At 61.9% G+C, this 57,671-nt stretch carries 18 protein-coding genes; 16 read left to right on the top strand and 2 right to left on the bottom strand.

Annotation, left to right across the window (positions count from 1 at the left end; genetic code table 11):
* Positions 1-271: 271 nt before the first annotated feature.
* Positions 272-901, bottom strand: a complete 630-nt coding sequence (locus ACRC0P_RS14275; protein WP_438631972.1) for a hypothetical protein — start codon at positions 899-901, stop codon at positions 272-274.
* A gap of 446 nt (positions 902-1,347) precedes the next feature.
* Here ACRC0P_RS14275 and ACRC0P_RS14270 point away from each other — a divergent pair, with 446 nt between their 5' ends.
* The gene (locus ACRC0P_RS14270; protein WP_438631971.1) at positions 1,348-2,844 is read left to right on the top strand and encodes a bifunctional 2-methylcitrate dehydratase/aconitate hydratase; all 1,497 of its coding nucleotides are present in this window, start codon (positions 1,348-1,350) and stop codon (positions 2,842-2,844) included.
* 194 nt (positions 2,845-3,038) lie between these two features.
* Here the strand turns inward: ACRC0P_RS14270 and ACRC0P_RS14265 are convergent, their stop codons facing one another.
* Positions 3,039-3,974 (bottom strand): porin, encoded by a 936-nt coding sequence (locus ACRC0P_RS14265; RefSeq protein ID WP_438631970.1) that lies wholly within the window; start codon positions 3,972-3,974, stop codon positions 3,039-3,041.
* A 277-nt stretch (positions 3,975-4,251) separates the two neighbouring features.
* On the opposite strand from ACRC0P_RS14265, the gene ACRC0P_RS14260 reads away from it, so the two are divergent.
* The 15 genes from ACRC0P_RS14260 to ACRC0P_RS14190 all read left to right on the top strand — a co-directional run bounded on the left by ACRC0P_RS14260 (position 4,252) and on the right by ACRC0P_RS14190 (position 57,464).
* Entirely contained in the window at positions 4,252-6,747 is a 2,496-nt protein-coding gene (locus ACRC0P_RS14260; protein ID WP_438631969.1) for a DNA internalization-related competence protein ComEC/Rec2, read from the top strand.
* A gap of 166 nt (positions 6,748-6,913) precedes the next feature.
* Complete coding sequence (locus tag ACRC0P_RS14255; protein ID WP_438631968.1) at positions 6,914-7,534, top strand: MotA/TolQ/ExbB proton channel family protein; 621 nt, start codon at positions 6,914-6,916, stop codon at positions 7,532-7,534.
* 13 nt (positions 7,535-7,547) lie between these two features.
* On the top strand, positions 7,548-7,982 hold the full coding sequence (locus ACRC0P_RS14250; protein WP_183459710.1) for an ExbD/TolR family protein: 435 nt from the start codon (positions 7,548-7,550) through the stop codon (positions 7,980-7,982).
* A 232-nt stretch (positions 7,983-8,214) separates the two neighbouring features.
* On the top strand, positions 8,215-10,038 hold the full coding sequence (msbA, locus tag ACRC0P_RS14245; RefSeq protein WP_438631967.1) for a lipid A export permease/ATP-binding protein MsbA: 1,824 nt from the start codon (positions 8,215-8,217) through the stop codon (positions 10,036-10,038).
* 1 nt (position 10,039) lies between these two features.
* Positions 10,040-11,068, top strand: coding sequence for a tetraacyldisaccharide 4'-kinase (lpxK, locus tag ACRC0P_RS14240; protein ID WP_438631966.1), 1,029 nt, complete (start codon positions 10,040-10,042; stop codon positions 11,066-11,068).
* A complete protein-coding gene (kdsB, locus tag ACRC0P_RS14235) occupies positions 11,061-11,819 on the top strand; it encodes a 3-deoxy-manno-octulosonate cytidylyltransferase (protein ID WP_438631965.1) in 759 nt (252 codons plus the stop codon). The genes lpxK and kdsB overlap by 8 nt, the downstream gene beginning before the upstream one ends.
* Positions 11,816-12,832: a UDP-N-acetylmuramate dehydrogenase gene (gene murB, locus ACRC0P_RS14230; protein ID WP_438631964.1), complete on the top strand. Its 1,017-nt coding sequence runs from the start codon at positions 11,816-11,818 to the stop codon at positions 12,830-12,832. Before kdsB ends, murB begins: the two co-directional genes overlap by 4 nt.
* 77 nt (positions 12,833-12,909) lie before the next feature.
* Positions 12,910-13,509: an alpha-ketoglutarate-dependent dioxygenase AlkB family protein gene (locus ACRC0P_RS14225; RefSeq protein ID WP_438631963.1), complete on the top strand. Its 600-nt coding sequence runs from the start codon at positions 12,910-12,912 to the stop codon at positions 13,507-13,509.
* A 214-nt stretch (positions 13,510-13,723) separates the two neighbouring features.
* Positions 13,724-14,377, top strand: coding sequence for a UvrY/SirA/GacA family response regulator transcription factor (gene uvrY / locus ACRC0P_RS14220; protein WP_438631962.1), 654 nt, complete (start codon positions 13,724-13,726; stop codon positions 14,375-14,377).
* Between the two features lie 362 nt (positions 14,378-14,739).
* Positions 14,740-16,554 carry an excinuclease ABC subunit UvrC gene (uvrC, locus tag ACRC0P_RS14215; protein ID WP_438631961.1) on the top strand — a complete coding sequence of 605 codons (1,815 nt, stop codon included), beginning with the start codon at positions 14,740-14,742 and terminating at the stop codon, positions 16,552-16,554.
* A 100-nt stretch (positions 16,555-16,654) separates the two neighbouring features.
* Positions 16,655-17,251 carry a CDP-diacylglycerol--glycerol-3-phosphate 3-phosphatidyltransferase gene (gene pgsA / locus ACRC0P_RS14210; protein ID WP_438631960.1) on the top strand — a complete coding sequence of 199 codons (597 nt, stop codon included), beginning with the start codon at positions 16,655-16,657 and terminating at the stop codon, positions 17,249-17,251.
* A 655-nt stretch (positions 17,252-17,906) separates the two neighbouring features.
* Positions 17,907-54,536, top strand: a complete 36,630-nt coding sequence (locus ACRC0P_RS14205; RefSeq protein ID WP_438631959.1) for an RCC1 domain-containing protein — start codon at positions 17,907-17,909, stop codon at positions 54,534-54,536.
* A gap of 12 nt (positions 54,537-54,548) precedes the next feature.
* Positions 54,549-55,754 carry a glycosyltransferase gene (locus tag ACRC0P_RS14200; protein ID WP_438631958.1) on the top strand — a complete coding sequence of 402 codons (1,206 nt, stop codon included), beginning with the start codon at positions 54,549-54,551 and terminating at the stop codon, positions 55,752-55,754.
* A 22-nt stretch (positions 55,755-55,776) separates the two neighbouring features.
* Positions 55,777-56,592: a peptidylprolyl isomerase gene (locus ACRC0P_RS14195; protein ID WP_438631957.1), complete on the top strand. Its 816-nt coding sequence runs from the start codon at positions 55,777-55,779 to the stop codon at positions 56,590-56,592.
* Positions 56,589-57,464, top strand: coding sequence for a peptidyl-prolyl cis-trans isomerase (locus tag ACRC0P_RS14190; protein WP_438631956.1), 876 nt, complete (start codon positions 56,589-56,591; stop codon positions 57,462-57,464). The genes ACRC0P_RS14195 and ACRC0P_RS14190 overlap by 4 nt, the downstream gene beginning before the upstream one ends.
* Positions 57,465-57,671: the final 207 nt, after the last annotated feature.

Here is a 57,671-nt window from a genome sequence, read left to right as displayed (position 1 = left end):
GGTGGCCGTCTCCCGCCTTAAGACGTAATCTTGACCGGATAGCATGCGTTGCAAGGAGGGAATAGATTCGGATTCCGCGGGGGGACGGTCTGCTGGCGGTTTGTTTCCAGGCGGCGCTGAGAGCCGGGATCGCGGCCATGGGCCGCTCCTACTGGGCGGGCCTTTGGCCCGCATGCCGAGCTGGAGCTCGGCGCGCCCAGGAGAAGCGGCTCTGCCGCTTTTGCGGAGCTGGCGGCGGGCGTTCCCGAGCTCCGCGGTCCCGGGATTCAAACTAGCTAAAAAGCGCTTCGTCAATCATCCCCTGGGAGGCTCCCAGGCCAAGCGAACTCTGCTGTGTATCGTAGGGTAGCCAATTTGCAATAGGTGCATAGGGACAAGCGACGACTCCATGATAGGGATCGAGAAAAATGATCTCGGGGCGGAAAGGGCGTCTGCCGAGACAAAGGGCCACATGTCCGCCCCCATTGTGATTCCAGTTGAGTGAAACGATTGCAGGTCTCTGCGGCGTGCAATTCGCGAGCTGAATGGGAATGGCAGCTGACCCGGGGCCAGGCATCATCCAAAGCCACCGATGTTGCGGCAAGTACCGTTGCAATGAAAAAAAGATATCTCCCAGGGAGGCACCACCCCGACCGCCACCCCAGCGCCATGCATTGGCCGGTGCCGCGGTTCTCTGCAGTGGTTGTCCGTTCGCGAACCTTGTAATATCAGCGTTTCCAATTTGCTGAGCCTGCCTGATCCAGAGTTGTGCGATTCCCCGTGTAAGGTTTCTGTTGAGGACGTGCTTGACCAGCATGATCATGCTGGCGACGGCGCAGTCATTTGGAAGATTTTGCTGATAGACATCATAAGTATAATTTTGCCCATTGTAGGCAAGATTGGAGTTTTGAATCCAAGGCATAAATTACCGATCCTTCAAATGGCGCTGGTTTCGCTCCCATGCTTGCGTCGCCTGGAGCATTCGGAAAACGGATATTAAATTAGGAGGGGAGGCGTGGACAACCCGACAAATGTCGGGTAGACACAGGAAAAATCACAATGCCGACACAGTAACGTCGCACTGGACTTGGCCAGATGTCCGTGGCCCTCGTTTTTATCTATCCTCTCTAGAAACGTCTTTATCTATGCCGTAGGAGCGGTCCCTGGGAACGCCGAGCTCCAGCTCGGCTGGCGGGCCGCAGGCCCGATCGCGGCCATGGGCCGCTTCTACGGCGGGCCTTTGGCCCGTATGCCGAGCTGGAGCTCGGCGCGCCCAGGGGAGGGCCGCTTTTGCGGAGCTGGAGCCTTCAGCTTCTTATAAAAAGCTCCGCGGTCCCAGGTTTCCGTAACTGCTGGAGAGAATCGAATATGAGTGCCAACGTCGATCAGAATATCCGCCCGGACTATGACCGGGAGATCCAGGATATCGCCGACTATGTCCTTGATTACCGGATAGACTCAAGCGAAGCCTGGGACACGGCGCGCAACTGCCTGATGGACACCCTCGGCTGCGGCCTCTTGGCGCTGCGCTTTCCCGAATGCACCAAACACCTGGGGCCGATCGTCGAGGGCACCGTGGTGCCCAATGGTTCGCGGGTGCCCGGCACCCGGTTCCGCCTGGACCCGGTGAAGGCGGCCTGGGATATCGGCTGTATTGTGCGCTGGCTGGATTACAACGACACCTGGCTGGCGGCGGAGTGGGGCCATCCGTCGGACAATCTGGGCGCGATTCTCGCGGTGGCGGATTATTTGTCGCAGAAACGCATCTCGACGGGCACAGAGCCCCTGCTGATGCGCGATGTTCTGGAGGCCATGATCAAGGCGCACGAGATCCAGGGGGTGCTGGCGCTGGAGAACAGTTTCAACCGCGTGGGCCTGGATCACGTGTTGCTGGTGCGGGTTGCTTCCACAGCGGTGGCCGCGAAGCTGAAAGGCGGGAACCGCAAGCAGCTTATGGCTGCACTGTCCCACGCCTGGGCGGATGGTGGCGCGCTGCGCACCTACCGCCACGCTCCCAACGCGGGCTCCCGTAAGTCCTGGGCCGCGGGTGATGCCACTTCCCGCGCTGTGCGCCTGGCGGATATCGCCATGCGCGGTGAAATGGGCATTCCCGGCGTGCTGACGGCGAAGCAGTGGGGTTTCTACGATGTGTGCTTCAGCGTTACCAACGCGGATCACAAACTGAAAGCCGCGGAAGACCGCCGGTTCAAGTTCCCGCGGGGCGCTTCACCAGACTACGCGAGCTACGTGATGGAAAACGTGTTGTTCAAGATTTCCTTCCCGGCGGAATTCCACAGCCAGACCGCCTGTGAGGCGGCGGTGATTCTCCATCCGCAGGTGAAGGACCGCATCGACGAGATCGACCGGATCACAATTACCACCCACGAGTCCGCGATCCGCATTATTTCCAAGGAGGGACAGCTCGCCAACGCCGCGGACCGCGATCATTGCCTGCAGTATATGACCGCGGTGCCGCTATTGTTTGGCAACCTGGTGGCGGAGCACTATGAAGACAGCTTCCACGATGCGCATCCGGAGATCGACCGGCTGCGGGAGAAAATGGAAATCGTCGAGGACAAGCGCTATTCGGAGGAATATCTCCACCCGGACAAACGCTCCATCGCCAATGCGGTGCAGGTGTTTTTCAAGGACGGCTCGTCGACGGAAAAAGTGGAAGTGGAATATCCCATTGGTCATCGCCGGCGCCGGAAGGAGGGGATTCCGCTGCTGGAGAAAAAATTCCGGGACAGTCTGGAGACCCGTTTTCCGGCCGGGCGCTGTGAGCAGCTGTTTTCCCTGTGCAAAGACCAGGAGCTGCTGGAGCGGACTCCGGTGCATGAATTTATGGATTTGTTTGTTATCTGACCGAGATCGCGGCAACCGCCATGGATGGCGGGAATGCCGATTGTGCATGGAGCACACAATCGGCCATGGGCCGCTCCTACACCTTCTTTATCACTTCCTGTAGGAGCGGCCCATGGCCGCGATTGATCTCTCCGTAATGAAAAAGCCCCGGCTGTTACACCGGGGCTTTTCTTTACAAGCGAAATCAAGTTCGATCAGAATTTGAACTCGGTGCCGATACCTGCGTAACTGCGCTCGTAACCGTTCGCGGCGCTTTCGTCGGTAAAGAAACCGAAAACCTTGGCCGCAGCGGACAGCTTGTAGTCCACACCCAGGCTGTAGGTCTCCGCCTCGGCCACCACGATATCGGACTGGCCGTACTGGGCCTTCATGGTCCACTGGTTGATCTTGTAGGCGGCGGAGGCCATCCAGCCATCCTGTTCGCTGCCGTCGGGCCTTTCCTGCTCTTCGTAAAGCGCACCTACCTGCACCGTGCCAATGTTGTACTGGGCCACAAGGCGCTGTACATCCCAGTCGTTGGCTTCCACGTCCTGGTCGTAGGCGTAGGCCAGGTAGACGCCGTAGTTATCGTAGGCGAGGGACACGGAAGTGCCGTTGTCGCGGGTGATATCCTCGCCGAACTCATCCCGGCCGATTATCTCGTCCTTGTGGCTGATGTAGTCGGTGGACAGCTTGAAGCCGGCGAAAGAGGGCGTGGTGTACTGCAGGCTGTTGGATTCGCGGTTGTCACTCTTGGTGATTACGCTCTTGATATCGCCTTCCAGGTCGTTGAACAGATCGACCTTGTTCTGTGCCACCTTCATCGGAGTATCGAACTTGCCGCCGATCACCTGACCGAAACCGCCTTCCAGGCCCGCGTAGATATTGCGCTGCTCGAAGGTTTCTTCCGCCTCCCCGTCGATATCCACCTGGTACTCCATCTTGTAGATACCCTTGATTCCGTTGTCGAAGGGCAGCTCGCCCTTCACGCCGAGGCGCGAGGCGTTGCTCTTGATATCGGTATTGGAGCCTTCGCCTTCGTCGGCGGATTGAAAGTCCACATTGGCCTTGCCGTAGAACTCGAATACCTCGGCGCTGGCCAGGGCCGGAGTCAGGGCGACGATGGCCAGGGAGATTGCGGTCTTTTTCATCGGTCGTCTCGCACAGTTTATGGTTTTGGAACAGGGGCGGGTGGTGTCCGGGCACCCGGCCTCAAGTTGGTGCGAATTCTGCGAGCCGAAGATTACAAGAGTGTTAAAGATGGCACTTTTCTTTAGAAATTGTGACTGCATGGTGCCAGCTTATACAGGAAAGACACTTTATTTGATCCAATGGCACTGAGTAGAGGCCCAAGGGCAGCCCCTGTTTTGCGCCGGGCCGGAAAATCTGGCACAACAAACGCTTCGGCACAGGATGTGGACTGACACTATGCAATGGTTGGTGGGGCAATGGGCGGTGGGCGCAAGAACGGCGGAAGGGCGGAACCCGCTTTCGCTGACACTGTTGCTTTGGAGCTACGCCCTGGCGATTGCCGCCGTGGGCTGCCTGCCCCGGATTCCCCCGCCGATATTTCTCGCCGCACCGGCCGCCGCGCTCCTCTGCTGCGCCCTGTTGCTGCCGTCCCACCGGCGCCTTGTGCCGCTGCTTTTGGCGGTATTTGCAGGGGCGGGGTGGGGCAATTGGCACAATCGGCAGGCACTGGAGGAGCGCCTGCCGCTCAGTGACCACGGTGCCGACTTTCTGTTACAGCTCGAAGTGGTTTCCCTGCCGGAAAGCCGGATCTCCGCCCCCCACGGCGGCGACTTCGAAGTCCCGGTCAATCTGCGTTTCAGCGCGCGGGTGCTGGGACAGTTGGAAGGCGGCGAACTTTCGTCGCCGCCCCAAGGGCAACTGCTGGATCTCACCTGGTACCGGGCGGATGCCGACATCCGCCGCCAGCTGCGCGCCGGCAGCCGCTGGAATTTGCCGGTGCGCCTCAAGCGCCCCCGCGGCAGCGTCAATCCGCACGGATTTGATTACGAGGGCTGGCTGCTGCGCCGCGGTGTTTACGCCACCGGCTATGTGCGCCCGGGGGATCACGCGCCGCAATTTCTCGACAACTTCAAGGGGCTGCCGGCGATGCGCCACTGGCTGCGGGACCGGCTGGTGGAGCAGCCGGCGCGGCGCCCGGAGCTGTTGCGCGCGCTTCTGCTCGGTGACCGGGGCGGGCTGGAAAGCGACGACCGCCGCCTGCTGCGGGAGACGGGCACCGCGCACCTGCTGGCGATTTCCGGCCTGCATGTGGGCATGGTGGCTGGTTTTTTCCTGCTGATCGGCAATCTGCTGGGGCGACTTATCGGCGCGGTGACCGGGACCTCGAGCTTTGCGCCGGCGGTGTTTCTCGCCCTGGCCGGCTCTCTGGGCTACACGCTGCTGGCGGGGGCGCCGCTGTCCGCACAGCGGGCCCTGGCGATGACCTGGGTGCTGCTGCTGGCCTGGCAGTGGCGGCGCAGAATCGGTCCCGGCCTGGCCTACAGCCTGGCGTTGGCGCTGGTATTGACGCTGCAACCGCTGGCATTTTTCGGCGCCGGTTTCTGGCTCTCCTTTATTGCCGTGGGAGCGCTGCTGCTCGCTTTCAGCCATCGCGTGCGGCTGCGGCGGGGCGCAGAGGATACCGAACCGGGGTACGCTCGGCGGATAGTCCGCGGTTTTGCCGGCCTGCTGTTCAGCCAGTGGGTGGTGACGCTGGCATTGCTGTTGCCTTCACTGGTGTTTTTCTCCGGTTTCAGTCTCGCCGGGATGTCGATGAACCTGGTGGCAATCCCCTGGCTGGGCCTGCTGATACTGCCGATGCTGCTGTTGGGTACCCTGTTGATCTGGACTCCGATGGGCGGTTGGTTCATCGGCTTTGCCGGCTGGCAACTGGATCTGTTGATGGAGTTTCTCGAACAGGGCCGGGCCCTGTTGCCCGCCTGGCAGACGGCGGGGCTACCGATTGGGGAGGGAGGTCTGTTGCTGGCGGCGCTGGGCGTTCTGCTGTTGCTGTTGCCCGCCGGACTCCCCGGGCGCCGGTTGGGCTGGCTGTTCCTGTTGCCGCCGCTGCTGCCGTTTCTGCCCCTGGCCTCGTCGAAAGAGGAGTTCCTGCAGGTGACCGCGCTGGACGTGGGCCAGGGGCTGGCGGTGGTGTTGCGCACACCGCAGCAGCGGTTGCTGTACGACGCGGGCCCGCTCTCCGGTTCCGGCTGGAGTGCGGGCAGCCAGATCATTGCGCCCTATCTGCTGGGGGAGGGGATGCCCGCGTTGGATGGCGTCGTGATCAGCCACGGCGACCGGGATCACGCCGGCGGGCTCCCCGGCCTGGCGGAATCCCTGCCACTGGGCCGGCTCGTTGCGCCGGGCCGGTTGGCGGACAGACTGGGAGAGCAGTTGGGGCGGGATACGGGAACCTGCATCGCCGGCCTTCGGGAGCAACTGGGCGATCTGGAATTCCAGTGGCTTTGGCCGGACACAAGAAATCTCTCGGGTGAGGACAACGATCACAGCTGCGTGGCACTGGTCCGGTGGCGCGGGATACGGATTCTGCTGGCGGGGGATATTTCCAGTGGCGTGGAACGGCAATTGTACCGCCGGCATCCCGGCTTTGCACCAGTGGACCTGTTGATCGCGCCCCACCACGGCTCGCGCAGCTCCTCGTCCCGGGCTCTGATCGACTGGGCGCGGCCGCGCCGGGTGGTGTTCAGCGCCGGGTTTCGCCACCACTTCGGCCACCCGCATCCCGAAGTGGTGGACCGCTACCGCGACAGCGGTGCCGAGCTGTTCAACACCGCGGAGTCCGGAGCGGTGGCATTCACTTGGCAGGCGGCGCTGGGGGAACCCCGAATCGACCTGGCCCGCGCGGCGCAGAGGTTCTGGTATGCGGCTGAATCGGTTGGAAAGAAGGATTGAGGGGAATGGTACTAAGTTAAGGTTCTGTGGCCGCCCTGTTACCGGGCAGGTTTTGCAATCGGGTTCACACGGACGAAAGAGACGACTGGTAGAGGCTTAGCCAGCGGGGCCGGCTGTGGTAGAGTCTCCCCCGAGATTTTCCCTCCGCAGTCTGGGACCAAGAAAAGTGTTAGAAATAATAAAATCCGGCGGCTGGTTGATGCTGCCCATCCTGCTCTGTTCCGTTGCCGTCATCGCCATCTGCATCGAGCGCCTGTGGACCCTGAATCCGCGCAGGATAGCCCCCCGCACCCTGCTGGGCGAAGTCTGGGGCTGGTTGAAGAACAACCAGATCAATGGCGACAAACTCAAGGAGTTGCGGGATTCCAGCCATCTGGGCCGCATTTTCGCCGCCGGCCTGTCCAACTCTCGCCACGGCCGCGACGTGATGAAGGACAGTATCGAAGAGGCCGCCAGCCAGGTGGTGCACGAACTGGAACGCTTCCTCGGCGCCCTCGGCACCATCGCCGCGGTGGCGCCGCTGATCGGCCTGCTGGGAACGGTGGTGGGGATGATCCAGGTGTTTACCGCGATCATGCTGGAGGGCACCGGCAATGCGGGTGTACTCGCGGGGGGTATCTCCCAGGCGCTGATCACCACCGCCGCCGGCCTCACCGTGGCGATTCCCGCGCTGATGGCGCACCGCTACTTCCAGCGCCGGGTGGACACCATCGTGGTCACTATGGAGCAGGAGGCCGTCAAGCTGGTGGATGCGCTGCACAGCGACCGCCGTATCGAAGCGGCCTGAGCAGGAGGGCGCTATGCAGTTTCGCCGCCAGGCCCGGGAACAGGATGGAGTCAACCTCACGCCGCTGATCGACGTGGTGTTCCTGCTGCTGATTTTCTTTATGGTCTCCACCACCTTTACCAAGGAGAGCCACCTGAAGCTGGACCTGCCGGAAGCGGCGGGGCCCCAGGCGGACAATCCGCCCAGGACCATCGAGGTAGTGATCAATGCGGATGGCTCCTACGCAGTGGACGGCCGCGCGCTGATCAACAAAAAGCTGGCCACCCTGAAATCGGCGCTGTCGGAAGTTTCCGCGGGCGAGTACAATCGCCCACTCGTTATCACGGCCGATGCCATCGCCCAGCACCAGGCCGTGGTCCGTGCCATGGATGCCGCCGGCCAGTTGGGTTTCGTCCACCTGAGTATCACTACGCGGCAGCCCTCCGGAGAGCAGGAGACGGGGGACTGAGCCGAATGGCACTAAGTTAAGCGATGAACTTGATGCGAAGGGCCTGATGCCGGGAGCTGTTTGCGGGACTGTCTGCGAGAGGGACCTCGCGGACAAGCCTACAGGGATGTATTCACGGCGTGTCCCGCAAACAGCTCCCGGTAGCAGGCCCGCCCGAAAGCCTTAACTTGGCGCCATTCGGGACTAAGTCTTTTTTCCGCTCTCTGTTTTTGTGGTCTGAAACAAATATCCTATGGATAAAATCGCTAACCCGGTGGCGCCCGATCACCGGGGCTCGAAAACCTACCGCCGCCTGCTCACCTACGCTCTGCCTCTCTGGCCGGTCTTCGCCCTCGCGGTGTTCGGTTTCATGCTGTTTTCCCTCATGAATGTGAGCCTGATCGCAGTGACCGAACTGTTGCTCGACGCGGTGGGGGCGGGCATCCAGGCGGGCCGCGGTTTTCTCTCCAGATATGTCGCCGGCTATTTCCCCGGCGGGATCATGCCCCAGGAGACCGCCCGCTGGCTGATACCGCTGGCGATGCTGGGAATTATCCTGTTTCGGGCCATTGGCAATTTTATCGGCAGCTACGGCCTGGCCTATGTGGCGCGCTCGGTGATCCACAAGTTGCGTACGGAACTTTTCTCCCATATTGGTGAATTGCCCAGTGCCTATTTCGATCGCTATACCGGCGCCTACCTGATTTCCAAGGTGTCCTACAATGTGGAGCAGGTGACCAACTCCATTACCAAGGCACTGAAAATCCTGATCCGGGAATCCTTCACCACCATTGGCCTGCTCACCTACCTGCTCATGGTGAACTGGAAACTGACCCTGACTTTTTTCCTTTTCGCGCCACTGATCGCCGTAATCGTGCGCACCGTGGGCAAGCGTTTTCGCAAATTGAGCCACCGCATCCAGAACACCATGGGGGATGTGACCCACGTGACCCAGGAAGCGATCGGCGGCTACCAGGTGGTGCGCATGTACGGTGGGCGCGAATATGAAAATGCCCGATTTGTCGCCGCCAGCGACAACAACCGCCAGCAGTATATGAAGCTGGTGGTGGCGGACAACGGCAGCGTATCGGTAATCCAGATACTGGTGGGTGTGGCCACCGCCTCCATCGTCTGGCTCGCGCTGGCGCCGGGAATGGTGGAAGTCATGACCGCCGGGGTTTTCGCCTCCTATATCGGCGCCGCGGCTTCGCTGGCGAAGCCGGTGCGCAACCTGTCGGAGGTCTACTCAGATATCCAGAAGGGCGTAGCCGCGGCGGAAAGTATCTTTGAAGTGATCGACGCGCCCAAGGAACCCCGCGGCGGTACCGCGCACCTGCCGTCGCCGGTGCGCGGCGCGGTGACCTTCGAACAGTTGGGCTTCCGCTACGACGAAGCCGCCCCTCCGGTGTTGACGGACATCGATTTTGTCGTGGAGCCGGGACAGACCGTGGCGCTGGTGGGCGCCTCCGGTTCCGGCAAGAGCACCCTGGTCAGCCTGCTGGCGCGTTTCTACGAACCGACCAGCGGGCGCATCCTGCTGGACGGCGTGGATATCACCGAAGTGTCCCTGGAGGAGCTGCGCCGGCAGATCGGCATGGTGTCGCAGAATATCGTATTGTTTAACGATACCGTGTACCGCAATATCGCCTACGGGGAATTGCAGTCGCGCACTCTGGATGAGGTGCGGCGGGCCGTGGAGCTGGCTCACGCCAGCGATTTTATCGACGAGTTGCCGGAGGGCTTGCACACGGTACTCGGGGACAATGCCCAGATGCTCTCCGGCGGCCAGCGCCAGCGCCTGGCCATCGCCCGCGCGCTGCTCAAGGACGCACCGATTCTGATCCTCGACGAGGCCACCTCGGCGCTGGACAACGAGTCAGAGCGCGCCATTCAAATGGCCCTGGCGGAGGCGATGAAAAATCGCACCACCTTTGTGATTGCCCACCGCCTCAGCACTATTGAAAATGCCGATCGCATCCTGGTGATGGAGCAGGGGGTGATTATCGAGAGCGGTACTCATGTTGAACTGCTCGCCCGGGGCGGGCGCTACGCCACTTTACTACAGCAGCAGATCTGAGATGTCATTGGAAGACTGGTTCAACAAACGCTGGTATCTGGAAAAAGAGCGCGCATCTCTGCTTTCGCTGCTCGCGCCCCTGGAGTCCCTCTACCGCTCGATCAGCCGCCGCCGGCGCCACCGCGCGCTGGAGGACCCGCCGCCGTCACTGCCGGTGCCGGTGATCGTGGTGGGCAATATTACTGCCGGCGGGGCGGGCAAAACCCCGCTGGTTGGGGAGCTGGCCCGTTGGCTGCGGGATCGGGGCATGAACCCGGGAATCGTCAGCCGCGGCTACGGCGGCCGCGCCAAGCACTACCCCTATCAGGTCACCGCCCAGTCCCACCCGCTGGAATCCGGCGACGAACCGCTGATGCTTCACCTGGTCACCGGCCTGCCGGTAATGGTTTCCCCCGACCGCGCAGAGGCGGCCCGCGCGCTGATCGACTATCACCAGTGCGATGTGATCCTCTCCGACGACGGCCTGCAACACTACAAGCTCTGGCGCAGCCTGGAGATCTGTGTGGTGGATGGCCAGCGGGGCCTGGGCAACGGCCGCCTGCTGCCCAGGGGCCCGTTGAGGGAACCCGCCGAGCGGCTGCGCACGGTGGATCTGGTGGTGTCCAACGGTGAGCCACAGGAGCGGGTGAAGTCCCAGTGTGGCGAATTGCTGGAATTCCAAATGAAGCTGGCGCCGTCCAGTTGGCACCAGTTCAACCTGGACCAGACCTCCACCCTGAAATTGACCTCGGGACCGGAGCCGGGCCCCTGCCACGGCGTCGCCGCCATCGGTAATCCGCAACGTTTCTTTCGCGAGCTGCGCCAGCTGGGCTACAAGGTGACAGAGCAGCCCTATGCCGACCACCACCAGTTCAGTGCCCAGGAGCTGCAGTTCGACGGTGTGACGCCGGTGATCATGACTATGAAGGACGCAGTAAAATGCCGGGACTTCTGGCAAAGCCACTGGTGGGCACTGGAGGTACGGGGCCAACTGCCGGACCTTTTCTTCCAGAGGGTACACCATCACCTGCAGAGTTTTAGATGTGACTGATTTCGACGTGATTATTCCTGCCCGCTATGGCTCCAGCCGCCTGCCGGGCAAGCCCCTGGCGGATATCGGCGGCCTGCCGATGGTGCAGCATGTCTACCGCCGCGCCCGTGAGAGCGGCGCCGGGCGGGTGATCGTGGCCACCGACGATATGCGCGTGGCGGAAGCGGTGCGCGCCTTCGGCGGAGAGGTGTGCATGACCGCCGACGATTGCGCCTCCGGTACCGACCGCCTGCAGGAGGTGGCCGCCAACCTGGGGCTGGCGGAGGACCGCATCCTGGTCAACGTGCAGGGAGACGAGCCGCTGATTCCCCCCGCGGTTATCGACCAGGTGGCCGCCAACCTGGCCGCCAACCCGCAGGCGGGAGTGGCCACCTTGGCGGAGCCGATCTGCACCCTGGAGGACTTCCGCAACCCCAATATCGTCAAGGTGGTGGCCGCCGAGAGCGGTCTCGCCCGCTACTTTTCCCGCGCTCCCATCCCCTGGCCGCGGGACGCCTTCGCCGGCGAGTGCCGCGAACTGCCCCGGGGGCTGGAACCCCGCCGGCATATCGGCATCTATGCTTACCGGGTGGCACTGTTGAACCGCTTCGTGTCCTGGCCGATGGCACCGCTGGAGCAGTTCGAGGCGCTGGAGCAGTTGCGTTTCCTTTACCACGGCGAGGATATCCACGTGGCAGATGCGCAACAGGAGGTTCCCGGCGGCGTGGATACCGAGCAGGACCTGGAGCGCATGCGCGAGCTGTTGGCGTGATTCAAACCGATATCGATTTACAACCTCTCAATACCCTGGCAATCGCTGCCAGAGCCGCGCACTTCGCGCGGGTGGAAAGCCTCGAGCAGTTGCGGGAGGCATTGGCGTTCGCCCGCGGGAGGAAGCTGCCGATACTCCCCCTCGGGGGCGGCAGCAATATCGTGTTGACCGGCGACTACCCGGGCTTGGTGATCCATATGGAGCTTCGCGGCCTGTCCCTGGAGGAAACTCCCGAGGGCACCCGCCTGAGCGCCGCCGCTGGGGAGAATTGGCACCGGTTGGTGATGCACACGGTGGAGCGGGGGCTCGGCGGACTGGAAAACCTGGCCTTGATCCCCGGAAAAATCGGTGCGGCGCCGATCCAGAATATCGGCGCCTACGGCGTCGAACTGCGGGACTCCTTCGTCGACCTGCAGGCGGTGCATATCGCCACCGGCAAGCTGTGTGAATTCTCCGCTGCCGACTGCGAGTTCGGCTATCGCGACAGCGTGTTCAAAGGGCGCGCGCGGGATCGGTACATCATTACCCGGGTGCGCCTGGAATTGCCCTCGGACTGGCGCCCGCGCATCGACTACCCCGCACTGGGAGAGTATTTCGCCCGGCGCGAACAGGGCGCCGGGACACTGACACCGGAGAAGGTGGCGCGGGCGGTGATCGCCGTCCGCAACAGCAAGCTGCCGTCACCGGACGAGATACCCAACGCCGGCAGTTTTTTCAAGAATCCCCTGGTGGACGCGGACCTCTACCACAGCCTCAAGAAGGCCCATCCCGACCTGGTGGCCTTCGCCGCCGGCGAGCGCTGGAAACTGGCCGCCGCCTGGTTGATCGACCGCGCCGGCTGGCGCGGCCGGCAACGCGATGCGGTGGGGGTGCACGACCGCCAGGCCCTGGTACTGGTAAACCCGGGGCGGGGCCCCGGCGCCGAAGTAACCGCCCTCGCGGCCGAGATAGCGGCGGATGTCCGCGCCAAGTTCGGCGTGGAACTGGAGCCGGAACCCCGCTACTATCCCTGATCCGGCTGCACGGCGCTGCGGTTCCGCCCCTATTCGGTCAGCTTATGGATGAGAAAACTTTTACACAACAGGCGGGTTTGTTGCAGAGCGCATACGCCGGTACGCAATGGCTCGACCTGCCTCCGGGGGGCGCGCTGCTGATCCCCACCTGGCTGGCACCGAGTGAGGCGGCATCGCTGATGGACCACTGCCTCGAGCAGCTGTGCTGGGATCAGCCGATGGTGCGGGTCTTCGGCAAGCAGCATCCGATTCCCCGGCGCCACGCCTTTGTCGGCGACAATGGTGTGGCCTACCGCTGGGCCGGCCTGGAACAGCGGCCGCAGCCGTGGACCGAATCCCTGGCTGTCCTGCGCGCTCAACTGGCCCGCGCCGGCTTTCTGTTCAACAGTCTCCTCGTCAATCACTACCGCGATGGAGCCGACGGCATGGGCTGGCACGCCGACAACGAAAAGGAGCTGGGCGAGAATCCGGTGGTGGCCACGGTCAGCTTGGGCCAGGAGCGCAGGCTGAGTTTCAAGCAGCGCGATGGAGCGGGGCGCCTGTCGGTGATTCTGCCCAGTGGTTCGCTGCTGCTGACATCCGGAGCGGTGCAAAAACACTGGTTGCACCATGTGGCAAAAAGCAACCGACCGCTGAAAGAACGCATCAGCCTAACTTTTCGTTATATCAATTCGTAACCGCTTCACACTTATTACTTTTTGACTGACGGTGAACCACTGGTCTCGCTTTGCACTAGGGTATTTGTCTGGTATGTTGCTGGCGGGCTCTGTGGATGGATCTCGGGTGGGGCGGCCGCTCCATTGAGCAATAACAACACTTTCTGCCGCGTACACACGGGTGACGTGTAAAGCCGTGTGGGGCGGCACTGAAATATCCGTAGTTGGGGCGAATTTGATTAAAGTCTTGGTGGTGGACGATCACGACCTTGTGCGCATGGGGATTTCGCGCATGCTGGGTGACGTCAGTGGTGTACAAGTTGTGGGTGAGGCCAACAGCGGCGAAGAGGCGCTTGCGTTCGTGCGCGAGGCCGACGTGGACGTTATTCTGATGGACGTCAAGATGCCCGGTATGGGCGGATTGGAAGCCACCCGTAAACTCCTGACCCGTTGCCCCCAGGCCAAGGTGATCGCGGTCAGTGCCCTGGACGACGATCTTTTCCCCGGCCGCCTGATGCAGGCCGGTGCCCGCGGCTATGTGACCAAGGGGGCGGACCTGGAGGAGATGGTCAAGGCCATCCATACGGTAGTGGCCGGCGAGGTCTACATCAGCAGCTCCACGGCCACCAAGATGGCCCTGCGCAATGTCAGCGGCAATGCGGAGAAGGCCTCGCCCTTCGATATTCTCTCCGAGCGCGAACTGCAGACGGCGGTCATGATCGTCAACGGCAATAAAGTGGCGGAAATCGCCGAGACCCTTTCGGTCAGCCCGAAAACCGTCAACAGTTACCGCTACCGCATTTTTGAAAAGCTGGGTTTACACAGCGATGTGGAGCTGACGCTGCTGGCGGTGAAATATCAGCTTCTGGACCCGGAAGCGGCCTTGTAGAGCTCGATTATTTTGTAGGATGGGCAGAGCGCAGCGTGCCCATCACTCGCTTGCCGATGGGCACGCTGCGTTTTGCCCATCCTACCAGTTCCTAGTGTCCTGTATGGTGCTAAATAGTGATACCAGAGCCCCCCAGATTGTCCACAGTTAGGCGCAGCTCGCAGGGAATGGTCATTCCATTTTCAAGAGCTGTAACGCAGCTGTGGGCAATCTGGGGGGCTCCCTTCGGGCGGGCCGCTAAGCAGCCATCTGCGGCGTTGCACTTGCTTGACGTAGAATGACTACGCCGGCGCAAGTGCGCCTTGCATCTGGCCGCTTAGCGGCCCGCTGGTTTCACTATTTAGCACCATACAGGAAACTAGATGTTCGACAGCAAACGCTTCCTGCAAACCGTTACCCGCAAGCCGGGCGTCTACCAGATGTTCGACGCCGAGGGGCGCATTCTCTATGTGGGCAAGGCGAAAAATCTTCGCAACCGCCTGACCAGTTACTTCCGCGCCTCCGGGCTCACTGCCAAGACCATGGCGCTGGTTCAGCGCATTCACAGCATCGAAGTCACGGTGACCCGCAGCGAAACCGAGGCGCTGGTGCTGGAGCAGAGCCTGATCAAATCCCAGCGGCCCACCTACAACGTGATGCTCAAGGACGACAAGGGCTATCCGTATATTTTTGTTTCAGACAAAGATACATTCCCGCGCATCGCCCTGCACCGCGGTGCCAAGCGTAAAAAGGGGCAATATTTCGGTCCCTTCCCCAATGCCTCCTCGGTGCGCGACAGCCTGAACTTTTTACAGAAGACTTTTCGCATCCGCTCCTGTGAAGACAGCGTATTCCGCAACCGTTCGCGCCCCTGCCTGCAGTACCAGATCCAGCGCTGCACCGCGCCCTGCGTGGATTTTATCACCGAGGAGGACTACCGGGCGGATGTGCGCCACGCGGAGATGTTTCTCACCGGCAGGAGCGACAGGATAATCCGCGAGCTGGCGGATGAAATGGACCGGGCCTCCCGCGAGTTGGAATTCGAAAAGGCCGCGCGCCTGCGCGACCAGATCTCCGCACTGCGCCGCCTGCAGGCGGACCAGGTGGCGGAGCGGTCCAGCGGCGACGTGGACGTGCTGGGTATCGCCAGCCAGGGCGGTTCCAGTTGCGTGCACATACTGTTTATCCGCCAGGGGCGCATTCTCGGCAGTCGCAGTTATTTTCCCGACGAGCGCCTGGGGCTCTCCACCGCGGAACTGCTCTCCGCCTTTATCCCCCAGTTCTACCTGGGTACCAGTCGGGAAGTGCCGCGGCAGATCCTCACCTCCGAGCCCATCGAGGACCTGGAGCTGCTGCAGCAGGCCCTCAGTGAACAGAGCGGCCGCGACGTGGCCATCCTCCATCGCCTGCGCGGCAACCGCGCTACCTGGGTGGACATGGCCCGGCAGGCGGCGGAGCAGAACCTGGGCAGCCGCACCGCGGCGCAGCAGAAGCTGCAAAGCCGTTTCGAATCCCTGCAGGAGGCCCTGCGCCTGGAACAGCTGCCGGAGCGCCTGGAATGCTTCGATATCAGCCATTCCGGCGGCGAGGCCACGGTGGCCTCCTGTGTGGTTTTCGATACCGGCGGCCCGGTAAAGTCCGACTACCGCCGTTTCAACATCGAGAATATCCAGCCGGGGGACGACTACGCAGCCATGGCCCAGGCACTGAAGCGCCGCTATACCCGCCTCTCCAGTGGCGAGGGCCGGTTTCCCAACATCCTGCTGATCGACGGCGGCAAGGGGCAGGTGCGCCAGGCAGTGGACAGCCTCAATGAGCTGGGCGTGGTGGGTGTGCAGATAGTGGGTGTGGCCAAGGGCACCACCCGCAAGGCGGGTTTCGAAACGCTCTATGTGGTCGCCGGCAACCGGGAATTGGTATTGTCCGCGGACTCGCCAGCGCTGCACCTGATCCAGCAGATCCGGGACGAGGCGCACCGCTTCGCGATCACCGGCCACCGCCAGCGGCGCGACAAGAAACGCCGCGAATCCCCCCTCGAAGGTATCCCCGGCGTGGGCCCCGCGCGGCGTCGCGCACTGCTGCGCCACTTCGGTGGCCTGCAGGAAATCCGCCACGCCTCGGTGGATGAGATCGCCGGTGTCGAAGGCGTCAGCCGCAAGCTCGCACAGGATATATACTCCACACTACACAGTGAGTAACTGCGGGCACTGACAAAATTTAACGCTCCAAATCCCGTCTGGCGTTTCTTTTTGCGAAATGCCTTGGTAAGTTACGCCCACCGAAAGTACAGGGACAAGCATGACACTCGCCAACCAACTGACACTGCTCCGCGTCGCACTGATACCGGTTTTCGTGCTGGTGTTCTACCTGCCGTACAAATGGAGCTACATGGCCTCGGCGATTATTTTCGCGGCGGCGGCGGTAACGGACTGGCTCGACGGCTACCTGGCACGCAAACTGAACCAGAGCACGCCTTTTGGCGCCTTTCTCGACCCGGTAGCGGACAAGCTGATGGTGGCCACCGCTCTGGTGTTGCTGGTGGGCCTGCATCAAAACGCCTGGTTTACCATCGCCGCGGCGGTGATTATCGGGCGGGAGATCGCGGTTTCCGGGCTGCGCGAGTGGATGGCGGAACTGGGCCAGCGCGCCAGCGTCGCGGTAACCGTCGTCGCCAAGTTCAAGACCACCGCGCAGATGGCGGCGATCATTGTCCTGCTCGCCTTCGATGTACGCGAGTATCCGGTAATGGAAAGCATCGGCTATGTGCTGCTGTATGTCGCCGCGGCCATGACCCTGTGGACCATGGCGGTGTATCTGCGGGCGGCCTGGCCGGTGCTTAATGCCAGTAGCGGGCAGAAAGAGAGTATTGAAAAAGACAAGAAGGACAAAACTTGAATTTGTGACTTTGTATTATTTTTGGGTGTTGGCTTGGGAAGAATTTTTAGAGTTCAGCCCTTTATTGGGACAAAGTTCTCGGCTTGAAGGGTTGCGGAGTCAAGTTTTTTGGGAATAATAGAGCCCCACCGTGCACATGGGCGTAATTTAAGTGTGATGCGGGATAAAACAATTGATTTGACCTTTGCTTTTATTTTCTGGCTTGGGAAGGTGCATATTGCTTGGGGGAAACTTCCTGGCTGGCGGTCGTCTGGGCCGATTGTGGAAAGTTGCTGTCCGCACAGCAGTTTTATTGGTTGTATGGCTGTCCTGGAGCGCTCGTGCAGATGATATTCGCGTTGACACGGTTATCGATGAAGTGTCTTCCGGTGCCATTTCTTACGTTGCCACCCTGGATGACTGTGACAGTGTGGCTCGCGTGGAAGTGCCGGAAGTCGGCCCTCTCACGCTGGTCAGGGATGTTGCCCGCGGCGTATGCGAGGCCCGCTTCAGCACGGTCGGTACTGCGCGCCTTACTCCAGCAGTAAAGGCATACTATATTGACGGCAGCTCGAAATCACTCCAGGAAGCCTACCCCGTAGAGGATGACGAGCTACCTTTCGCCTCTCTGAAATCTCTTTCGATAATAGGTGATGGTGATCAACAGCGGTTGGTCGTGGCCCTGAATGCTACTGACAATACGGATCTTCGATATCTTTCCCTGAATTTGCTCGGCGTGCGCGCTTCGACCCTGCGCGCTGCGGGCGGTATGATCAACTCCGTCGAAGACCGGGCATTCGCCCATGCCTCCGGTGTGCGCATTTACCCTGTATCTGATGATCAGTCAGTTTTCGAGGCCTCGATTCCACTGCGTGAAGCGCTGTCTGCGGAAGCTATTGCCAGTGATGCAATGGTTGTATTGGAGGTTGCGGCCAGTGATGCACACGGCAATCAAGCTGTCTTTAGCCGTATCGGTTTTGTTGGTGGAGAAATCAGCGAGCGTGTCGAGTCCCTCGCGGTAACGCCCGATCGCCTGGTTATTACACATCCCCTGCAAACTCCGGCACTGGTTCCTGTAGTGAACTTCCAGTTCCGCGGTGAAGTGGCTTTGCCGGGGCCAGGTAGCGGCGTGTCCTACTCCAGTAGCGATTCCTCAGTGGTGGGCGTGTCGGAGAGCGGGGTGGTTTTCCCCGTGGCGGAAACCAATGGGGCACCGGTTACGATAACGGTTTCCTATCCAGGGGCCGAGCCGGTGCAGATCCCCGTATCCGTCGACTTTTCAGTATCAATCGATGCCCTGGTCCTGGAGGGTGTCGATGAGAACAATCCCTTTATTCTCCCCCGACTGAACCGGTTTGCAGATTTGCCCCCGCTGTACGCGTCTCTCAGTAATGGTGATCAGGTGGCGATGCCGGACAACTGGCGCAGGCTTCTGGAGGTGCGGGAATCACAGGGCGTCTTGGAGGCGAACGGCGCCGGGCAATTGCGTGCGCGAGGAGAAATTGACGGTTCGGCACCAGCCAGGGCCGAGCTCAGCCTGTCCGAAGTGCCCGGATTGTCATTGTCTTTCCCCGTTCATGCCCACGACGCGCCACCGCAGATCAGCGTTCAGGCTCCCTCGATGATCCAGGTGGAAGAGGATTTGTCGGTACAGGCCGCCGCTGAGGATGATATAGGGATTTCCCACGTTGATTTCCTGATTGATGGGGCGCCGGTCTCCTCTGACAGCAAACCTCCGTATCGAATGTCGATGCCTGTTCCGAAAAGCCTGCTGGGCAAGACCCTGACAGTGTCCGCGGTGGCTGTAGATACTGCGGGCAACCAGTCGGTATCCGAGCCACTGTCCGTGGAGGTGGGCGGAGGAGTTCCCCCCTATGTTGTTGAAAATATTGGGGTTGAACTTCCCGCCGATGGCCAGCGTGCGGTAGAGGCGACCCCTCTGCAGATTCAGGTTGCCAGAGGGCTCGGATCCCAAATGGCCGAGCCGGACGGGAAGGTCAGACAGGTTATTCTGTACCTGGATGGCCAGCAAGCCGGGCGGATCGTTGCTCCCGCCTATGAAACACGCAGTACACCCGATGGTGATGAAGAACTTTTCGAGGTCTGGCGAGGGCAGGTAACCCTGCCTGCCACCAGTGCGGGGGAGACCTCTGTGGGGCTCAGGGCCAGGCTGATTGGGCCCGCCGGCGGAGAGATGGAGTTGCCGGCCCAGTTGATACGGGTTGTTCGCAACCGGGAACCCAGCGGTAGAATCGTATCACCGGTGGCGGGTGCCTCAGTCACTGCCGGTAACAGCTTGCCGATCCAGGTCCAAGTCACCGATGATGCGGGGCCCCTGGGGATTCGTGTCGAACTGCTTGAGCGGGATACCGTTGTTGCAACGGAGAACTTATCCTCGGGAGATGGTATCGAGCGGGATGCATTGAATCCTGTGGTAAAAACTGTCGATTTCGACTATGCCACAGGCGAGGATGATGTCGGCAAACAGCTGCAACTCAGTGCCCGGATTACGGATTATCACGGCGCGGTTTTTCGCTCCGAGCCCAGAGAAATTGCCATCGTCGGCGACCAGCCCCCGACAGTGTCCATCAGCGCCCCCCTGCAGGGGACATCGCATATCGCCGGTCTGCCTTTCGATATGCGTGTCCAGGCGGTCGACGATACCGGTGTTTCCCGAGTGGACTTTTTTGTCGATGGCAAATTGGCCGGATCGGATTATCAGCCTCCCTATACCATCAATGTTCCCACAGAGCCGGTTGGCGATCTGGAACAGCGATTGACCTTGACGGCACACGCCTACGACAGTGCGGGAAACATGGGTGAGGCGGCGCCGGTAGAAATTCTCCTGGGTTACGATGAGCAGCCGCCGGTGGTCAATTGGGCCTCCCCGGCAATCAGTGAAACCTCCGGAGGCCTGGACCTCGCCCCGGTGATTGAGAATGAACAATTTGTATTCAAACTCACCGGTTACGACAATGTCGGTGTCACCCGCCTGGAGGTGAGCGGGCTGGCCCTGCAGCCCGACGGTCGTGTTTTCCTGACGGGCAACCAGGAGGATGTGCTGGATCAGCAGGTGCTCAGCCTGCAATCACTGCCCGGCACGGCCAACGGTTATTCCGTGGCTGCGATTGTCGCCGCTCCGGCATTTTCCGATACGGGGTCCGAGCAGGATATCTATCAGGTTTCGGCCAGGGTCTGGGATGGCCGGGACAACCGCTCCACCTTGACCAGTGGTATCGCGGTAAGATCGGATCAGGCGCCCCAGGTTCTGCGGGTCCAGGTGGATAGACCGGCTTATCTGTTGAGCGATACTCTCCGCATCGCCGTTCAGGCATTAGATGACAACGCGGTTCATCAACTGCGTTTCCGTTTGCTCGATGGCGAAGAGGTGATCCACCAGGAGATGCTCTCCGCGAATGAAGGCGACTTTGTCGCCATGCGCAACCTGCAACATTTACTGTCCACCCCGGTTGCAGAGCTGGAACTGGAAAACCTGGACCGCGAGCTGTCCGCAGAATTTACCGCGCTCGACAGTCTGGGCCAGGCATCGGAGCCTGTAACTGCGGCGGTGCACATCCGCGCTGACAATGAAGGCCCGGTTGCCAATATCACCAGTCCTCTCCCCCAACAGCAGTTGATTGCGGGTTCGGCAACCAGCTTTAGCTGGAGTGCAGAGGACGGCAATGGTCTCGCATCACTGCAGGTAAGTCGCCCCGGGCACGGTGTCTTGCACAGTATTTCAATGGATGGCCTGAGCGCAGCGGGACAGTTTCCGGTCCAGGTACCAGAGGATACCGATACCTTGGTACTCAATCTTGTGGCGAAGGATATATTTGGCAATCAATCTGAAAAGGACTGGGAATACCGGGTGTCTGCGGACAAGCCGCCGATTATCGATATCCGCAACCCGGTGCCCGGTGTACGTGTGGTAGAGGGGGAATTGCTGGATGTGAATTTCAGCATCTCCGACGATCGCGGCGTTGCGCGCGCCAGTGTGCGCGTGATGCGCGATGGCATTGTGGAGTACGAAAAGGTTTTCAGCGCGCAACAGGTTGCATCGACCACTGCCAGTGGCAGTTTCCTCCATGCGCGACTCCCGGTGCCAACGGACCCGGAGGAAGGAACTGCGTTCCAGTTTGTCGTGACGGCGATGGATACCGGAGGGCAAACCACTACAGAGAATATCGATATCGAAATAGTGGACGATACCAATCCCCCGGATGTACAGATGACCGAGCCGGCATCGTCCCTATCGGTAATACCCGGTGACGCCATCGATGTCGCCGGCATTGCGGTCGATGACATTCATGTCGATATTGTCGAAGTTGTGTTGCGGGACGATGAGGGTGAACTGCTCGTTTTGCCCTGGTCCGGCAAGCTGATACGCTCGGACGAAATCGAGGAAATCCGCCAGCCGAACCCAGGCAGCTTTGGTAGCGTTGTAGTGGGGCGCCGCTATGTGAGCAAATTCAGCGGGCGCGTGAAGTTACCGGTGGAATTTGTCGATCGGGCCAATAAAGAATACGACCTGTTGGTCAGGGCACACGACAAGGGTGTCAATATCAGTGAATCGCCGTCCCGGCGCCTGCGGGTGCTCGCCGATGAGGAGAAACCGGCTATCCGCATCGACAAACCCGGCGATACCGTCGTGGAGCGCACCGAGGCAGAGCTGAACATTCAGATTACCGACAACATTGCCTTGACGCGGGCCAGGGTCGAGCTGATAACCAGTGAGAATGTCACACTCTATGAAAATACCGGGATTACGGGTGATTCACTGAAAATCACCGATGTGCCCGTGCCGCTGGATGGGCTCTTGCCCGTCCCGGTCGAAGGTCGCGCTTTTGCTATTCGCGTGGAAGCGGAAGACAGTAGTGGCAATATCGCCACGCAGATTGTCGAGTCCCGCCTTGTGCCGGATCTTCCCCCGCGCGTTGTCGCCCTCTACCCGTCGCCGGAGAAGCGCGTAGTCGCTGGCAGTGCCGCGTTCCACACGTTGGAAATGACGGATGACGAGCCCTCCGGCGGAATAGCCATGCTGCCCCTGGCTACCTCCCTGGGCCGTGAAGCAGGGGCGCCCCGACAGTTTGCCGGGCGGCACAGGGTCCTTGAGAGCGGGAAGGTTGAACCGCTGATAAGTTGGGATTATCCCGAGGTCGATGGTGATGAATTAACGGTATCCCTGGGCGGAGACGAAGTATTGGTTCTGGCCGGCGAAGCCTATGTTGCGCCGCTCGGCGCAGTGGGGGGCGTATTGCGGGTGGAAAATTCCAGTGCCCAGGTGAGCTACCGCGTGATCCAGTACTGGAATGACCCCTGCCACCCGTCTTTTATCAGTACCGATGTCGGAAGTGAAGGCGTATCCCTGGATGATTGGTGGCAGGACGGGGTTGTGCGGCTGGAAATTACGCCTCTGTATAACGGTGCGCCCTCGAACGGGGATATGGCATTGAAACGCCTGATCTTCGATGCCGGGCAAACAGGGCAGCTAAAGTCTTATACGGCAAACGGTGGTAACCAGTCCGTCGGCAACCGGCCCCGGCTCACCGCTGAAGTGCGCGATCGGACATCGGCAAGCGGTTGGGGCGCTCTTCAGCTGTTCGGCGAAGTTCGCAGCCGGAAAGCCAGGTCGCGGCACGGTGTGGCAATACCAGTGCCTGCTCCGAGTCTCGACTCGCTGGCCCTGTTCGCCCATGCCGTCGACCGTTTTTCCGATGAGCGCGGGGAGGTCCCTCTCGAAAGTTTACACTCCCTGGATATCCTGCCCGATGAGGAGGCCCCGGCACTGGCATCCATACAGCCTCCGAGTGGTTCCGAAGTGGTGCAGGGCGCTATCATACCTTTCCGCGTCACCGCCAAAGACAATACGGAAGTCATCAAGCGGCTGGCTTTGCTCGGCGCGGATGGCAGTACTCTGTTTGAACAGACCGGCGTGTATGCCGGACCGGCACATGAGTTCCAGTGGCAGCTGCCGGTAGATATTTCTCCCGGACTCCTGTCGGTGTTTATGCAGGTCGAAGACCCTTCGGGCCACCGCACCGCGGAAGAGGTGCTGCTGCCGGTTCGGGCCAATGCGCCCCCCGCTGTCAGTTTGACCTCTTTCAGCAGCTATAAGGTGGGTAGTGGCTATCGCCGCCATTTTACCGACGAAGGCCGCCTGGCTTTGAACGAATTTTGGGTAAGGGTGGGCGAGCCCTTTCGGTTGGGGATCAAGTCCGATGATGATACCGGCCTTTCTTCAGTGGAAATTACCCGGTTGTTGCCGGGTGGTGGCGAGCAGCCGATAAAGCGCTGGGATTTTCCCTATAGCTGCCCCGACTTGCCCCGGCAAGTTTTCGAAGGGCAGCAGGAGATAACTTTCGACCAACCGGAACCTACTGAATATCTACTGCGCGCCACCGACCTGAAGGGGCAGGTAAAGGAGCGGCGTTTTATCGTCAACCCGGAAACCAATGTCGCGCCCGAAATCCGCATTGTTACCCCGGCCAACAACCAGATTATCGCCGCGGGCACTTTTTCCATTCAGGCCGGTATTGTCGCCAGCGACGACCGCCAGCTATCCCCTTCCAGCAATGTTGCCCTGTATGCCGATGGAGTACGCCTGCAAAGTCTGGATAGCGGTGCGGAGCCGCCAGCCAGGCAAGCTGTTGTCGAACAGGCCTTCGGCAATATTTACGACAGTTTCGAACACAATTACAACATCGATACCGCCAATGAATATGGCAGGTCGGACAGTCCCTACGCAATTACCCAAAGCTATCTGCTGGAATTACCCCCGGGACTTTCCGCCCAGGGCACCAGTCTCGAACTCACAGCGGTAATCACGGATTCCGACGGCGCCTCCGGTTCACACAGAGTCACTATTGAACTGGCCCCCGACGATATATTGCCCGAAGCGATTCTGAGCAAACCGGTTCTCGGCGACCGCCTGGTGGAAGCCTCTTTCCTCAACCTGCAGTTTTCCGCTTACGATAATGTCAAAGCGCAGAGCATTGAGCTCTACACCGCTTACGGCGCCATGCTGGCAGACGGCTACGCTATGGGCAGCTACGGTGCGCCTGTGCGCTCTGTCAACGATATCCCGGCCAAGGATCACAACCCGATCACCACGGAGAATATCGATGCGCCGAACTATATCCACCGGCTGCAATTGGACCGAATGGCAGAAATCGCCGATGTACTGGATATCGAACTGGCGGAAGTCCAGCGCACAGACTTGTGGGTAAAAATCGCTGTTCGGGATGCGTCCGGCAATACGCGGGTGCGCGAGTTGAGCTTCCCGGTGCGGATTGACGAGCGGCCGGTCATCGATATCGTCGAACCGCTGGCGGGCAGCAAGCAGGTTGAGAATGCGCCGCTGTACGTCAATGTCAACGCTTTTGACGATGTTGCAGTTGATTCCGTGCGGCTCACGGCGCTTCGCAATGGAACTGAAATATACAACGTCCCTCTGCGGCAGCCCCCCTATGCTTTCAGTGTTCCTCTGCCGGCCTATGATTCGTCGGTTCCGGAAAACAATATCGTCGACCTGCAGGTTGAGTCGATCGACAGTTACGGAGCCGCCTACGGCGACCTGGATCAGCACCGCGCTGTGGAAAATATCCAGGTGGAAATTGTCGGGGATCAGCCGCCGGTGGTGGCGATAGCCAGCCCGGAAGACGAGAGCAGCCTGCTGGAGGGGCGGGCGCTGGTTGTGGAAGTCAATGCGAGTGACGATCTGGCCGTGGATCGCGTGGCGCTTTCTGTCGATGGTCTGGTTACCGGCGACCGCACTATAGTCGATTATGAGTATCCCTACGAATTCCTGATCAGTATGCCCTACGGGCAGGCGGGGAACGCGATCACCCTTTCCGCCGCCGCGACCGAGAAGCGCGCCGGCGACCCGCGAACAGTGATGGCGCCAGATACGATTACCGTGCGCGTCGAGGCAGATGAGCGGCCCCCTGAACTCGATATCATTCAGCCCACCGGTAATCCGGCGACTGCGGTGGAGGGGAGACCTCTGCCCTTCCGCTTCGAGGCCACTGACAACGTGCGAGTGACCTCAGCGTTGGCCGAACTGTTGATCGACCCCAATCCCAATCCCAATCCCAATGATTCTGTCTATGAGCTCGAGGTCACCGATAGTGTGGCCTTCGTCGCGGCGCCCTATCAGTCCTCCTTTACCCTGCAAAGTTTTGAGGACTACTTTGGCGACCTGTCTGAAGCTGTGGATAGTGTTGCCGCCAGCATCCGTATTACGGCCCGGGACGGCGCGGGCAACGCGGCTGTGCAATCTGTACCCGTTACCATCGAGCGCAATCAGCCGCCGGAAGTACAGGCGATCAATATCCTGGACTCGCGGGGCTTTTCGCTGGGCTCCGCAGTAGCCGAGATTACCGAAGGGCGGCGCATTATCGTCTCCGTAGAGGCGGACGATATCGAGAGCGGCGTGGCCCGGGTCACCCTGTTCCGGTCCCTGGGTGAGGAAGGGCAGCCCGTTGAAGCCGGTTCGGATATCTCGGCGCCCTTCCAGTTCAATACCGAAATCCCCCTGGGGCGCGCGGGAGACACCTTGTCCTTCTACGCGATTGCCGAAGACGTGGACGGCAACAGGTCCGACCTGTCGGCGCCGCGCACCCTGACGATTGCCGAAGACCAGCCGCCAGCGGCCGAAATAATCCAGCCGGCAAACGACAATACCGCGGTGATCGAAGGCGAGGCCATTACCGTATCCGCGCGCGTATCGGATGACCTGGGGCCGGAGGGTATAGAAAAAGTCGTCTTCCTGGTTAACGATCTTCCCGCTTATACCGCCTACCAGTCCGTTACCGAGATCGAAGGTGGTACCGCCCAGGAGAATATTTACCGGGCAACGGTTGTGCCGCCGGAGGGCAGCAAAGGCGTGGCGCTACAGGCCGTTGTTTACGATGTTCACGGCCAGACGGGGGCCAGCCAGGTCGTCAGGGTCGGCGTTGTGGAAGACACGGTGCGGCCGGTGGTGGAGCCTCTCGCTCCGGCGGACGGGGATATCCTCACCGCGGGAGAACCGCTGCGCATTCAAGTGGCGGTGAGCGATATCGGCGACGAGTCGCAGCGGCAGGTGCAGCAGACCTGGGTGCGGGAGTATCGAAACGCAGAGGGCAGTTGGCTGCCGCTGGCGGAAACCAGCGTGACATTGAACCGGAATGACGAGCGGCAGCCCGGTGACACCACGCCGGTCAGCGACCCGGACAATTACTATTACCTCTACTGGGCCGACTTTGCCGACGGCGCCCTGCTGCGCCGGGATATGAAACCGGACGAGCGCATTCGCATAGTGACCCGTGTCACTACCGAAAATCACCCCGAGGAGGAGGAAACATATCACGAAGTGGGACTCGCGCTGGACCGCCGCCGCCATGTGGCACCGGACAGGCAGGGGGAGCCGCTTTCGCAGCAGCATCAGGATCAGGCCCGCTCCGTCTATTACTCGGCGCTGAGCCAGTACAAGGGGCCGGAGCAGACTGGTGCCCTGATAGCCGCCTGGAATACGCTCGACCCGCTGATGTTGGAGCCGGGTTCAGGTGTGCCCGGTATCAATCAACTGTATGACCGCGACAATCCGGCCAGCATGCACACCGGCCTCTTTATGCTGGATGCCATGCCCGCGGTGCATGAGGACGGCTACGGTCGCGAGTATCTGTTCTCATCACTGCTCAACGGGGCCAGTGAAATATTTACCGGCGCCATCACCCGCCTGCATACCGACGCGTCCCTGGTGCTTGCGGCCAAGGCCGGCCTGCCGGAAACCGGTGCGGTGGATCCCGCAAGCAAGGGCGGTTTTGTCAATTCGCTGGAAGGCACGGTCAATCGCGACGGGGATACGGGGGCCTTCCACTATGAAAACACCTCCGGCGAGCTGCTGCTGTTTACCACGCAAAACGGCGAAGGGCAGTTCGGGTTGCCCTATACGCTGGCCGGTCGCGTGGATATGCCTTTCCCGCAGGTGCTGGGAGTATCCCGCGTCGATAACATGGCGTTTGTGGCCAATGGCTACGGCGGTGTGCAGGTAGTCGATATCACTTCGTTCAACGCTCCCTACCGCATCGGCTTTATCAAACCCAACGGTTTCGCCCGGGATGTGGTGGTTCGGGATGGCTACGCCTATATCGCCGCCTCCGAAGAGGGAGTAGTGATTGCGGATATTACCGATCCGGCGTTGCCGATCGTCGCCAGCCTGGATACCCTGGGTGTTGCCAACCGACTCGAGTTGTCGGGCGACCGCCTGTATGTCACCAATCTCGGTGCCAACGGCCGGGTTGCCGAACTCAATATCGTCGATGTGCGCCATCCCTTGCAGCCGTCGATGTTGCGTACCATCGGTCTCGATACCCCGCGCGAAGATCACTTGCCGGATGGCGTATACGATGTTCTGGTGGCGGGCAACCTGGCTTATGCCAGTGTGTTCCTGTCCGATCAGGAAGACAGGCCCGCGCGCACTTTGATCGAAGTGATCAAACTGGAGCGGGAAGAGGGCGACACAGCGGATGCCACCCTGCCGGCTATTACCCACAGCCATCCCGACTGGTATGATTTTTCCGTCCGGGATATGGCACTTGCCAATGGAGCGGTGGAAATCGCGGCGGCCCGCGGCGGTGTGGCGCGGTTGCAGTTGCCCGAGTTGACGGTGGTACAGCATACGCCGGCCAGTGGTGAGCGGCAGGTTCCGTCGGACCTCGAGCGTATCGGAATCGAAATGTCGTCCGTCCTCGACCCGGCCAGTGACCTCGCGGCAAATGTGCGTGTTTATCGCGGCGAGCTGCCATTCGGTGAGGATATTTCGGCTACGGTGGCGGTTCACTTCTCCTCCCGGGAAGGTGAGGAAGCGCGTCGCTTTGTTGAAGTCGAAGCGCCGCAAGGTGGGTGGCAAGCCGGTGAAACCTACACGGTTCAGGTCAAACCGGGATTGATACCGCTCGCCAGCGAAACACTGGCCATGACCAGCGCCTACAGCTTCCGCTTCCATATTTCACAGGCCGGCACCGCCACAGCTCCGGATATTGTCGGCGTAACACCGGATACCGGTGACGTTCGCGGAGGAACGCGTGTTGCTGTTATTGGTTCCAATTTCAGTGACGCGCCCGTGGTTACCATCGGCCAATTGCAGGCGGTGGTGGAAAGCGTCGAACACAATGACGATACGGGGCTGGATACCGCGGTTGTAGTTACTCCACCCAACTACGCGGGCCCCGCCTCCGTGAAGGTGGAAAACTCCCAGCAGCTTTACGATATCGTGCACGGCGGTTTCCGCTATGTGGACGAACTGAGTATCAGTTTTGTCGAGCCGGGTGTGGTTGGAACGAGCCAGGGCGGAGAGGGCGATAAAGTCAATGTGGTTGGCTTCGGTTTCCATCCCGGAGTATCCCTGCGTGCCTGGCCGAGCAACCTTCCCGAAGAGGTACAAACTGATCGGGTTGGCTCCGACAGGCTGGCGTTGGTGAGTCCGGAGCATATGGAGTGGGCGGTACCCGACTTCGGCCAGGCCTATCGCGGATTCCTGGATATCGAGGTCCGCGATAACAGCGGTCGTCGCTATTGGCTGCCGAAAGCCCTGTTTTACGGCAAGCTGGACAGCGCGCGGATTCTCGAACCCGCCGATCCGCTGGATCTCGGGGAGGACGGAGAGACGCTGCCACCGGATTCAGTGCGCCTGCCGCCCGGCCGTATTATGGATCTCGCCTCGGATCCCGAACTCGGGTTGATCTATGTACTCGGGCGGGGCGTTTACGCCAACGGCAAACCGGGCAGGAATGTGCTGACCCGCGAAGCCTTCGACAGAAACCAGCCCCCCGGCTGGATCAGCCTGGTGAAGTACCAGCGCGACCGCCTCGAAGAAGCGGCGCCCATGCACGGCTTCGGCTATATGAACCTGCCCCAGGCCCTGGCGCCGGTGGCCATGCAATTGGCGGAAAACCATCTGTACGTCAGTGCCCAGGGGCTCGATTTCCCCTATATCGACGTGCCCTACGAGGGGTTGCCCCATCTGCTGGTATACGACCGCGAATCGCGTATTCCCGGCGACGGGGAAAACCCCGAGGAGCGGGATCGCGATGTGCTTTATGCACTGCCGCTGCCACTGAGCGAAGCGCCTCAACAGCTGTGGCAAACCGGCAACCTGCTGATAGCACCATCGTCGGATGCCGTTGCGCTGCTGAATATCGCCAACCCGTTGCGCCCGGCGGTGGTGCAGGTTTTGAGAAGCGCCCTGATAAACGGTGCCGATGTGCCCTTGCGCCCGCTGTCGGTGCATATCGAAGACAGCCTGTTGGTTGTCGATATGCGCAAAGGCAAAGGCATCCATCGGGTGGTGTTCGATCTGTCCCGGCCCGGAGCGCCTCAATTGTCCAGTGCACCCGTTGAGGCCGGTATCAAGGCTCCGGTGCGGATGCGCCCCTGGATGGTCGCGGCTCAGCGCAGCGGCCTCGCGGTTCACGATGCACTGCAACCCAAACGCCCGCCGTTGATCGGCGCCTACGACCCCTCCGGCTTCGATATTCCCGGGGCGGTTTCCGGTGTGGCGATGGGCAACAGCCTGGCGGCAGTACAGTTGCGCAATCGGTGCCGGGAAAAGCCGGCAGAATATGAGTATTTTGTCCAGCTGCTGGATATCAGCCGTCCCTCCGATATTCTGCTGATGGATGCACTGCGTACCTTCGAATGCGGCAGTATTCTGGATCGCTATTCAGCGGCGGACGAAGGCCCGTCGCTGAAATCCTATCCGCGCCGTATCGAGCCGGTACTGATGACCGATGACGGCCTGTTGCTCACCGCGGAAGAGTCTCTGCGTATCACCGATACCCTGACCCTCGATCTGGCCGGTGCGACACCGCAGCCGCAAGCGGAAGGGGTCAGCCTGGATGCGCCGATCCGCCTGCGCTTTACCCACGAGGTGCCGGTGCCGGTGCCGAATGGAGAATCGGACAATGCCTATCTCTCCCGGTACTTGTCGCTGATAAAAGACAACGGCAGTGGTGATGGGGAGCTGGTAGCTGCGGAAATCAGCCGCGATCCGGCTGATCCGCGGATGCTTGAAGTGGTGCCGGAGGCGCCGCTGGCGGCGGCCAGTCGCTATCGTGTGCGTATGCAGGCGGATTTGGCCGCGCGCCGCACTGAGGGTTTATTTGATTTTGAATACTACTTCGATACCGGGGCGCGCCAGGGTGATCCTGTATCCATAGTCCGCATCGATACCCCGTTCCTGCCGACAAGCGGGGGAGAGCTCGAGGTAGTTCTGAGCAACCCCGGAGAGGCACCGGCATTTCTGATCGGCAATGAGCCGGCGGCGATTGAATCCACTGAAATTGTTGAGAACAACCTGGTTCGTTTCGTGCTGCAGGCGCCCTCGGCACATCCGGGGGCCGCATCGCTTACCGTAGTCACCGCCGACGGTTCCACCGATACCCGTGCGGGCGCGGTGATCTATGTAGAGCCTCTGTCGCTGAACAGTGTTTCGCCGCAGATCGGCAATGTGGATGGCGGCACCAAGGTGACGCTGCATGGCCGCGGCTTCCGCGCGGATACCGGCAGGCTGTGGGTCTATTTTGGCGAAACGCCGGCGGACGAAAGCGAAATCCGCCTGGTGGACAGGGATACTCTTTCCATCGTGGCACCGGCGGGCGCACTGGGTACCGTGGATATTACTGTGGTCCAGGACGATGGCCAGAGCGCGACCCTGCAAAATGCCTTCGAGTACCGCCAGCCGCCCCAGGCGAATATTTCTCACGAAGCCCTGGTGCGCGACCTGATTATCGACCCCACGGGCACCTGGGCCGTCGCCGCCACCAGTAAGGGGGTAATGATTGTCAATATTGCCGCTTCCACCTGGACAAACCGGGCGGAGGACCCGCTCAACCTGGCGGAATTGCTGGAGACCATCGACGAAGACGGGGACGAGCGGGATGACCGTATCGAAGCACTGGTTCCGCTGCCCTCTGGCTGGCAGGCACAGCGCCTGGCCCTCTCTTTCGAACAAGGCAGAAACCGCGTATTCGTCACCGCGCATCGCCGGCGGGACGGCGAGGATCAGGGAGCGCTGTTTATCCTCGCCTTCGATGCCGTGGATATCAGCCAGAGCACAATTGTGCGCGAGCTTCCGCTGCCCGGTAGTCTGGCGCGCGGCCTGCTCGCCGATGGAAATCGCGCGGTGGTGGCCATGGGCACGGCGGGCGTCGGCCTGGTGGATACCTACCTGCATACCCGCGCCTTCCTGCAGGCCAGCCTGGCACTGCCGGATCAGCTGCCGGCGCTGGACCTGGCGGCACTTCCGAAAGTTGCCGGCGAAGCGGATCGCTACGCGGTAGTCGGCGGCCTGATGGATATGGACACCCAGCGACTGCTGCAGGTGCAGCAGCCCGGATCCCGCGGCTTCCATATCGTCGGCAACGATCCGGAGCGCGGCCTGCATATCGTTTCCTCCCTGGATATTCTCGGCACCTCCGTGGAAATTGCCGGAAACCTGGCGCTGGTAGCCGCCGGCGATGGCGGCATGGTGCTGGTGGATATCTCCGATCCCGCCAACCCGGCTATCCGCGGACGGGTTTCCGATATCGGCACTGTGCGCGACGTCAGCGTGTTGGGGCATGTGGCCTATGTGGTTTCCGACCAGGGCGCCATCGCCTTCGATATCACCGACCCCGCGCAGCCGCTCCGCCTGCACGGGCAGATGGCCAGCGGCTGGCAGCCTCAGGTGGTGATTGCCACCCCTTACGGTCCGGTCGTCGGTGGCGACGGCATCATCAGTGTACTTGCAGACGTAGTGCTCAAATTGATCGGTGCGCAGCCTGAAAGCGGTATTCTGGATCGCCAGCCCAATGGCGATGCGACAATCCGTCTGCGCTTCAACAAGGCGATCGATCAGCATGAGCCGAACCTGGCCGCCTTCTCGGTTGCCCGGGTTGATGGCGGAACCCTGGCGCACACGGTCGAGATCGACAATAACGACGCCATTATTGCGCTCTCCGAACCGGAACAAATGCAAATTGGCGATGAGTTCGTCGTCACCGTCGATGCCACCTTAGCCTCGGTGAAACCAGTCCAGGGGCAATCCCCAGTTGTCCTGTATCGCCTGCCGGCGAACCAGCAACTGGAATTCCGTTGGCGCGGTAGTGATCGGGATACGCTAGCGGTGGACAGCGTACTGCCGCGACGTTTTGTCGCAGGCGAGCAGGGGCGTATCTATGTCGGCGTTCGCGGCGGCCTGGCCGATTCCTCCGCCGTCAGCATGTGGCTGGGCTCGCTGCCCCTGTCGGTGGTTTCCGCAGATACCAGCGACGAGGATCCGCGGGTAGCGATCTATACCGTGGACACCCCGATTCTGGCGCAGCCGGGCCAATACGATCTGACGGTACAGGTAGCGCGAAATGGCATAGCCGACCGCGCCCTGGCCAGCGGCGCTATCACCGTGGACGCACCACTGGCGATCGATCAGGTGGTCCCGGCATGGGGAAGCGTCGACGGCGGTTCCCGCGTTGTTATTCACGGCAGTGGCTTTGAGCCGGGCAATTCGGTGCTCGACGGCCTGCGGGTCAGCTTCGGCAATGTGCCGGCGCAAAGCCTGGAAGTGCTGGCTCACGATACCCTGATCGCCACCACGCCCACCGGTGCGCCCGGTCGGGTGGATGTGCAGTTGCAACACCGCAACGGCCGGAGTGCGGTAGCGGACAAGGCCTTCGGCTACGGCATGCGGCAACTGGTGCACAGCAGGCCGTCCCGTATCCATCCCACCGATATCCATATCGACGAAGGGGCGGGTGTGGCAGTTGCCACCAGCGGTTATTTCCCCTATCGGGATCCCAACCTGGTGCCGATACTCGGCGCCGAGATGCCGGACAGCTACCGGCTGGCCACATTCGATCTGCAGCGTCGCGAACAATTGCCGCTGGTGGGGGGCATTTCATCGATACCCGCCACGGGCGAAGCCCATCAGCGCATGAGTCGCTGGCTGACCGCGGGGCTGTTGTCGCCGTCGCTCGATTGCTTCCTCGGACTGGAATGCGATGAGCATCGCAGCCCGGAAGAAATTGCCCTGTACGAGCGCAGTCTGGGAACCCGCTACGTCGCCAGCCAGGATTCCCTGCAGTTGCAGGTGGTTCCCGAGCTGGAAGAGGGCGTCGTTCGCGAGCGGGTTTATCTGGCCAGCGGTGCCGGCGGCGTGGGCCGGTTCAATGCGGACGATTTGAACGGCTTGCAACTGGCCGGCGAGATCTACCCCGCGGAGAGCGAGGGTATAGCCTCTCTGGCCAAAGCGGGGCAATCGCTCTACGCCAGTGCCTTTGCGATCGATTCGGGAGAGAGCAAGTCTCCGGAGTGTGTCGGCCACTCCACGGGCGACGGCACCGAGGCGCTGCCGCTGCGGCTATATGGCTACCAGGCGCCGGAAGATCCGGTACTGATGGGAGAAGTGCCCGTTTCCAGCGGCTATCGCCTGCGCCAACAGGGTCGTTGGCTATTGGTGGCCGGGGATATCAGTAGCGGCCGCGGTCCTATGCCGGGCTGCCCCTGGACCATGACCGGTGCGACCATGGGCCCAGGCTCCACGGGTATGACCGTGCAACTGGTGGATATGCTGGATCCGCTGCTGACCCGCAGTTACGTCTTCGATGGCGCGGTGCGCGACGCCCTGGTCTATGGCGACTACCTGATTGTCGCCAGCGGCGAGTCGGTGCAGGCAGTGCACAGGTTGCGCCCCGAGCAGCGCTATCGCGTGGACTTCACGTCGCTGCAGGCCGACGCCGGACCGGCGCTGGGTCTGCGCCGCTACGGCAACCTGCTGCTGGTCTCCGCGGCGAAAGGGGTGTTCGCGCTGGATATCAGTGATCCGATGTCCATGCGGGTTGTCTCCGCGGGCAATACCGAGCGCGCGGAACAAGTAGGGATATTCAAGGACCGACTGATCGCCGCATCCGGCAGCGAAGGTATACGCACTTTTGAACTGCCCGGAGCCTTTGTTCTGAACAGCAGCGTGGAGAACGGGGAGCCGGTGTCCGCCGACGCCGGGCTGTCACTGCATTTCAATGAAGCGGTGGATCTCACCTCCCTGCAGGAATCTGCGGCAATAGAACTGCGGAACCTCACCGAAGAGAGCCTGGTGGCTGTACAGGTCGATGCCGCCGGCGAGCCGGAAGGCGAGGGCGTACAGTCGATACGGATCAACTGGGACAGGGTGCCGGGACACAGCTACCGGCTGGCGATCAACAGTGCGCAAAACCTGCGCGGCGGCGGCTTGTGGCTGCCCTATACACTGAACTTCCAATTAGCTGAAGCGGAGCGACAACAGCCACTTATCCAAAAGGTGGAGAACGGCGTGCGTCACCGCGGTGACAGCAGTGCGATTGTAATTCGCGGCAGCGGTTTTTCGGCCACTGCCGAAGTGCGGGTCAACACCATGCCGGTGTCTTTCAGCCGCGTGGATGAAAGCACTTTGGAGATCCCTCCCGGGGCTCTGGAAATGCTGCCGCTGGCCAATGGCATGCACAGCATTGAAGTGGTCGACGGCGAGCTCAGCGCGCGGGCCCACGGCGGCCTGGTGTTGGGTGACTCCGCTTCCGGCGTCGATTTCTCGCTATCCCCGGATTCCGCCGACGTGGCCGGCGGTCACCTGATCAAAGTGACAGCGGGGCGCGACGTCATTCTGCCCGGCAGTAGCGTACTGCTCCGCTCCAAAACCTCCGGCCGGGAGATCGAATCCCTGCGCACGGAAGAGGGTGGCCAGATCGTCGACCTGCACGACGATGTTATCGACCTGCGCAACTTCACCTTCTGGCTGCCGGGGGTGGAGAAGCCCGATGTGTTCGGTGTTTACCTGCGCAGTGGAGCCGGCGAACTCTATGTAGGGGACTTCTCCTACCGCATGGAGAAAGGGCGCGAACTGGTTCTCCCCAATTACCCGCCCATGCAAATCGGCGATGCGTTAAACCGGGGCGAACTCTTGTATGTGGGTGTTGCCGACGGTGTTGCGCCCACCGCCAGCAACCGCTTCCTGATGGAGGCGGGTATCGAAATCTACGATATCACCATCGGCGACCGCCCCGTGCGCCTGTCCCAACTCGCCACCACCGGAAGTGTCACCGGCCTGGCACTGGGCGGCGATACGCTCTGGGCCGCGGCCTCTGAACAGGGGCTGTTGCAGGTATCGGTACGCGATCCGCGCAACCCGATGCTGGTGCGCGAAGAAGCGGTGCCCGGTTACAGCGTTACCGATGTGGCCTTTGACGAGCGGCGCGGCTGGCTGGCCATGACCGCCGCTTCCGACCTGGGTACCGGCTTCCTGCGCATTGTCGATACCGCTTCCGAGTACCTGTCTTCGCCGCCGGGCGTTACCCCCTTTACCTTTGTGGAGGGAGAGTTTGCCGGCCGCCCGGTGGACGTCAAGTGGCTGGGTGGCGAGCTGACTGTGCTGTTGCAGGTTGGAGACAAGCTCAAGCTGGTGACCATCGCCGATATCGCCGACCCGGAATCCGCCACCGTGCAGTGGCTCGACCAAGTGGTTGCGGGCGATAAAAAACCGAGTTTGCTGGTGCATCACGGGCAGCTGCTGATTTCCAGCAACGGCCGGCTGGTGACTTACGCGCGGGAAGAGGGGGAAGAAGAGGGAGAGTGGAGCGCGAGTTACTGGGCCGATGTGGATGAGGACGCGGGGGCCCTCGCGCAACTGGATGGCAGCCTGCTGGTGGCGGGTGCCACTGGGCTGGAAACGGCGCGCCAACCGAACCTGGCGGTAACCCATATCAAACCAGCCGCCGGTGGTCAGTTGGGCTACCAGCAGAATATCCGCGTATATTTCTCCGACCTGATCAATACCGATGAGGCCGCTTCCGCCCTGTCCTTCACCGACGCCCAGGGTGCGGATATCTCGTCCGAGGTTGAGGTCGAGGCGGTAAATACCCTGCGCGGGGGTTATCTCGATATAGTGCCGGCCATGGCCGTGGACACGACGCTGCGCATCGGCATCGACGCCGGGCTGCAATCCCTGGACGAGCGCACACTGCTGCAGAGTGTGCAGTTCGACTTCGATTACCGGAATGCCGCGCCCCTGTCCATAGATACCGTCGACAATACCGAATCGGGCGAGCCTTTCGTTCATGCCGATGGCAGCGAACAAATTGTTATTCGCGGAACGGGATTTGGTGACGATGCGCAGGCTCTGTCGATACGGGTGGGGCAGACCCTGCTGCCGGCGGATGCCATTGTCGGTGTGGACGATACCCAAATAGAAGTGCAGCTGCCGGCCCTGCACCTGGGGCAGCAGGCGGTAGCCGCGCCGCTGCAGGTGGATCGCGACGGCCTGTCCGCACGCCTGGACGGCGCCCTGATTGTAGTGCCGAAGCTCGAAATACTTACCGTTAATCCTCACACTGGGCCGCCGCAGGGCGGCGAGTGGCTGGAACTGGTGGGGCGGGGCTTCCATCCCGGTATGGCGATCACCGTCGGTGGCCGCCAGGCGGGCAACCTGGAAATCTTCTCTGCCAACCGCCTGCGTGTACGCACGCCGTCCGGCAGCTTCGGTTACGCCCAAATAGCCGCCGAGAGCCGCTTCTTTGCCGATGAAATGGCCCTCTCACCGATCGATTATTTCTATGCCGGCGGCGCCACCGGTTCCGCCGCTTTACCCGACGACAGGCCCAGCCCGGTGGCCGCAGTGGCGGCAGGGGATCAACTGCTCTACGCCGTAACCGGCGGCAGTTATGACGTGGAGGATCGCGACGGCCGCCGTGTGAAGCGCCTTACCAGCGCTGTCGCGCGCCTGATCGTGGTCGACACCTCGGATCCGGTGCGGCCCAGAATACTGGAGAAAGAGGTCGCTGATCAGCAGCGTCCCTATTTCCACGAAGTCCCGGGCGGCCTGCCGGCGACCGATGGCTTTGTGGATGTGGCCAGGGATGGAGCCAACCTATACGTTGTCGGCGGCAACCGGGTATTCCATTTCGACCTCACCGTACCCGCGGACCCGCTGTTGATCAATGAACTGCCCCTGAGTGAAGCCAGCGGCGGCCAGATGCTGGATGCGCGGATGCGCGCGGTGGTCGCGCGGGATGACCTGGTATTTGTTTCCAGCAGCCTCGGCATCCACATCCTGCAGCGCGATGAATTCGGCAATCTGCGGGTACTGCATCACGTGGACCGCCTGGCTCTGGGCGGAACGCCGGACAAACTCTTCCTGCAGGGCGACAAACTCTGGTTCACCATGGAAATCGGGCGCCGGGTGGCGGCCGTTGAACTGTTGAGCGGCCGCTACGACGTGGCCGCCGATGTGCCGGCGGTGGATGCCGGTGGCGCGCGCTTCAGACCGCGGGACCTGATTGTCCACGGCGATATCCTGCTGGTATCCACCGGTGAGCGCGGCTCCGTGGTCGCCTATGAACTGGATGGCAACGGCGGTGCCCGCTTTGCCGCCGAGCGCCCGCTCACCTATCTGCTGCGCAATGGCTCCCTCACCGCCGGGCGCATGAAACTGGCCGGGCAGACACTGCATATTGCCGCGGGGCAGGGCGACCTGCAGCTGTACGACCTGTCCGCCTGGCTTGGCCACCAGTTCAACGAAGCGCCCGAACTGCGCCACTATTTCGCCGTCACCGGCGACGTCAACAGCCTGCATATCACCCCCCGGGCGCTGTACCTGGGCTCCGCATTCCCCTACGCAAACGGCGAGCCCACGGAAAACCCGGTGACAGGTGCGGCGGCGATTCAACAGCTGGGCGGCGGTATCAGCACCGTCGAAAACGACTTGCTGATGGTGATGGCCCATACACCGGATGCGGAAGCCGCCCACCCCCGGGCGGAACCGGTCACGGTCAATTTCAACCGACTGCTGGATCCGCAGCAATTTGCCGCGGGGGCACCGCAGCTGCTCACGGTGACATTGAACGGCGCTCCGGTGGCCGGCTCCGTGGTTCACCAGGTGGCGGATGGCGGTAGCCAGTTGCGTTTCCGCCCCGATGCACCCTTTGTCGCGGACAAGCGCTATCAGGTGCGCGTTGGCGGCGGCATCCGGGATCTGCACGGCGCCAGCCTCGATCGGGACTACCAGTTCCGCTTTACGGCGGTCTCCGGCAAGCAGCCGGTCCTGGAGGCTGTGGATATCGACAGCGGCAGCTGGCGCGGCGGCGAGGAAGTATCCATTTTCGGCAGCGGCTTCGATGCAGATACCGTTATCGTGGTGGGCGGTATCCGCATCACCAGCGAAGACTTCCTGTCGCTGAGCGAAAATGAAATCCGTTTCCGCCTGCCGGCTCTGGATGTCGCACCGGATGCCAACCGGCCAGTGGCCATTCAGGTAATCAATGGCGGCCTGGGTACCACCCGGATCGGCGCCATCACCTATATTGCCGACCCGCGTATCACCGCCGTCGGTGCCTACGATCCGGTCAACGCGACGCTCGACCCCGCCGCGACCCGCTTCGCCTTTGGGGAGTCGCGCCTGGTAGCGGTGGAGGGCGCCGGAATCGCAAACAGAACCCGCCTGTTGGTGGCCGGCGAGCCGGCTGTCGATCTGCAGCGCACAAGGCACAACCGCCTGGTATTCCGCCTGCCGGATAACCTGATAGGCCCGGTGGAGCTGGCGCTATACAACCGGGCCGACCTGAGCGATGCGGACCTGGATCGGCGCCTGGCCATGGACTTCGTTTCCGAACATCAGTTGGCCGCGGAGCGCAGTGCCCGCAGCGGCGACCTGTTGCTGCTCGGCTTCCCGCAGGGATGGTCCCTCTTTTCCACCGCCGCTGGCGGCCTGCCGCAACTGCTCTCCCAGGTGGATCTGTCCGATCGCATGGCCGGCGGGGAGACCGTAGAAGAACTGGTGCTGGACAACCGCCATGTGGTGGCGGTGACTTCCGCCGGGCAACTGCTGGTGCACGATATTGCCAATCCGCTGGCGCCGGAACAGCACTACAGTTGGAATAACCCGGAGGGCTTGTCTCTCGGCGATCCGCGCCTGCACGGCAATATCCTGCTGACCCGCGGCGAGGATCGCTTCAACCTGGGTTCACTGTCGCCCCTGGCACTTTCATCCCATCCGGCACCGGGGCTGCGGGATGCGGTGGTCGATGCGGCGGGCATCACCCTGCTGTTCAACGACCGGCTTGAATACCGTTCCCTGGCCGAGCCGGAGCAGGTGCGACACAGCCAGCCCCTGTTGCTGCTCAACCCCCGCCGGTTGCGCCAGCGCGATGGTCGCCTGATGGTGGTCGGTGAGGGTGAGATAGAGCTGTTCGATATGGCGCGCCTGCGCTCCGCGGAGGCGGAGGCGGGGCTGGGCATCGCCGTTATTCCCGGTCTGCGCCAGGCGGTTCTCAATGGCGAACTGCTGGCCGCGGTTACCGAGGCGGGCAACGGCCGCCGCCTGAAACTGTACGACCTGGGTGCGCACAGCGGCAATTATCTCCTCGCCACCCGCTACCTGGCGGAAGTCCGCACGGGCAACGGCCTGACGGCGGGGGACCTGGACCTCCGTTTCCGCGGGGCGCGCCTGGAATGGCAGGGCGGCCCGGGCAACCGGCGCGGTGTCTGGGCGGCGAATATTGCACTGGACAACTTCTGGCAACTGCTGCCCAGCCCCATCGACGGCCCCAGTCAGGAACTGGTGGCGCGTATTGCGGGGCGGAGCGACAACTGGCGCGGAGTCGGGCTGTTAGTGACCGCCTCCGGTGAAACCGACCCGCTGATGGGCTTCAACCAACAGCTCGGTGATCAACTGCGCTTCCGTATCCACGGCGGTGCCTATACGCCCGGCGAGCGCTACCGGGTTGCCCTGAACGGCGCGCCGGAGACTTCGGTGCGCGGCGGACAGGTGACATTCGATATGCCCTGGTCGCTGGAGGCGGCGCCGCTGTTCGGATTCGAGGAGGCACAGCTGTTGTCCCTGTCCCCGGCCAGCACCATTACCGGACGCCCGGTGACCCTGACGCTCAACGGCTACCGGCTCGATAGCATTGCGCAACTGCGCATCGGCTCCGCCGCCTTTACCCCTGAAGACTGGCAGCTCTCCGCCGACGCTACCCGCCTGACACTGGATGTCCAACTGGAGGAAGCGGGCCTGCACGGGGTGGTGGCCGCCCTGGAAAACGGCGAGAGCGCGGTGCTGCCCGCATCGCTGATCGTGACTCAGGCCCTCGGCGTGGACGGTGTGGTTTCCGCCAAGTCGGATGCGGACAGCGTCAGCGATACCCGCGCCACGTCGATTACCGTCAGCGGCGAGGGGTTCGCCGGGGATATCTCAGTGCACCTGCTCAGGGTCGATCACCAGGAGCAACCGACGGCCGCGAATCGCGTTTCCTTCTCGCGCAATGCCGCCGCCACCGAGCTCCAGTTGGACAGCTTGGGCGGCGTGCCCGGCGAGCGCCTGCAACTGGCGATCGTTCGCGCGGCCACCGGGGAAACCCTGATGGTCGAACAGCAGCACTGGCTGACGGTGGTGGACGACACCGCGCCGGTGCTCAGCCTGCCCGGCGAGCCGGGTTACCTGGCACCCATGGAACTGCTTGCGAACGAAGCGATCAGTGTCGGTGAATTTTCGGTAACCAAGGTACCGCTGGACTACAGCGGAGATGCGGCTGAGGACATCAGCGGCCGCTTTGAATTGCAACAGGTTGCACCGGAGCGCTGGCAACTGCGCCTGCGCGACGGCGCCGCACTGGAGCACAACGCCTACTACGATTTCCGCCTCGCGTCCGTGCGGGACAGTGCCGGCAATAGGGCCACGGGCCGCTATTTCGGTGCCAACGGCAACCCGGGCGCCGCCGACGCAGTATTTACCCAGGGGGTACCGGACGGCGAAGTGCGGCGGCGTTTTGTGGCCGAGGACCTGCTGCCGCCGCGCAACCCGGCACTGGAAGTGGTCCGCGAGGGTGCGCGTTCGGTGACGCCGGTCCCGGTCAATCCGGGCACGACCCTGACCCGCGGTCGCAGCTACGGTCTGCGCTTCTCCGCGCAGGACAACTACGGCGACCGGATTGTTTACCGCTACCGGATATCGCCACATCACCCCGGTGACTACACCGATAATTTCCGCAGTGCCGACAGTGACGATGAATTCACCCAGAGGATCCTTGAGGATTTCCAGCGCTTCGAAGTGCTCGCCGAAATCAGTGACGGCAAGGGCAATATCGCCCGCACCAATTTCGAGGCGGGGCTGCGGGATCCACAGATAGAACTGGACGCCTTTTTCACTGAGCCGGAGGAAGCAGAGGAGGCGGTGCGCAGCACGCTGCATTATCGCATTGCCGGCGACGTGGATATGCTCGAGACGCTGACCTTGCGCGTCACCGATCTCGCCAACGCGCCGCCCATGAACGCCATGGAAGGGCTGATCCTGTCCCGGGACGGCCGCCTGGTGTCCGGCAGCCGCAATTTCCTCAATCCGAAGATCCGCGATATTGCCGGGGGCAGTGCAGGGCAGCCCTCTATCAGTGTTCCGGTTTACCTGGACGCCACCTTCGGCTTCAGCGGCCAGAAGCGCATGGAGAGTGCCTATACCCTCTACCGGGACCGCACACCACCGACCCTGAATATCGTCTCCCCCCGGGACGGCGACTTTATCGCCTTTGACGAGCGCGCGGACCTGCTGATCCAGTCCTTCGACAAATACGGCATCGAAGCCGTGGAGGTCAGCCGCAACGGCGGTGACTGCGAACAGGGCGGCTCCTGGACAACCCTGGAAGATCCGCGGCGCTACAGCTTCCAGGTTTCCGCCGACGACTTCGCCGACGGGGAAATCCCCCTGGTGCCCATCGCCGTGCGCGCCACCGATCCCAACGGCAACTGCACCGCGGAGAGCCTTACCCTGCGTGCTTACGATCCCAGTGACGGCGCGCCGGAAGTGGCCATACTCTCGCCGCGCAACGGGGATACCTTCTACGAAAATGAAGAAGTCACTTTCGAACTGGCTCTGCGCCAGGTGACTTCCGCGCAACTTTGTATGGATGTGGGCGGCGAGCCGGCCGATCCCCGGAACTGCGTCGCTGTGTCCCGCGAGCCGGAAGAAGATGAGCGCCGCTTCGTCACCCTGCGCCTGCCACAAACCGGCGAGGACATCGTGGTGATCGCCCGGGTACAGTCCGGCAGTCTCAGGGGGTACGCCTTCCTGAATGTGCGCGCGGATGAGGGCCTGTCCGAAGAAGTGGTGCTGGAAACCTTGCCCGATACCGCCGTATTCGCCGGCACTGGCCTGCGCCTGCGCTCCGATAGGCCCGCGGAGATGCCGGACTTCAGCGACAGCTCCCATATCGACTACCGCGACCCGGGCGGCGCCGCTCCGGTTGCCCTGCCCATGGCCGGGCTGGATCGCTGGATGCCGGTCAGCCGCTCGGGCGAGAGCGTGGAAATCGAAGCGGTGCTGCAGGATCGCGCGGGCAATGAATCGCGCACGCAGAAATCGCTGGCCAAGTTGCCATTGTTTGCGGGAGATTCGGAAGTTCTGTGGCAGGCGGCCACGACCGGTGACGATCTGCTCGCCACCGTGGATACGCCCCTGGGTGTGGTTTGGGCCGTCGCGGGCGAGGCTGTCACCCTGTGGGAGCACAGCGCCCGGCAGGGCAATCGTGTTATCGCGGAACTGGACCGGGATGCGCAGCTACTGTCCCTCCATTTTTCCGGCACCGCCCTCTACGGGGAAGTGGCGCGGGGCGGGGCTCGGGAACTGCACCGTTGGGCGCTTGAGTCCGGCGATTGGGGCCCGGTGGAGACCTATCCGCTGACCGGTGAATTGCTGGCGGTGCAAGGTGACCTGGTGTGGCAGGGCCTGGGCAAATCGGTGGACGCCTTCCGGGCGGGCGAAGCCCAGCCGGTAGCGGTTGCCGGCACCAGCCTGCTGGAGCCCGTGCGCCGGGCACAGGCCTGGCACGACCGGCTGCTGGTGCTGGGCGATAGCGGTATTTCGGTTCTCGCTGTTGAGATGGCGGATACCCCGCGGCTGGTCCGCGAATCCTTCCACGGGATGGAATTCGCGTCCGGCATTGGCGTACAGGGCGACCGCCTGCTGGTATGGCGGGGCGAAGAACTCAGCGGCTTCCGCCTGCGGCCGGAGGGCCTGCTGGAGGAAAATCACCTGGTGCTGCCGGATGCTATTGACCGGGTGATTCCCGACGGCCCACTGCTGTGGGTGCACGCCGGCGACATCTCCACAAGCGGAGGAAACTGGTGGCTTGTGGAAGAGGGCGAGGTAAGGGGGCTGTTCCCGGCCGGCGCCGGCCCTGTCGATACCCTGCTGGTAGCGCCTGGCCAACTGGTTCACGCTGCCGTCGACGATGCCGGCACGCTGCAACTACTGCGCCAGTCCATCGACCGGCAACTGGACATTCCGGTAACCAGTCCGGACATTGCCGCCCATGCCGGCGGCGTCGAAGTGATTGCCGAGGGCCTGCAAGACCGCCGGGCCACCGCGGTGGTCCGGGACCCGCAGGGCAATCCCCTGCCCCTGCGCAAGCTGTCCGCCGATCGCTGGCATATCCCGGCCGGCGTCCTCGGCGGTGCCACGGATCTTGTACTGGAACTCCACCAGCACGGCCGTGTGGATAACTATCCGTTGGTGGTACCGGCGGCTGAGAACCCAACAGCTGTTCTCTCGCCCGCCACGGGCAGCGTGGTTGCGGGCGGTGCGGATATCCCGCTGGTAGTGTCTCTGGACAGCGCGGCCATGGCGGGCGCTGTGGAACTGGTGCGCGATCAGGGCAGTGCGCCCATGGCGCTGTTCGGCGCGCACGCCTGGTCCTGGCACAGGCTGCCCGCCGCCGGCGTTGCGGAAACTCTGCGGTTCAGGCTCGACGGCAATACCCTGGCGGATAACCTCGCGCTGACAACCGCCGAGAGCGATGCGACGGATATCGGCGTCACTTTCCTGCAGCCGGAAAACAACCGCAGCTTCGACGCCGGTGAAGCCATTTCCATTCACTACCGCACAAACGACCAGCAGGGCCGGAATTTCCGCCACGCCGAAATCACCCTGCTCGATTTCAACGGCGTACCGCAGCAGACCACGCGCCTGGCAAGCGAGGAAGGAGAACTACTTTGGCGGGCCCCCGCGGTAGCGCAGCGGGAGGTCTTCACCCTGCGCGTGCGGGCCTATTACGGCGACGACTGGTCCTACAACGACGGACAACTGGGTCTCACCGTCATGCCGGTGCGCACCCTGCCGCAGCCTCAGATTGCCGCCCCCTTGTCGGTGCGGGCCGGCGCCGTTTTCGAGGTTGCCCTGGAAGAGCCGGTGCCCAACGGCAGTACAGACATCGTTGTCGAGGACGCAAGCGGACAACTGCTCGCCCGTGGCGACACGGCTTTGGAGTTGCGGGCTCCCGATTACCAGGGCGGCTCCCAGCTACTGACTGTCCGCGCACAGGCGGAGGACGGCCTGGGCAACAGCAGCGGCGCCGAGCGGAGCATCACTGTTCTGCCGGGCTACCAGTGGACCGAAGAGGCGGCCCTGGCTGCGGATATTGTCCTGTCGGACGTAGAACAACTGTGGCTCGCCCGGGGACGCGACCTGACCGATGCCCAGGGCCAGTTGTTGCGGCGTTTTGACGGCGCCATCACCACACTTTCCCGACTCGGCGATCGCCTGCTGGTCAGCGTCGCCGGCCAGGGTTTCCAGGTGCTGGACCCGCAGGAGGAGTTCACTTCCGTCGGTACCCTGCCGCTGCAAGGCAGCGTTACCGCGGTCAGTCAATACGGCGACTACCTGTTTGCGGTTATCGACGGCGACCTGAGGGTTTTCTCCGTCAGCGGCAACGCCATTGCACCGCAGGCGGAGTTCGACGCGGCACTCGCGGGGCAAATCGGCTCGGAGGGTATCAGCGCCGTGAACGCCGCCGCCGACGGCACTTTGGTACTGACAGACAGTGCCCTGTATCGAGTTGTTCGGGCGGATGGCGAGTGGAATGCCGAAATGCTGCTGGCGCAGCCGGGCGGAATACAGCTGCTGCGCCACGGCGGGGCCATAGTCCTCGCGGATAGCGAGGGCGGCGTCACCCGCCTGGATCGCACCGGGGCCACGCGCCTGCAAACCGGACGGCAGATTGCCGGTATGGCGATGGTGGGTAACGACCTGCTGTTGAGCTTCAGCGGCGGCAACAACCTGTCGCTGGTCGACGCCGGCGTGGCCGGCCGCCTGGACAATATGGGGGAATACAGCCTGCCCTCCGAGCTGGACGCACTCACCCTGCACGGCGACAAACTGTATTCCGGCGGTCGCGTATACCGCTGGCTGCAGCAGGGCGCACCGGCACTGGTTGCCGAGCGGCAATTGCTGGACAGCGGAGTAGATGTCGCGGTGCAGGACGGCGAGTTCCTGGTCGCCGGCTCCCTCGCCGGCGCCGCTCGCCTGCGGGCCGGTGATGAGGGGTGGCAGCCCGACACTATCGGCAGCCCCTTCACCGCGGCCGTGGCCGCCGTGGCTTCCGGCAGCCGCTACGAATATGTACTGGAGCGGGATACCGGACAGCTGCGCGTGCACACGCCGAACAGCGGCGTGCCGCTGCACACCTTCAATTACGGCGACCGCCTGCCATCGTCGCTACACCTGGCCGGCAAATACCTGATCGCGGTATCCGGCGATACCCTGCTACTGCACGACCGCGAAAACCTGGAGCTGGAAGACACCCTGACCGTGCTCCCCGGCGACAACATCGTCTCCCTGGCCACCCACGGTGAAGTGCTCTACCTGGCCACCGCCAGCCGGCGCCTGTTCCGTCTCTCCGGTATAGCACTGCCGCTACAGACACACCTGTTGCGGCGCGTGGACCTGCTCGACGGCGGCGCCGCGCGGCTCGATAAGCTGGTAACCACAGGCGATTACCTCTTCTTCACCGCCGACGACACCTTGCACCGTCTGGACCTGAACAGCTACCTGGATACGACGGTATCCCTCGAGGGCACGGTGGACGCGGTGGCTCACGCCCACGGCAGCGTCTGGGTGGCGCTGCGCAACGGTGAAGAAAACCGCATTGTCGCACTCAATCCCTCCACACTTTCGGAAGCCGGCCCGCCGGCTCTGCCGCAACCGGCGCGGGTGCGCGCCATGGCCTTCAGCGGCTCCCGCCTGCTGCTGGCGCTCAACGGCGGCCCCCTGCGTTTGTACAGCCTGGCATCCGGTGACAAAGCGGGCTCCGCCGCAACCCTGCTGCCGCAACCGGGTGCCGTCTTCCAGCAGGGTGAAAAACTGCGGTTGAGCCTGAGTGACGATACAGGACTGACCAGCGTTCGCTACCGGATCAACGGTCGCCTGGTCAGCGCGCGCCACGAGCGCCCCTTCCAGGACAGCATTCCGGTGCCCGGCTTCCTGCGCAACGGCCAGCCGTTTGAAGTGGTCGCCGAAGCGGTGGACATCAATGGCAATATCCATAGCTCGCTCGCCAGGAGCGTGCTGTTGCAAGGGGAAGACCTGCCGGCCAACCCCTTCCGCGTGGTGATTACCGAACCGGCGCCGGGCGGCGTCAGCCACCTGCCGAAACCCCTGACCGCGCGCGCCGACGTGCTCAACAGCACTCTGCCCGTGGAACAGGTGGAATTCTATTTGTCCGAGACCACCGACCGCGACGGCGCCTACCAGATCGATGGCAAGCACTACGGCCCCGAATATGTGATTCGCCGCGATTACGACGAAACTTACAACGGCCGCTGGATCAAGGTGCGCGCCATCGATATGTTCGGCAACAGCGTCGAATCCGAACCGGTGGCCATCCAGCGCGAACTCGATGCCGATCCGCCCCAGGTCGGCGCCTTCAGTATCGACGAAGGCCACCTCGAAGTCTCCGCGGGCAGGGTGGTGGAGAAGCATCCGTTTACCCTGCGGGTGTCGGCAAACGACGAAGAGAGCGGTATCGACCAGGCGCTGTTGTGGCGCAACGGCACCATTGTCGCCGCGGCCTTTGGCGGCGGGGATATGGTATTCACCGAGCGCACCGCTGAGCGCGACCAGACCCTTGAATACAGCATCCGGGTAACCGACCGCGCCGGCAATCTGTCCGAGTCGTCCGTCAGTTATCAGGTGGTGGCGGATACCCGCCCGGTACCGCAACTCGTCAGTGTGCCGGATAGGGTGCTGGAGCAGGGGCCGTTCAAACTCACTGTCGCCGCCAACGACGATGTGGCGATAAGGCAGCTGCGCGTCACCTGGGATGGTTTCACCCTGGATCAGCGCAGCTATAGCGGAAATATTTCCGCCACTGGCAATATCGCCGTGGCCGGGCGAGACCGGCGCGGGTCGCGCCTGGGTGCTCCCGCGGAAGCCGCCCTGGTGATCGAAGCCAATGACGATATCGGCCAGGTCGGGCAGCTAGAACAGTCGGTAACCGTGGTGCAGGACCGGGTGCCCGATACCGCGACGCTGGTCGTAGAGCAGGAACCGAGTGACTTCTACGGCAATGTCCACGCGGTCGAACTGAGTAACCTGCTGGCGGTGGACGAGGGGCAGGACCCGGCGCAGATCAGCATCCGCGCCTACGGCGAGACGGTGCAGAGCAAGACCCTGCCCGCCAACAGCGATCGGTTGCGCATGACCTTCCGCCTGCCGGAGGAGGACCTGGAGGGCGACCGGTTCCGCTTCCGCGTGCACTACCTGGACCACCTGGGACAGTCCGCTGAATCCGCCGAGTACAGTGTGCAGTTGTCGCGCTTCCCCAATCAGCTGCGCTTCGACGACGGCGACGGCACACTCAATCCGCGCGTGGTCGACGCCGGCGCCGGTGCCTTTTATCGAGTACAGGCACTGGACAGCGCCGCGCGCCCGGTGGCCGCGCAGGCCATCGACTGGGTCCTGAGCCGCGACGGCCAGCCGGTGGACGCCGCCGCTTCCGTCACCGACCTCAGCGGCGCCGCGGAATGGGCCCTGCCCACGGCGCTGGAAACCGGTATCTACGATCTGCGCGCCAGCATCCGCGGTTTCGAGCGGCCGGAAATCGCCGCTCAATTGCGCCTGCGTGTGAAGGCGGGCGAGCTGGCATCCGTTCGGGTTGCGCATATCCCGGCCACCGAGGCCGGGGAAAATACCAGCCTGCAGATCCGCGCCGTGGATGCCGGCGGCAACCCGGCAGTACTGCACGGGGATGCCAGCTTCCGCCTGTCCCTGCCGCAAGAGGGCTTCCAATTCGGCTTTATCGACAACGCCGGGATAGAACCTCTCGGCGAAGGGCAGCGCATCACCCTGCAGTTGCGGGATAGCGAAGTGCAGATACCGGTGCGCGTCAGCACCCGCGCGTCTCTCTACCAGGGCGCGGTGGAATTGCTGGGCGCGGACGGCGGGCTGCCGGTTTACTACGATCACGACGACAACCCGGACACCGCCATGGTGCAGCGCACCAGCCTGCCGTTCGAGGTAGTGAGCGGCGCGCCCGCGGGTATCGCACTCAGCCTGCAAGGTTTCGACAACCATCCCCAGGGCGAAGAGGGCGTGCTGGAAGCGGATGAAACCGCCGAAGTGCGCGCGCGCCTGGAAGACCGGTTCGGCAACCGCGTCTACCGCTACGGCGGGGACTTCACCACCCTGAGCCTGTCCCTGTCCGCGGATGGCGAAGCCAGTATCGATGGCGAGAACCCGCTGTCCCTGGTACTGGAAGAGGGCGAGGCGCTGGTGGACGTCACCACCTCGGTGCCCGGCACGGTGACCGTGGAAGCCGAGGATACCGACGGCCGCGCCGGCGAACTGATCGCCGAGCCCTTGTCGCTGGAATTCCGCAAACGCCGCCCGGCGGTACTCTCCGCGGAATTCCAGCAGGCCACCAACAGCGAAATTACCCCGCTGTTGCTTCAGTTCAACGAGGCGGTGGAACTGGCTGCGGAGCAGGCGGACATAGCGCTCAGCATCGACGGCGAAGCCGTGCAGGGCCGCTGGGAAGTCGAAGGCGAGCAGGTGCGTTTCGTGCCGGACGCGCCGCTACCGCTGGGCCGCTGCGCCAGCCTGGATACCGCCGGGGCACAACTGCGCGGCGTGCAGGAGCAGGATGCGGTGCTGGCGCAGAGCTTCCAGCCCTGCACCTTTCATATCGCTTTCCAGGTGCCGCAGGAAGTCTACGAACTCGAAGGTCTGGAGGGCAGCGAGGTCGCTCTCGGACTCAGGTTTGCCGACAACCTGGATCCACAACAGCTGGCCGACCTGCACCTGTTCCTGGATGGCGACCACAGCGAGCGCCAAGACCTGGATATCCAGGGGCCGAGCCTGCAACTGCCGCTGCTGGAAGGTCGCCAGGATGGCACCCGCGTGCTCTTCACCCCCGCGGCCAGCCACCCACAGATTGCGCAGCAGCGGCTGTTCGCCAACCAGTTGGAATTCAGCCTGCTGGATCGGGAACAGCACTTCGATCCGTTCCTTGTTACCGAACTGATCCCCGGCAGCGCCAGCATCCAGTTGGACCCGGTGACCTCTCCCTACGCGCCCATACCGCTCACCCTGGTGATGGAGAGCCAGGGCTTCCGTTTCGAGCTGGATGCCGCGGAGCTGAACGCGCCGGAACAATTCGTACTCGGCAGCAGTGATCCGGAAATCGCCGTGGCCGAGGGCCTGGGAGTGCGCGGCCTGAAACCGGGCAGTGCGCAGATCGCCATCTCCCTGCTGGAAAACCCGGCGGTGAATACCGAAGTCACGGCAAATGTGCAGGTGCCGCTGGAACGCGACAGCGACGGCGATGGGGTATCCGACTATGTCGAACTCGTCTCCGGCAGCGATCCCCAGGATGCGGAGAGCGTACAGGTCGATGAAAGCCTGGCGGTGGAATTGATCCTGCCCGAGACGATCAGTGCCTCTATGGCTGAATCCCCCTACCGCCTGCCGCTGCAATTGCGCCTGGCGCACGGCGGCAACAGCCTGGTTGTCAGCGGCGCCGCGCTGGATGAGCTGGTCCAAGTCACCAGCTCCGACTGGTCGGTGGCGGCACCGAACGGCTCGCTGCTGGATCTTGTGAAAGAAGGCGTGGTTCAGGTAACCGCCACCCTGTCGTCCAATCCGGAATTGACGGCTTCCGCCGAGCTGGAAGTGGTCAGCAGCGAAGAATACCCGAAAGTCCTGGTCTCCGAACTGCCGGCGCACCGGCTGTACCGGAATGCGGAGTTCGGGCGCACGGTGCTGCATTTTGTGGGTGATTTCCGGGATATCGGCGAAGGCTATTCGGTGGAGCTGCATATCGACGGCATACGCGTCGCGCGCAGCAAGACAGAGATGGAGAGCTGTGAAGACTGCATGCCCGGCGTCTACAGCGAATGGCTGCACGAGGGGGACCTGGCCATAGTGATGCCGGGTGGGGTGCCGGAGAATCTGACGGGTGCCCTGGATATCCGCTTTGTAAGCCAGAGCGAAAACCTGAAGCTGGCACTGGCTCTTGACAACTTCCCCCAAGAAACCAGCTGGAGAATTCTGGATCCGAAAAGCGATAATGCTGTGGTTGCCAGCGGGCCGGACGAGCCTTATAGAGAGGTCGATGGCTATGTCGAAGAATTTATTGAAGTGCCCGGCGCTTGCTACACCTTTGTTATTCTCGACAGCTACGGTGACGGCATGTGCTGTCGAAATGTGGAAGGTGCCGGTAGCTACACCCTGACCAGTCTGCCCGACGGGGAAATCCTGGCTTCAGGGGAAGGGGACTTCGGTACTTCACAGGAAACTGGATTCTGCGTCGCCGACGCCACAGAGGGAGAACTTCTGCACGAAATATCGTTGCAGCTGCCGGTATACGACGACGCTCCAGCGACAGTTACTATCGGGAATAGAGCCCAACTCGAATTGGTTCAGGGACAACTTCTGCCTCACCGATACCAAGTCGGTTCGGAACCCAAGAACAGTGTTCGCTTGACCTATCTGTTGGATGGCAATCCGGTAGGGGATATCACAGAATTTGACATCCCTGACGAAGTGGCTGCCCAGGTCTTTTCTCTGCCATCGCCGGGAAAACTCGTCCGCCTGCGCCAGGGCACCGAAGCTGTAGCTTACCGTTTTGAAGTGAGCGATGACGGTGAGAACTGCGACTGCGATCCCGGTGATGGAGTCGTTTTGTCGGCTGTTGATTGGGAGTGGTTGAACCCAGGGGTGGCTCGATTCCGGATCCTGCGTATTGAGGATGGCGAACCGCAAGAGTCTTACGAATGGGAGACACCGTCAGCCAGTGAATTCCGGGAGCGACTGCCTGTAGGCGAATACCTGTTGCTGATGGAAGTCGGTGATTCGTCCGTACAAGTAGAGAATGCGGCAAACTTCGTGCTCGATTACGGCGGCCCGATAACACCTCTTGCCGGCCGGATCGGAATCAGCTTTGAGCACAACCACAGCATTGTGGATAACTACTATCAGCGCGATGAAACACCGCTGGTTGCCGAGCCCTGGATGGATGGCGCCATGCTGTCGGTGTCGATCGAGGAATTCACCGCCTCCGGTATCCGGGCGAGCGAGCGGCAGATCGGAGAACTGTCTGTGACCAGCGGTTCCTGTCCGGCGCTCAGTGTGGAACAGACCAACGGCGCCATGCCCCTGCCCACGGACTCCATCGTGTATGGCGTGGATGGCGGCTTGATTGTCTCCTCGAGCCGCAACTACTGGACCCTGCGCTTCAGCCATGAATATATGGGCTTTGGTGGTTTATCGCTGCCCGACTACGGGTTGCCTGCCACCACCTATCAGAGGCCGGGGGGGCTGGTGGATGTGATGATCGACCGCGAATTCGCCGATGCCCTCAATAGTTACGGAGAGAGCGAACGTCTCTATGTTGACGTGATCGGCAGGTGTGAAGATTCGCAGTTGCTGGAAATACCGATTTCCCTGAAGCCGTCGGCGCCTGAGGTTACTGAATTCAGCTTCACCGGTACCGGTCTTAAAAGGCAGGGTGGTTACTTCGATATACAAGTGGAAGACGCAGACGGCGATCTAACGGGTATTTCGATTCAGCACGAAAGCTGGCAGTGCCCGCAGGAACCAGGCGGACCTATCGGACCTCCCGGACCTCCCGGACCTTTCGGGTTGGTCACTGAGGAAAGTTCCGGAGAGGGGGTCTCCCTTCCCGCGGAAGAGGCGTGCGATGGATACTTGCAGCTCGTCGAAAGAGAAATAGCTTACCTGGATCCAAATTCCAGGGGTGGCGGCATAAGCTTCTTTGGCCATCCAGCCTCAGCCGGGAAAAACAATTTTGGTGGCCGCTACCGATTGACACTGGCGGATCGCAGTGCCGATCTGCTGCCATCGGAAAGGGTTGTTGCCTGGGTTTTTGACGGCGCCGGCAACGAAATCGAAGTTCCCTTGTCGAGGGATAAGCGCAACTACTATGCCGACAGTGACGGCGATGGCCTGTTGGATATCGAAGAAATTGAATTGGGATCCGATCCCTACAATCCCGATCCCGACGCCGATGCCGACGGTGACGGCATTTCCAATTACGACGAGATTCGCGTCTACGGCACTGATCCGCTAAAAGCGGATACCGATGGAGACGGGGTGCCGGATTATGTGGAACTGGTTTCCGCTTCCGATCCACTGGACCCACAAAGTACCTCCGTAGATCTTACATTTGTTACGACAATCAGCATCGATCCCGGGCTTTACCGCAGGGGGTTAAATGCCAATCCCGTCCATTTCACGCCGAAGGTGGTAGCGGTATTTGAGCATAATGGCAGGACGATCGAAGGCGTGGATATGTCCTCACAAATAGCGAACATGGAGTTCTCTATCGACAATCCGACTATCGCCTCTGTATCCGGTGGTATCTATACCCCCCTGGCCCCGGGGTTGGCCCAGATTCGTGTAGAGGCACCCTCAGGGCTGGAGGCCCAGACGGACTTGGAGGTGGTGGACTCCCTGTGGCTGGCCGGTAATAACGGAGATAGGAACGGACAGCGAATTTATTACAGCATGGGCGATTCCGTCTGGGGTTGGGGCCGTAATGCCTATTACGGTACTTACTGGCTTGGGGATGGCTCCTATGTGGAAAAACGGGTTGAACCTGTCCCAATTGGCGACAATGCGCGGAGTTTTTCCGTAATTGAACCAAGCTACCGCCATACGCTGGCACTGGACTCCCAGGGCAACCTGTGGGGGTGGGGAGTGGGGAACGATGTCTACGGACTAGTGACCAGCGGCTCCAGCAACCTTCCGGTTCAACAGTCGATCGAAGGCCCCGAGTTGCCAATCGCAGCCTTGTCAGCGGGCGACTATCATGCCTTGCTTCTGGATGCACAGGGCCATGTCTGGGGTTGGGGAAGTAATAACAATGGCCAGTCGGGTGTAGGCCAGGAAGCCGGCTCTAAGGCAGCACTTGGGCGAGTTATGTTCCCTGAGCCGGAGCTCAGGATTCAGGCGCTGGCGGCTGGCTCTGCCCACAGCCTTGCGCTGGATGAGCAGGGCCGGGTATGGGCATGGGGCCGCAATGACATCGGCCAGCTTGGCGATTCCAGCAGAGAGGATCGTTATGCTCCTGTACTGGTTGCGAATGAGGAAATGATATCTTCCGTAGTAGCCATAACCGCCGGCCTCGGAGTCAGTTTAGCCCTGGACCAGGATGGCCGCGTGTGGGCCTGGGGAGACGGCAGCAGTGGCGCCTTGGGAACCGGCGACTGGGGTGAGCGTTACGCCCCGGTGGAAGTTCTATTCGAGGGATTACGGGGTCGCATACTTTCAGCGTCAACCAGTGGCCGCCACAGTATTGCGCTGGATGACGAAGGTGGTATCTGGTCCTGGGGCGTCAACGACGATGGCCAACTCGGTGATGACCAGCTCGGCGAGGGCCAGGGCGAAGGCCCCAGAAGCCAGCTCACACCGGCGCGGGTATCCGGAATTCTGAACATTACGTCGCCGCAGATAATCCTGGCCACTGGCCGCTCTAGCTTCGCAGTTGATGCCGTGGGTAGGTTGTGGACCTGGGGCCGAGCTGTGGCTGGTAGTATTGACGGACTACCGCCAACCCCGGTGCCCGTACCTGTGCCAGTGCCGGCGGACTCGGTATCCATCAATACTTTGGCCGTTCGCGAGCTGATGCCACCGGACTTTTTGGTAGTTCCCGTGGAAATTGAAACTGCGGGCAATTACCACATCAGCCTGGACGCCGCCGAACCGATCAACGCTCGCCTGTACGACGAGCAGGGGAATACTGGTCACCTGTTGCGCTGCGAGCAGCGGCCGTTCAGCTTCAGCCTTGAGCCTGGCAGCTACCGCCTGGTTATCCGCGCCTACCAGCACCAACTTCCCGTACCAGTAAATATTCTGGTGGAATCCGGGGCGGCGGAAGGCTATGAGCTGGATGGTGGCATAGTCACCATTCCCGATGATTCTGGATATGGTTACGGTTATGAAGCTGAATGTGGCTCAGATGACCAGATCATAGTTGGTTACTGAGCGGTCGCTGTTATGGCTAAAATTTTGTGTGTATGGGAACTCGGTAACGACCTCGGACATATCGCCAGACTCACGCCGGTGATGAATGGCCTGGCGGAGCGCGGCCATCAAGTGGTGTTCGCCAGCCGCCATGTCACTCATGCGCGGTGCTTCGGACTGGCCCCTGCGGTTGTCCTGGTCCAGGCTCCACTCTGGATTCGCGGGCGGCGGGCGGCAAAGCCGACGCGCTCGCAGGCAGAAATTTTGCTGGACCTGGGTTACGGTGACGTGGCCACATTGAACGATATGCTGGGCGCTTGGCGCTGGTTGATCGAGAAGGTGCAGCCGGAGCTGATGCTTTTCGATTGCGCGCCCACCGCCATGCTGGCCTGCCGGGGCAGCACCGTACCGCGGGCGCTGGCGAGCCTTACCTTCTACAGCCCGGTGCCGGGAGTTCCGTCCGCGGATCTGTGCTACTGGGCGGGAGACTACAGTACCGAACAGAGCGACCGGCAACTGGTGCAGTCGGTAAATCAGGCAATGAGTGAAATGGGTATGGCGCGCATCGTATACCCGGCCGATATCTACGAGGCCGACAAGACATTTCTGTTCCAGCCCGCGGAGTACGATGTTTATGGAAAATGGCGGCGGAACGCAGTTTATATTACCCGGGAAGCAAGCGCCGGTGTCGCGGCTGACGCCGAATGGCCACCGCTGGCGGGCGAGCAGCAAACGAACGTGTTCGCCTATCTGAAAGAAGGGCAGAAGCATGTGGAGCAGCTGCTCTCGCTGCTTTCCAGCGGGCAGGTGAGGGCGCTGTGCTATTACGCGGGGGATCAGGCAAAGGTGGAGCGCTACCAGACTACGAACTGCCGTATTGTGGGCGAGCCTGTGAATATGGCGCAGGTGCTGCAAACCGCGGATATGGTGGTATGCCATGCGGGCGCGGGACTGCTCACAGAGGCGCTGATGGCTGGTATTCCCGCTCTCCTGTTGCCGACCCAAATAGAGCAAATGCACAACGGCATAGTCACAGAATACCTGGAGCTGGGGCTGTCTGTTCGAAAGGGGGATACTGAGGCGGCTGTCGATCATAAGTTCCGGACACTGGTGGGAGACTCCAAGTACCGGCAAAATGCCAGCCGTTTTGCAGCCGGCCACCGGCCCCGGAGTTCTTCACTGATTGCCGACTGGTGTGAACACAGCCTCCAACAGGCGGCAAGCCGGCTGACAGCCTGAAAAATTGTTGAGGAGTACCAGAATGATAAAACTGATATTGATACCACTCTGCGCGGCGGCGCTGCTGGCCGGCTGTTCGAAGCCGGTGGTGGAAGTGGGCAATCGCAGTGTCTCCGAGGAGGAGTTCCGCCAGTATCTGGAGCTGAAACGAATATCTCCGGAAAACTCGTCCCAGGTAAAGCGCGCACTGGAGGATTTCGCCAACAGGGAGGCCATGGTCGCCGCTATAGAGAAAAGTGATGGTTTCGATACCGCTTCCCTGGAAGCGGAAATCAACGAATTTCGCAAGCAACTGATTCTCAGCCGCTATTTCGACCAGTTCCTGTCCGATACGGTCAGTGATGCCGCCATTGCCAATTTTTACGCAGCCAACCCTGAAAAATATCAGGCCCGCAAGGCCAAACTGGCCCATATTCTGATCCGCACCCGCCCGGAAATGTCCGACGAGGAGCGGGCGGCCCGCCTGACGACGGTCACCGAAGCATTGAGCCGGGTAAAACGCGGTGAAGACTTCGGCGAGGTGGCGCAGGAGATGTCCGAAGACAAGATCAGCGCCGGAAAAGGCGGGGACCTGGGCTGGATGAAGGAGGGCTCGGTAGCGGAAAGTTTCTCCAAGGCCGCCTTTGCGCTGTCACCGGGGGAAGTTTCCGGCGTTGTCACGACACCCTTCGGCTTTCATGTCATCAAGTTGGTCGAGGGCCCCCAGGTGGTGCGGCAATCCCAGGAGAGTGTCGAGGGAGATATCCGCTATCACCTCCGCCAGCAGGCCAAGGACGAGGAGTCCCGCCGCTTGCGGGCTTCCGTGAACCTGAAGGTCAACCTGGAAGAGCAAAAATGATCGGCAAAGGTCAATGCAGGAGCCTGCTGATTGTCCTGGCACTGGCGGGCTGTGGCGAACCGCCACAGGAGGACCCGGACGTGGTCGTCTACGTCAACAACGATCCGGTCAGGCAAACCGACCTGGAAGTGGCAATCGAGCGAACCCTGGGTGAACAGGGGGCCCTGGTTGCCGACAAGGCCACACGGGACAAGGTGTTGGAAAGCCTGGTGGCCAGCCGCGCGATTGCCGGCATGATGGAAGCCGAACTGACGGAGAAGGAAAAACAGGCGCTGGATGCCGAGGTTTCCGCCTGGCGGGATGAGCGGTTGGTGAAACGCTATCTCTCGGAGCGAGTAAACCCGCAGCCCGTCACTACGGCAATGGTGGAAAAATACTACCGCGAACACCCCGAGGAATTCGGTGGTGGCAAACGCTTGCACTTCGAGCAGTTGCAGGTGCAGATAGCGGGAAACGACCGGCTGCGCGACAAGGCGATAGCCTTGCTCTCCGACGCGGCCAAGACGGATGACTGGCAGGCACTGTCCGCCACGGGCAGAAGCGACGGCCTGCCGGTGGAATACCAGAAAGGACAGGCGGGGGAGGGCCTTACGGAGCCCCCGCTGCAGGCGCGCCTGCGCAACCTGAAGCCGGGCGAAGCCAGCGCCCTGTCTTTTGCGGGGAATGCCGTCTCCGTTGTGCGCCTTCTGGGAGAGGAAAACCTATCCCCGCGGCCGCTGCTGGAAGTCAGTGATGATATTCGCATGCGCCTGGCACCGCTGCAGTTGCGACGGGCAGTGCGGGAGGTAACGGAGCGGGCGGTGCGGGAATCGGATATACGATATCCCGGTGGCCACTCCGCCGGCGCCTCTGCAGAGACTGGCGCGCAGTAGGGTGCGCCGCGCGCACCGAATGGCTGTGGCAATACATTACTGTTGCGCGACCGCCACGGATGGCGGAAGTGCAGAAAATGCAGGAGCAATTTTCTGTCACGGCGCGCCCTACTTAAAAAACAGGTAACGACTCCCTTCCAGTAGGAGCGGCGGGGCGGCCATCCGCCCATGGCCGCGATCGGCCTCGTTTCGTCGTAGAGGTGGATC

The sequence above is a fragment of the Microbulbifer sp. genome (genome assembly GCF_051659245.1).
In the GTDB taxonomy this organism is placed as follows: Bacteria; Pseudomonadota; Gammaproteobacteria; order Pseudomonadales; family Cellvibrionaceae; genus Microbulbifer.
This window is presented reverse-complemented; position numbering and strand designations above follow the sequence as displayed.

Excerpts from the sequence above, each read along its gene's own strand:
- pgsA (WP_438631960.1), top strand. The coding sequence starts at position 16,655 with ATGACACTCGCCAACCAACTGACACTGCTCCGCGTCGCACTGATACCG.
- ACRC0P_RS14265 (WP_438631970.1), bottom strand. The coding sequence starts at position 3,974 with ATGAAAAAGACCGCAATCTCCCTGGCCATCGTCGCCCTGACTCCGGCC.
- ACRC0P_RS14270 (WP_438631971.1), top strand. The coding sequence starts at position 1,348 with ATGAGTGCCAACGTCGATCAGAATATCCGCCCGGACTATGACCGGGAG.
- ACRC0P_RS14200 (WP_438631958.1), top strand. The coding sequence starts at position 54,549 with ATGGCTAAAATTTTGTGTGTATGGGAACTCGGTAACGACCTCGGACAT.
- uvrC (WP_438631961.1), top strand. The coding sequence starts at position 14,740 with ATGTTCGACAGCAAACGCTTCCTGCAAACCGTTACCCGCAAGCCGGGC.
- msbA (WP_438631967.1), top strand. The coding sequence starts at position 8,215 with ATGGATAAAATCGCTAACCCGGTGGCGCCCGATCACCGGGGCTCGAAA.
- ACRC0P_RS14195 (WP_438631957.1), top strand. The coding sequence starts at position 55,777 with ATGATAAAACTGATATTGATACCACTCTGCGCGGCGGCGCTGCTGGCC.
- ACRC0P_RS14275 (WP_438631972.1), bottom strand. The coding sequence starts at position 901 with ATGCCTTGGATTCAAAACTCCAATCTTGCCTACAATGGGCAAAATTAT.
- ACRC0P_RS14260 (WP_438631969.1), top strand. The coding sequence starts at position 4,252 with ATGCAATGGTTGGTGGGGCAATGGGCGGTGGGCGCAAGAACGGCGGAA.
- lpxK (WP_438631966.1), top strand. The coding sequence starts at position 10,040 with ATGTCATTGGAAGACTGGTTCAACAAACGCTGGTATCTGGAAAAAGAG.
- ACRC0P_RS14250 (WP_183459710.1), top strand. The coding sequence starts at position 7,548 with ATGCAGTTTCGCCGCCAGGCCCGGGAACAGGATGGAGTCAACCTCACG.
- ACRC0P_RS14190 (WP_438631956.1), top strand. The coding sequence starts at position 56,589 with ATGATCGGCAAAGGTCAATGCAGGAGCCTGCTGATTGTCCTGGCACTG.